Here is a 47,423-nt window from a genome sequence, read left to right on the forward strand (position 1 = left end):
ATTCCTTTCATGATTGTTTTCGCAAACATCATTTTACAGAAATTTGGCCATGGGCCATTCTTTATTTAATTAGTGTTGCACTTAAAGTGTAAATTCAAGAGTAATAAAACGATTCCTTACCGAAACTTTGAAATGCGTGAATCATCAAAGCAAATACTGATAGCAGGGAACGACCAGTATTTTTTTGATGCTAGAGATACTTTTATAGAATTTGCGTAGTCACTCTGCTAGACATAATGACACAACCTTGGCTACCGTTATTAGGAATCGAAATGGTTTGATGTTTAAAAGTGATGATAGAGTGTCTTAAGCATTTGCTGTTCCAGATGCTTTTTGAGGATAGCAGGAGAAACTATCAAGGTGATTAAATACTCGAAAACAAAATAAGACCGCTATCCGTGATCAACGGGTAGCGGTCTATTCAACGGGCCTCTCAAAAGTATTAAGTAATGTGTTAAGAGTTTTGATGAAATTAAATCGTTTGACATATTAAAACGATGAAACAAAGGCGCACGGCACTACTTTTAGCACCTCTAACAGTATTCAAGTAATTTTAAAATGCGCTTGGGGGGAATCGAACCCTCATCTCAAGAACCGGAATCTTACGTGCGATCCATTACACTACAAGCGCAAACCGTTTATACCAAACAGGTACTTTACTATATTAGCGAAAACGGTTCGGAAACACAAGTCTATTTAACCGATTTTCAATGGAATTGGTTGGTTCCCGGTTGAAAGGGAAGTTAGCTCTGCTTATGAATGACCAACTATTTGTCAGTTTGTCTGCACTATAAACGACAGTGTGCATTGATGTCAGTAAGCTCATTGAAAAGACTATCAAATTTCATAATTATGTTTTTAACGCTTTCTGTTGTTAAATATCTAAAAAATGTTGCCGTAAATTGCTTGACCCTTGTCTGTACACCAATGTTATATTGAGCGCAATGTTAGTACTGATGAATCGAAAGGGAAAGCAGATGAATATTGCTCAATTTGCTAGGTTAGCAGGATGCACTGTTGAAACGCTAAGATATTATGACCGGGCCGAACTGTTTCAACCGCTCCGACGTGGAAATGGGTATCGTGACTATGCTCAGACTGATTTAGATGTCGTCAAAATGATTATTAATCTTCGTAAAGCCGACGTTGACGTTAAGACGATTAAACAAATAATGGTCCTTTTCAAAACGCCGGTGACAACGGCATGCTACGATGACACACTTTCATTTATTGCCGGACAAAAACAATCTTTTAAAGAAAAGGCCGAATTGTTTACGCGGTTGGCAAAAATCACCAACACTTTGCAGTCACAGGTGATGAATGGCGAACCCTTAACTACGCTTCAAACAACCTTGAAAAAGGCAGGCGAGGGAAATGCTTAAATTGGCAAACGATGGTGTTCGTTTTGTATTCGAACAGGCCACCCTGTTATTGATTGTTTGGAGCGGCTTCAGAGGCAATTTAGCGAGTAAATTGATAATTGGTATTTTAATTCCAATTGTTGCCGTCATTTTTTGGACGCGGTTTATGGCGCCAGCCTCTCCCAAACGTTTGACAGAAAGTCGTCGAATAATCGCCGAATGTGTTTTATTTGGTGGCACAGGTATTTTGGTCGCTCAAAAATTTAGTTCAAAATTGGCAATTGTATACTTGATCATGATTGCGATTAATACAGTTTTGGACCATGCGTTAAACGCATAGTCGACTTAGTTGATGAAACGCGTATTTTTGGCTTTCCAGTCATTTAGTTTGATGCGAACCCAGAAGCTATAAATGCCTAGCGTAATGATTGACAGCAACAGCCACTTAATCCAGTTGCCAAATAAACCAACGGCAGAACCAGTAAATTGCATTCGGTGGCCATCAATGACCGTATGGTTGATTCGCCAGCCGTAGAGCATCGTAATCGACCACGGATAACAAATGCCTAAAGTGAAAAAGGTGACAAGAAAGCCTAAAATTGACCAACCGATGTAAGCGAGTAAACCACCATCAAAGAAAGAATTGCGGCCATATTTCATTTCCATAGTAGAAACCTCGTGTTCATAATAATAGTTTAATAACTTGATTCTACTAATTCCGGATTGTGTTAGCAATGAGTTTCGCTAGATTCAGCCGACTTGACAGGTCGTAGGCAATCCGGTTTATGATAATCTTGTTTGAATGTGAAAACTAAGGAGAGGTGCGCAGATGGGTCAAACAAAATTTGAATTACCTAAAGTCGGTTTCGGTACGTATCAACTGACGGGTGAAACTGGTATGAACACGATTAAACAAGCCATTAATACAGGATACCGCTTAATCGATACGGCTATTAGCTATGAAAATGAAGGGGCGGTGGGTGCCGCCATCAAGGCCAGCGATGTCGACCGTGACCAGTTGATTGTGAGTTCAAAGTTACCCGGTCACGACTACCATCATGACGACGCGATTAGTGCCGTTCAGGAATCTTTATATCGAAGTGGCTTAGATTACTTCGATTTGTTTCTATTACACTGGCCCAATCCTAAACAAGATTTGTACGTGGAAGCTTGGACGTCTTTGATAGAAGCGCAACGCCGTGGGTATGTGAAGTACATTGGTGTTTCAAACTTCACCGGCGAATATATTGATCGTTTGCGAAATGAAACGGGCATTCAGCCGGTGGTCAATCAGATCGAACTTCATCCGTACTTTAATCAAGAAGCGCAACGTCGGTATGACTACGTAAATGGCATCATCACCGAAGCATGGAGTCCACTGGGACGGGCCTCGGCGATGTTGAAAGATCCGGTGTTGCAACAAATTGCTAATAAACATCAGTGTGGCGTTGGTCAAGTGATTTTGCGCTGGGAACAGTCGTTAAATGTCGTGCCATTACCTAAGGCAGCACATTTTGATCGGCAACGAGCAAACTTGAATTTGGATGCAATTGATTTAGACCAGGCAGACATCACTGCAATAAATCAACTCACTAAGCCTGATGGACGGACGTTCAATCAGGATCCCACGGTTTACGAAGAATTTTAAGCGAGTTGTGGTGAAATTTTGTAACACAAAAGCAATAAACGAACGATAAAGCGAAAAAATGACAACCTGTTGTGCTACACAACAGGTTGTCATTTCGTTATCTAGGCAATTTTGTCTTTGAATCATTTAATTGCACACCATATATAGTTATCCACAGGATATCCACATACTACATATTGATTTAACGCTCGCAACCAGTATTATAAATACTATCATCAATAAAAGGTTGTGAGCGAATGGAGAATGTTCAAATTACGAATCCCTTGGCAATATTAAAATTGTTGCCAGTTCAAAAACGCGGCGGGTCAATGACTCAATTTTACCCCTATAAGATTGTGTTTGTCCTCCACAAATTGATCAATGACGAAGATTTAATTAACGAAATTGAACATGACCTTGTGAATGCACTGCACGATTTAGAGACTATTCCAACAGCAGAAATTCACCGCGTTTTACATAATAGCTTATTGAAACATGATCAAGTGGAGGCTGCTGATGCTTATGAGGCCTATTTTAAGCATGACCAGGATCAATTTGCAGCAGCGACCAGTGTTGAGGCTCGTATTCAAAAGTTGTTTAGTCGGGACGCGGACGTGGTTCATGAAAACGCGAATAAAGACAGTCATGTTTTTAACACGCAGCGTGACCTTGAGGCTGGTGCGGCGAGTCGAGCCATTGGTTTAAAAATGCTACCAGATATCGTGGCTAAGGCTCATTTGCGTGGTGACATTCACTGGCATGATCTTGATTATTCACCAGTTACACCCGAGACAAACTGCTGCCTAATCGACTTCGACGAAATGCTGGCGCATGGCTTTAAAATTGGTAACGCGTGGGTTTCATCGCCACATTCCATTCAAACAGCGACCGCTCAAATGTCACAAATCATTGCCAACGTTGCGTCACTTCAATATGGTGGGTGTTCGGCAAACCGAGTTGATCAGCTACTGGCGCCATACGCACAACTGAATTATGACAAGCACATGGCGGATGCTGAACAGTGGGTCGCCGAAGACAAACGTGAGGATTACGCACGTCAGAAGACGCAAAAAGATATTTACGATGCCATGCAGGCCTTGGAGTACGAAATTAACACGTTGTACTCATCACAAGGGCAGACGCCATTTACAACGGTGAACTTTGGATTGGGAACCAGCTGGATTGAGCGTGAAATTCAACGGGCCATTTTACAGATTCGTATTAAGGGCTTAGGTAAAGAACACCGGACCGCAATTTTTCCGAAACTGATTTTTACTGTTAAACGCGGCCTCAACTTGAATCCACAAGATCCTAATTATGATATTAAGCAATTAGCAATTGAGTGTTCGACCAAACGAATGTATCCAGATCTCTTGATGTATGACAAAATCAAAGCGCTCACTGGCAGTTTTAAGACGCCAATGGGGTGTCGTTCTTTTCTCCAAGGATGGAAAGACGAAAATGGCGTGGAGGTTAACTCTGGCCGCATGAACTTAGGTGTGGTGACCGTCAACTTGCCGCGGATTGCGTTGTCTGCACACGGCGACAAGAAGCTGTTTTGGGATATTTTTGAAGAACGCATGGCCGTTTGTCATACGGCGCTGGCTTACCGAATTGAGCGGACGAAAGAAGCTAAACCGGAAAATGCACCGTTACTCTATATGTATGGCGCGTTTGGCAAACGACTTAAAGCGGACGACGACGTTGATGAGTTGTTCAAGAATGAACGGGCGACAATTTCGCTCGGTTACATTGGTCTCTATGAAGTGTGCACGACCTTCTATGGACCTAAATGGGAACATAATCCTGAAGCGCACGATTTCGCTGAAAAGATTGTCGCCGCACTGCGCGAAAAATGTAATCAATGGGCAAAGGCAAGCGGGTATCACTATAGTCTGTATTCCACTCCGGCTGAATCGCTGACTGACACGTTTGCCAAAGATGACATTGAGAAATTTGGTCGGGTGGCTGACGTGACAGACAAAGAGTATTACACGAATAGTTTTCACTATGATGTTCGTAAACACCCATCACCGTTTGAAAAATTGACGTTTGAAGAAGTCTTTCCAAAATATGCGTCAGGTGGGTTCATTCATTACTGTGAGTACCCGAACTTGAAGCAGAATCCTAAAGCTCTCGAAGCCGTTTGGGACTGGGCCTATGATCACGTCGGCTATCTAGGCACAAATACGTCTATTGACCAGTGCTTCAAATGTGGCTTTAAGGGTGAATTCAAGGCGACAGCTAAGGGCTTTGAGTGTCCACAATGTGGGAATCACGATCCGCAATATTGCGACGTGGTCAAACGGACGTGTGGTTATTTGGGCAACCCACAGCAACGTCCAATGGTTCACGGTCGTCACATTGAAATTACGTCACGGAAGAAAAACATGACTTCGGAGATGATTAAACATGCAGCAGCGTACGAAAGGACCAAACAATCCGACACCCAAAGAATGGCTCGCTAGTGAGCACAGTTTGGATTATGTAGCGGACTATAAACCGTTTAATTTTGTTGACGGGGAAGGGGTGCGTTGCAGCCTATACGTGAGCGGCTGCTTATTTCATTGTCCGGGTTGCTACAATGTGGCCGCACAGAATTTTCATTATGGGCATCCATATACACAAGATCTAGAGGACCAAATTATCACGGATTTGAGTCAGGATTATGTCCAAGGCCTGACCCTATTGGGTGGCGAACCATTTCTCAACACGCATGTTTGTATTCAGCTGTGCAAACGAATTCGTCGGGAGTTTGGCCACGATAAGGATATTTGGTCATGGACCGGTTACAAGTGGGACGAGTTGCTGAAGGATTCTGATGACAAGCTTGAGTTATTGTCGTTGATTGATATTTTGGTTGATGGTCGGTTCCTTGAGTCAAAAAAGGACTTAACACTGCAATTTCGTGGGAGTTCAAACCAACGAATTATTGATGTGCCTAAGTCGTTAGCTCAAGAACAGGTTGTTATTTGGGACAAACTCGTTCGTTAATTGCTGATGGTTATGTGCATGTTGATTGCCGGCTGTGGTGGGCAAGTATGCATACTCGTCTTGGGATCGGTTTATCGCTACGGTTCTTCATTTTTTGTTCTACGTATTTCACTTCAACGTTTGAGTTCTGCGAAAACGAATGTTCCGTAAAACATTTCAAAAGCTAGATGTTAAAATGGCTAGTTTTTGAAATGTTTTTCTGTCTAAGAGGCCAGTCGGTAGAAGGAGTTAATTAAATGCTCTTGAAACCGCTTCCATCAAAACCTATAATGGCTCTAGTAAAGTTTAGTAAAAATTGTGGAGGCATCCTTTATGAATTTTAGTCAGCAACCGTTTGGTAAATTAAGTGACGGTCGATCAGTCGACCAATTAATTTTAAGTAATGATAATCAAGTATCATTGCGTGTATTAACGTTAGGGGCAACGTGGCAGGGATTTGACGTGCCTGATGGTAACAATCGTAAGAATTTGTTGATCAGCTACGACCAACTCAAAGATTACGAAGCCACACCGTTTTATGTTTGTAAGACAGTTGGTCGGGTAGCTGGTCGGATCGGCCAAGCGACTTACGACATTGATGGGACCACTTATCACAGTGACCAAAACGAAAACAAAAACACGTTACACGGTGGTCTACATGGCTTTTCTGACCGTGTTTGGCGGGTTGTTGGCCATCAAGAGACGAGCGATACTGTTTCCGTTACATTAGGGATTAGCGTTCAGGGTAGTGAAGATAATTTCCCTGGTGACATGGATGTTCTTGTGACCTATAGTTTGACGAATGCCAACCGGGCAACGTGGTCAATCACGGGTACGGCAACAGCTAAGACACTATTTAATCCTACGTTACACACATACTTTAATGTGACGGATAACGAAGCACTGACCACGCAACAGTTGCACATTAATGGCAAGCAGCGCGTTTTGTTGAACACCGAAAAAGTTCCTACTGGTGAACTCAGTGATGCTACTGGTACAGCCTATGATTTCAGTAAGACGGGGACTGTGACAGATCATTTGGCTCAGCTGAAAGAAGAAAACGGTGGCAAAGAATTCGACGACGCCTATCGTGTCAATGGGGATGAACATACGCCGATTGCAACGGTTAGTGACCCGGTTAGTGGCCGCGCTGTGGACCTGTATTCTAGCCGAAATGGCTTGGTGATTTTTACTGCTGACCCATTAGCTTATGATAAGGATGAGGCTTATCAGGCCAGTCATCCTTATACGGCCTTGGCCATGGAAGCACAGTGGCTACCAGATGCCATTCATCACGATGGTTTTGGCGATGTTGTGTTGCCAGCAAACGCACCACAAACGTATAGCATCAGTTATCAATATCGGGAAATGAAATAGTTAAATTAGGTTAAATAACGTCCGTTTGATGTTCAGCAGTAGCTGATATCAAGCGGACGTTTTGTTTGTCAGTTGAAAAAAGAGACTAAAAAGTTTTAGTAAAAATAGTTAAAAGCTGCGAAACTGATTAGACAGGCAAAACAACCGGTTGCATAGCGTTTGTATATAAAATCACATTGTTGAAACTTTTAGTAAAACTGTTATTATCGACTTTGAAATCGCTTACATAACTATTTTATTTGGAGGTTAGCAAGATGGCTGATAAGAATCAGAAAATCAAAATTGACCCTGATAAGTTTGCACGTGCAGTGCTGGGTGGCAATGCTCAACGCGAGGGCGAGGAAAACAAGTTGTACATCAAACGTCAATTGACGTTGTACCTTGAATCCGTTTTACTCGTGCAAGATTTTAACGGTTTGGAAGAAACATCATTCGATATGGCAAAAGAAAAGCAACGTAATGCCATTCTCGAAAAAGTCATTGAGCGTCGCTATAACTAATTCGACAAACGAACGTTAAATTAGTCGAATGGAAAAAGGAGAACTTGAAAATGAATCAAGTCAAACAATATTTATCCTATGCGCTTGGGGCGTTTGGTCACGACGCATTCTATGCAACACTTAGCACTTATTTTGTTATTTTCGTTACTAGTCAATTATTTAGTTCAGGTAATCATGCAAACGATGCCAAGATGATCAGTGCTGTTACGATAACGATGGTTGCAATTCGACTTGTCGAAATTGTTTTCGATCCACTTATCGGTGGTGCAGTCGATAATACCAGAACCCGATGGGGCAAATTCAAACCTTGGTTGATGATTGGGGCCACAATCAGTTCCATCATGTTAATTCTGATTTTTACGGATTTTGGTGGATTAACTGTTAACAAGCCTACGCTCTACCTTATCTTGTTTGGTATTGCGTTTGTTGTTTTGGATGTATTTTATTCATTTAAGGATATTTCTTTCTGGTCAATGTTACCTGCTTTGACCGTTGATTCTGGAAAACGTGCTCGTTTTGGGACGATTGCTCGTTTCGGTTCAACTTTGGGTGCACAAGGTGTCGCACTTGTCATTATGCCAACAGTTACCCTTGTATCTGGTTGGTTTGGTGGCGCCAAGGGCCAACAAACACAAATTGGTTGGGTTGGATTTGCTATTTTGATCGGTGCTGTTTCCTTTCTCGGTGCTTTAGCCACTGCTTTGGGGACCAAAGAAGAAGACAACATTATTCGTGAAAACACTGAAAAAGTCGGGATTGTCGGTATTTTCAGAGTTCTATTTAAAAATGACCAATTGATGTGGTTATCACTTTCATACTTTATGTTGGCTTTCGGTTACGTTATCACCAACTCACTGTTCTTGTATTACTTTAAGTACGTTATGGGCAAGTCAGGTGAGTTCTCACTTGTTGGTGCCGTGACTGCGGTTCTCGGAATTATTTCAGTTATTTTATTCCCATTCTTAGAAACCTTAATCAAACGGAAGGCTATTTATGTCGGCGGTATTTGTTTGATGTTGGTTGGTTACATCATTTTCAACTTTGCTGGAACGAACCTGTTCATGGTCTTGTTAGCTATCTCATTTATTTTCTTCCCATACCCAATGATTTTCTTGGCCGCATTGATGACCATTACTGATTGTGTTGAATATGGCCAGTTACATTTGGGAACACGTAATGAATCAGTTACATTAGCCGTTCGCCCACTGATTGATAAAGTCGCTGGTGCGTTTGCAAACGGGATTGTCGGTATTGCAGCGGTTCATGCAGGGATGATTGGTAACGCAAAGCCGAGTGACATTTCTGCCTCACAGATGTTGAACTTCAAGACTTACATTTTCTACGCACCAATGGTGATGCTTGTCATTGCCGCTGTTGTTTACTTAACAAAAGTTACCTTGACTGAAGCTAAACATGCTGAAGTTGTTAAGGAATTGGAAAAGAAGCTGGGTGCGGATTCAGAAGATATCGCCAAGATTAAGTAATTAAAATGCAGCAATAAAAAATGTTAAAAGGTGGTTTATACATTATGGATGCAGCAAGTATTAAACAAGAATATCAAGATGCTTTTGATGTCGCACCACAGTCTGTTTTCTTCTCACCTGGTCGAATCAACCTGATTGGTGAACACACTGATTACAATGGTGGTCACGTATTTCCGTGTGCGATTACATTAGGCACATACGGCGCTGCTTCACCACGGACAGATACCACGGTTCGTTTGTACTCAGGCAACTTACCTAAGGATGGCGTGCTTACTTTTGATGTAAACGACTTATCCTTCAACAAGGACTTTGGTTGGGGTAACTACCCAAAGGGGATGCTTTATGAACTAGCCAAGAAAGGTGCTAAGTTTGACCATGGCTTCGATTTATACGTTCATGGTAACTTGCCTGATGGCTCCGGTTTGTCATCCTCGGCATCTTTGGAATTATTGGTTGGTGTGATTGCCAAGAAACTTTACAACCTCGATGTTGAACAGATGGACTTAGTCTATGCCGGTCAACAAGTTGAAAATGACTATATTGGCTTGAATTCCGGTATCATGGATCAATTCGCGATTGGCATGGGTAAAAAAGATCAAGCCATGTTCTTGGATGTTAACACCATGAAATATGAATATTATCCGGTTGATTTAGGCGATAACGTTGTCTTAATCATGAACAGTAACAAGTCTCATGACTTGGCTAGTTCGAAGTACAATGAACGTCGCTCACAGTGTGAAGAAGCATTACGCCGTATTCAGCAGGGTGTTGATGTGAAAACGTTGGGTGACTTGACCAAAGAACAGTTTGACCGAGCAACCTACTTAATTAACGATGCTACCTTGATTCGTCGGGCACGCCACGCTGTGTTTGAAAACCAGCGGACAATTGATGCCAAACAAGCATTGGATGATCATGATTTAAAGACGTTTGGTCACCTTGTTAGCGCATCACACATCTCATTGCAGTATGATTATGAGGTGAGTGTCCCAGAACTCGACACGCTAGTTGATACTGCTTGGGCACAAGACGGTGTTCTTGGTGCTCGGATCATCGGTGGTGGCTTCGGTGGTTGTGCAATTGCAATCGTTAAACGCGACCAAGTTGATCATGTTAAGCAAGTTGTTGGCGACACGTACCTGAAGCGCTTTGGTTATGCAGCAGACTTTTACGTGGCTGAAATTGCCGATGGGACTCACGAAGTTACGGCATAAACGTAGGAGTGACATTATGGTAGAAGATGCAGTAGAGAATTTAATTAGCTTAGCTGTTCAGAATGGTGCGGCAGAACCGCTAGACCGGGTTTATTTGAGGAATCGGATTTTTGCCTTAATTGGTGATGAAATGGCTGTTGCCCTAGAGGGCGATGGTGTTGAAGCTATCAGTGAGGCACTGGTTAATGCGGCCGTGGAAAACGGTAAAATCGAGGATAATCAAACAGCGCGCGAACTATTGGATGCGCAGCTGATGGACTTGACGACGCCACGTCCAAGCCAGGTCAACGAACGTTTCTGGGAAGATTATCAGACTAGCCCTGAAGCAGCAACAAAGTATTTTTACGGCTTGAGTAAAGCCAATAACTACATTAAAACAAAGGCAATTGCAAAAAACATTGTCTTCAATTCAGCGACAACGTTTGGCGACTTGGAAATCACGATTAACCTGTCTAAACCGGAAAAAGATCCCAAAGCGATTGCGGCAGCCGCCCACACAGCAGCGAGTGGGTATCCACTTTGTCAATTGTGTTTGGAAAATGAAGGTTACCTAGGTCGTCTTGGATATCCCGCACGAAGTAATCACCGTGTGATTCGACTAACGGTGGGCGGTCGTCCATGGGGCTTCCAATATTCGCCATACGCATACTTTGGCGAACATGCGATTTTCCTCGACCAACAACATGTCCCAATGAAAATTAATCGGCAAACATTTACTAATTTGTTTGAGATTATTACGCAATTTCCACAGTATTTCGTTGGTAGCAATGCTGATTTACCGATCGTGGGTGGCTCTATGCTGAGCCATGAACATTATCAGGGCGGTCGGCACAACTTCCCAATGATGAAGGCGCCAATTGCTTCAACGTTTAAATTAGCTGATTATCCAGACGTTAAATGTGGTGTTGTGAAATGGGCGATGTCGACAATTCGTTTGACTGGCACTAACCAGCAGAACGTTGCAGATGCTGCTGAACACATTCGTGAAGTTTGGAATCATTATGACGATCCAGCAGTTTCTGTAAAAGCATATGATGGTGAGACCCGACATCATACAGTTACGCCAATTGCTTATCGCGATGGTGACCAATTTGTTCTCGATATCGTGTTGCGGGACAACCAAACTTCCGCCGCTTATCCGGACGGCATTTTCCATCCTCACAAGGATGTTCAACACATTAAGAAAGAAAACATTGGCTTAATCGAAGTCATGGGACGTGCGATTTTGCCTGCTCGTTTGAAGACTGAAATGCAAGAAGTTCAAAAATTCTTGTTGGATCAGCCAAACGCCATGGCGGAATATCACCGCACTTGGGCAGAGGAACTCAAGGAAAACAATACGGTTACGAATGATAATGTCGAACAAGTAGTCGACGATGCGATTGGTAAAGTCTTTGGTCGCGTTTTAGAGGACGCTGGTGTGTTCAAGTGGGATGCTGCTGGTCGTGAGGCACAAGCTCGGTTTATTAAAGCGATTGAATAATATCTTGAATGTGTGGGAAGGTGAGAGACAGTGGCAACGTTGAAAGATATTGCAACACGAGCAAATGTTTCACTTGCGACTGTTTCTCGTGTGCTTAACTATGATGCGACGATGGCGGTCAGCAAAGAAACGCGGCAACGGATTTTCGAGGCTGCCGAGGCGCTGAATTATTCCAAACGCAAACGGAATCATCAAACTAACGTGGTCAAACAAGTCACAGTGGTTGAATGGTATTCCCAAATGCAGGAAATGGAAGACCTGTACTATATGTCAATTCGCATTAGTATTGAGCATGCGGCAATGACAGCAGGTTTTCGCGTTCAAACGGTCTTTGCTGGTTCCTTGGATCAGATTCACGAGGATACGTCCGTGATCATTGCGTTGGGTAAGTATTCTCAGGCGGAAATCCTAAAATTAACGGGCATTACGGATCGGATTGTATTTGTGGATTTCGATGCGATGGGATTAGGTTATGATTCGGTCGTTACGGATTTTCAATATGCGATAAATGATGCGGTTCATCACTTAACTGACGGCGGTGTCCGCCATATTGGGATGATTTGCGGTACAGAGATGACCACAGACCGTCAGCGAGTCATTGAAGATCCACGAAAAGCGCCGTTTCAGATGGCAATGGGACAGGACTACAATGAAGCGTTCGTTACACAAGGCGATTATTCGCGTCAATCGGGTTATCAACAAATGAAAGCATTGATTGGTGACTTACAGGACCGGTTGCCAGACGGGTTTATCATTACGAATGATGCCATGGCAGTTGGGGCATTGAAGGCGTTGAACGAAGCTAACATCAGCGTGCCTGATCGTGTTCAACTAGTTACGTTTGATGACACATCGATTGCTAGTTACGCAATTCCAGGATTAACTGCGGTGCACGTCGCGACTAATCACATGGGTGAGGCGGCGGTCCAGTTAGCCCAGGAGATTACTAAGGCCGATCATCCGATAGCAAAGAAGATCGTTTTGGGTACGCGGCTGGTTCAACGTGAAAGTACGAAATTTTGAACAGGACTAAAAGCAGGGGGCCGATTATGTGGTCGCCCTGTTTTTTTGCAATAATGCAATGAGTCTTGACCCGTCAAACATGCTTTTTTTGCCTAAAGTGTGTACGCTAGAATAGGTGTGTAGAGGATCGTCATTGTACTAAGCTGACCGGTTAGCACACTTAGATTTATGGAAGGAATGAAACTTAAAATATGAATAACGCATCATTTAAATACCCGGATCAGGCTGCTTATAAGCTGGTAACTGCCCAGTTAGCAGCAAAGAATATTACTTACAAAGAAATTGCTGCGATTACGCAGGACATGCAACGCGACTATTTACCAGATGTTCCGCTCAGCGAGTTTGAAACGGAAACTGAGGATGTACTCCACAAACGCGAAGTGATGAACAACGTGATGGTGGCGCTTGAGTTGGATCGACTGGCAACTGAGAATCAACTGAAGGAACCGTTGGAATCGATTATCAGAAATGATGCCGGCGTGTTTGGTGTCGATGAGGGACTGGCGCTCAACATCGCAAATATCTATGGCACGATCGGTGTGACCAATTACGGCTATGTGGATAAGGTTAAAGAAGGCGTGATCAAACGGCTAGATGAAGAAAAAACCGACCAGGTCAATACCTTTATTGACGATATCATTGGCGCGATTGCGGCAGCGGTGGCTGCCAAAATGGCACACAAATACGCTTAGAGTTTGGTAAGAATTTGAACTTTTAGCAAACGGAAGAATCTTCTGCTAAGTCGCGTCACGCTTATGAAACAATCAAATGTAAGCGAATGAAAGCACTTGTGAAAACGATCCTAACGTTTGCAGGATTTGGTCGATTGTCATATAATTACATCTGTGTTAAACATATATTTTCCTTAAGGGAGGAAGTTCACCAATGACTGTTAAAATTGGTATCAACGGATTTGGCCGTATCGGTCGTTTAGCTTTAAAGCGGATCCACGAATTGAACACTAACGACATCGAAGTTGTTGCAATCAATGATTTGACTACACCTTCAATGTTGGCTTACTTACTCAAGTATGACTCCACTCATGGCAAGTTCCCTGGTGAAGTTAGTTCAACGGACAAGGGCATTGTCGTTGACGGTAAGGAAATCCCTGTATACGCAGAACGCGATGCAAAGAACATTCCTTGGGTTAAGAACGACGGTGTTGACTACGTGCTTGAATGTACTGGTTTCTACACTTCAGCAGAAAAGTCACAAGCCCACTTGGATGCCGGCGCAAAGCGTGTTCTGATCTCAGCACCTGCTGGTAAGATCACAACTGTTGTTCCTGGCGTTAACTTGGACGTTTTGAGCAACGACGACAAGATCGTTTCCGCTGGTTCATGCACGACTAACTGTCTTGCACCACTGGCTTACTTCATGAACGAAGAATTCGGTATCAAGGTTGGTACGATGACGACGGTTCACGCCTTCACATCAACTCAATCAATCCTTGATGGCCCTCGTGGTTCAAAGCCTCGTAACAACCGTACTGCTTCTGTTAACACGATTCCTCACTCAACTGGTGCTGCTAAGGCCCTTGGTTTGGTTATCCCAGAATTGAACGGCAAGTTACAAGGACACGCACAACGTGTTGCTGTTGTTGACGGTTCATTAACTGAATTAGTAACTGTTCTGGACAAGAAGGTTACTGCTGACGAAGTTAACGCAGCTATCAAGAAGCACACTGAAGGTAACGAAGCCTTTGGTTACAACGACGACGAAATCGTTTCAAGCGATATCATCGACGATTCACATGGTTCCGTATTTGACCCAACTCAAACGGAAGTTACAACTGCCGGTGACAGTCAATTAGTTAAGACTGTTGCTTGGTACGACAACGAATGGGGCTTCACTTGCAACATGATCCGTACGTTGTTGAAGTTCGCCACTTTGGAAGCTTAATTTAAATCATTACGTTTTTGATTAAATGTGGCAAAGGCGGGAGGAGGAAGACTCCGCCCGCCTTTTTCTTTGAATGATTTAGTGGAATGGTTCACAAATAGTCACGTTTGTTTTCAGAAAATTGGGCTGTGAGTGGCTTTTACCATTAAAAATCGTTAAAATATATGCGTACGCAAAAATCGTTGGGAGGAAACTACCTTGGCTAAATTAACTGTTTCTGATTTAGATTTAACTGGAAAAAAAGTTTTAATGCGTGTTGACTTTAATGTGCCGATTAAAAACGGCGTGATTGGTAACGACAACCGAATCGTGGCTGCATTACCTACAATTAACTATGTTCTGGATCACGGTGGCCGTGCCATCTTATTCAGTCATTTAGGTCGTGTTAAGACTGAAGAGGACAAAAAGGAATTGTCCATGCGTCCTGTTGCAGAACGTTTGAGCAACTTATTGGGCAAACCTGTAACGTTTGTTCCAACTACTCGTGGTCCTCAGCTCGAAGACGCCATCAACAACTTGAAGGACGGCGAAGTTCTGTTATTCGAAAACACTCGTTTTGAAGATTTGGATGGCAAGAAAGAATCCGGTAACAACCCTGAATTGGGTCAATACTGGGCTTCACTTGGCGATGTTTTCGTTAACGATGCTTTTGGTACTGCTCACCGTGAACATGCCTCAAACGTTGGTATCGCAACGGCCATGAAAGCAGCCGGCAAGTCAGTTGCTGCTGGTTTCTTAATGGAAAAAGAAATCAAGTTCTTAGGTAACGCTGTTGATAACCCTGTTCACCCATTTGTTGCTATTTTGGGTGGTGCTAAGGTTTCTGATAAGATCGGTGTCATCGACAACTTATTGAGCAAGGCTGACAAGGTTATCGTTGGTGGTGGGATGGCTTACACCTTCTTTGCTGCCCAAGGCCTATCAGTTGGTAACTCATTGCTTGAAAAGGACAAGATCGACACAGCCAAAGCAATCATTGAAAAGGCTGGCGACAAGCTTGTATTGCCAATCGATTCCGTTGTTGCTAAAGAATTCAAGAATGACTCACCAGCAGAAACTGTTGATGGTTCAATTCCTGATGGTTACATGGCTCTTGACATCGGTCCAAAGTCTGTTGAATTATTTGAAAACACTTTGCGTGATGCTAAGACTGTTGTTTGGAACGGACCAATGGGTGTCTTCGAAATGCCTAACTTTGCTAAGGGTACCTTAGCTGTTGGTAAGTTCTTGGGTGACTTGGATGCTACAACAATTGTTGGTGGTGGTGACTCAACTGCTGCCGTTCAACAATTGGGTGTTGCAGACAAATTGACTCACATCTCCACTGGTGGTGGCGCTTCCCTTGAATACCTTGAAGGTAAGACTTTACCTGGGATCGCAGCAATCAGCGACAAGTAATTTAGTTTAATACCGTTCTACATTAACGTCCTTCAATCTGTTTCTTAACGGGTTGACGGGCGTTTTTGTGTTTTGAATGGTTAAGGACGCTTGCGGTTGTCAACATTGAAATGCGTCGTGGGACCGGTTCAAGCCTCCTGAAATTCGGAGTCTTTCACCTCGCCGTGAAGCCTCATGAGAACCTGAGTCTCCACGACCGTCCGTGCTGTAAATTCGGTACAAAACAACCGAATTAACACCACTTGCACGTCTTGATTTCAATGTTGACGCCCTCCAGCTCATATTCATATAACTTTGAAAAGTCCAAAAAGTAGTCGAGCAACAGAGTTAAATGTGCACTAATATGTCTGTTGAAGGTCCTGACGACTTATATGTGAGTGGAGATGACCGAAGACAGTTTCGTGTCGACAATACTTGATGGCGGGTTTTGCCATTTAGTATTGTGGGACGAGTTCTGAAACGTGGTTTTCGGTTCAGAATCGAGTTGAAGACCGTGCACTTCAGCGGGCTGAAACGTTCCCCAAGAAACGGCGTCTTCGGTCATCGCAACAACAGGTCATTGCTTACCAAAGCAATCAGGCAAGGTGAAACTAGCTTTTTAGGACTGACTTCACTACAATGCATGTGTAGGAGAAAGACTTATGAGTGTTCGTTTGGCAACGAGTGCTTTGACAGATTAAAAGAGTAATGCCAAGACCCATTATGAAGAGGGGGCTAACCCATGCGGATTCCAATGATTGTTGGAAATTGGAAGATGAATAAGACTGCGGACTCAGTAGAATCGTTTGTAAATGGTATTAGAGGCAATTTGCCTAATGCGATGCAGTTAGAAACAGCTATTTGTGCACCTGCCTTGTTTTTAGAACAAATGGTTGATCAGACTCGCGACATGCCTTTAGAAGTTGGCGCGGAAAATTGTTACTTTGAGGACAACGGTCCGTTTACCGGTGAAACCAGTCCATATGCGTTAAGCAAAGCTGGCGTTGATTTTGTTATTTTAGGACATTCTGAGCGTCGGAAGATTTTCCGTGAAACCGACGAGATGATTAATTTAAAAGTTCAAGCCGTTTTTCGGAACCATATGCGACCGATTATTTGTTGTGATGAAACGATGGGGCAGCGAGAATCTAATGATGCTGTTCACTGGGTTGTTGCTCAGGTAATTGAGGCGTTAAAGGGCGTTGATGAGGAGCAGGCAAGAACGGCGATTATTGCGTATGAGCCAAGCTGGGCGATTGGTGTTGGTACACCCGCATCACCTGATCAAATTGAGGAAGGCTGTTATCTGATTCGTCAAACGGTCGCAGACGTTTACGATGATGAAATTGCTGACGAAGTGCGGGTATTATATGGCGGTTCTGTTAAGCCTGCAAATATAAACACGATCATGCAGAAACAGGATGTCGATGGGGTTTTGGTCGGCAACGCGAGCCTTCAACCTGAATCGTTTCTGGAACTTATTAGCAATGATCCTGGAAAATAATTGCTCATAATCTTGATAGTGAAACGCGTAACACCTATAATAGTAGGGAAGTCATTGCGACTACATTTACCCATATAAGGAGAGAATAAGATGTCTATTATTACAGATATTTATGCACGCGAAGTTTTAGATTCACGCGGTAACCCAACTGTTGAAGTTGAATTGTACACAGAAAGTGGTGCAATGGGCCGTGGAATCGTTCCTTCAGGTGCCTCAACTGGTGAACACGAAGCTGTTGAATTACGCGACGGCGACAAGAGCCGGTTCCAAGGTAAGGGTGTTACTAAAGCGGTTGATAATGTAAACAACATCATCGCTAAGGAAATTGTTGGTTACGATGTTACTGACCAAGTTGCTATCGACCAAGCAATGATCAAGCTTGATGGTACACCAAACAAGGGTAAATTAGGCGCGAACGCCATCTTAGGTGTTTCATTAGCCGCTGCCCGTGCAGCGGCTGACGAATTTGAAGTTCCGCTTTATAACTACTTAGGTGGTTTCAATGCGCATGTTCTGCCAACACCAATGATGAACGTTATCAACGGTGGGAAGCACGCCAACAACAAGGTTGACTTCCAAGAATTCATGATTATGCCTGTTGGCGCACCAACAATTAAAGAAGCCGTTCGTTACGGTTCAGAAACATTCCACGCTTTGAAGAGCATCTTAAACGACCGCGGTTACTCCACTGCCGTTGGTGACGAAGGTGGTTTTGCACCTGACTTGAAGAACAACGAAGAACCATTTGAAATTCTGGTTGAAGCTATCACCAAAGCTGGTTATGTACCTGGTAAGGACATTTCAATTGCCTTTGACTGTGCTGCATCAGAATTCTACAACACTGACACTAAGAAGTATGACTTAGTTGGTGACGGCAAGAGTTACACTGCCGAAGAATTCACTGACTTACTTGAAGGTATCGTTGACAAGTACCCAATCGTTTCCATCGAAGATCCTTTGGATGAAAACACTTGGGATGACTGGGCAACTTTAACTGCTAAGTTAGGTAAGAAGGTACAAATCGTTGGTGACGACCTGTTTGTTACTAACACTGACTACTTGGCTAAGGGTATCAAGATGGGCGTTGCTAACGCTATCTTGATCAAGTTGAACCAAATCGGTACTCTGACTGAAACTGTTGAAGCTATCGAAATGGCTAAAGAAGCTGGCTACACTGCCATCGTTTCTCACCGTTCTGGTGAAACCGAAGACACAACGATTGCTGACTTGGTTGTTGCTACAAACGCCGGCCAAATCAAGACTGGTTCAATGAGCCGGACTGAACGGATCGCTAAGTACAACCAGTTGATGCGGATTGAAGACCAATTGGGCACAACCGCTGAATACAAGGGCATCCACTCATTCTACAACTTGAGTGAACAAGCTCGTAACGCCATCATCAACAAGTAATTTCGTTTTGAAATAGGTTGTTATGATAATAAAAATCCTCACTTTTCGAAGTGAGGATTTTTTGTTGCTAAGTTTTGATAGATTATGAATTTCTAAAGATTCAAAAGAAAAGCTGAAATATACATGAAGACATTAATGTGTTTACTTTGTTCACCTATACTAGACTTGAGTGTTTTTGGCAACAATGAAACGGGGGAGTTACATGGCAACACAACATGAGGTGGCAAAACGGCATGCGCTATTAGAACGAATGGCTGTTGTTTTTATGCGGGAAGGCTTTAGCCAGCTAACAATGAACGACCTGATTAAAGTAATGGGTGTTTCGCGAAGAACGGCTTATAAGTATTTCAGCTCGAAAGAAGACATTGTGCACGCTGTTGTTAAGTTGTACTTAGACTACATAGAAGATCTTGACATTCCTCAGCTTAATGGGGACGTGGCAAACTTTTTTCGTCAGTTTCAAATGCTGTTCGATCAATCTTTGACAATTTCGCGAACAATTTCTGATGAATTCTTGAGTGATCTGAAATCAGCCAACGATTCAGACTATCGCAATTTGCAAGATGCACTTAATCAGCAACAGCAACAAGCAATTATTTATTTCGAGACCGGTGTAAAACGTGGTCTCTTTCGTACGTATCAGTGGGATGTTTTATTATTGCAAGATCGCGTGATGGTGCGCGGCTTAATTGACCGGCACTTTTTATTGCGTCATAGTTTGAACCTCACGAAGGTATTGACTGATTACTATAATTTAAAGAAGACCCAGCTGCTTTTACCGGAGCAGTTAAACGTAATTGATGATCAGCCTGTTCGGTTGATTATTGAATATTTTGTGAATGAGTATAATCGAACGTTCTTATAAAAAATGTCCTAAAAAGAGAGATGATCATTTGAAGAAAAAAAGTAAACGCCGACTTTCGCTCGATTTAACGCGGGTCGGCACTGTCATCACAGGTTTAGCAGTTGGATTAGTGGCGGGGCTTATTGTTAGTTTGTTTCGATTGGCAATTGAACATGTTCTCGGTTTGGTGAAAATTGGTTATGCAACGATGCATCATCAACCCTGGTTAATTTTACCGTGGGTTTTGGGCATGATTATTTTGGGCATTTTAGTGGGGGTACTGGTTAAGACCAGTCCACAAATTAGTGGGTCTGGGATTCCCCAGGTTGAGGGTCAATTGGCTGGGGAGTTTGACGAGCCGTGGTGGCCAACGCTGTGGAAAAAGTTTGTTGGTGGCACTGCAGCAATTGGTTCTGGTCTGATGTTGGGCCGGGAAGGTCCTTCGATTCAACTTGGGGCTGCTGTTGGGCAAGGCTACGCCACGCTTCGTGGCCATCAAGGGACTAATCGCCGGGTTGCAATCGCTAGCGGTGCAGCAGCAGGGTTGTCCGCGGCATTCAATGCACCGATTGCCAGTACACTGTTTGTTTTGGAAGAAATTTATCATAATTTTTCACCGTTAGTTTGGCTGACATCGTTAACCAGTGCTGTTGTCGCAAACTTTGTGTCACTAGCATTTTTCGGGCAAACGCCAGTTTTACATATCCCGTACTCCAGTGGACTACCATTACGTGATTACGGTCATTTGATTGTACTGGGCATTATTTTGGGCTTATTAGGGCGATTGTATCAAACCGTCCTGTTGCGTTTGCCAAGTTGGTACGCTAAGTTAAGACTGCCTCGTTATTTAGACGGTATCGTGGCACTGCTACTGACCGTTCCTGTTGGTTGGTGGTGGACCTCCAGTTTGGGTGGCGGTAATAGCGTTATTTTGGATTTGGCACGCATTCATCCAGGCATTTGGGTGCTCATCGGGCTGTTTGTTGTTCGATTCGTATTCTCGATGGTGGCGTATGGATCTGGATTACCCGGGGGAATCTTCTTACCGATTTTAACGTTAGGTGCCGTCATTGGTGCGATTTATGGCCGAGTGATGGTCATGATGGGATTACTGCCTAGTATTTACGTGGTCAACTTAGTTATTTTTGCAATGGCGGGATATTTCGCCGGAATTGGGAAAGCACCGTTCACGGCGATTCTCTTGATTACGGAAATGGTCGGGTCCTTGCAGCATTTGATGCCCTTAGCCGTGGTTTGTCTAGTTGCCTATATTACAGTAGATGTGTGCGGCGGCGCGCCAATTTATGAATCCTTATTGGGACGAATGCTGTCACCGACGGCGGAACGAGCTGCTGGTTTTACGGACCGAATTGAAGTGCCTGTGTTCGATGGCTCGTTTTTAGTTGGCCATCAGGTACGGGAATTTAGATGGCCGACCAATGCTCTATTAATTGGTGTTCATCGTGGCGAACGGCAGATTATTCCACACGGCGATACGATTTTGCGTGCCGGTGATACCTTGATTGTGGAAACACAACATGATAATCGTGCCTTTATTCGTGAACGAATTGCCGGGATGGCAGAGCAAATTAGTGTGCGTGGTGAAGACTGAAGAATTACCTGTTTGCGTGCGTTTACCAGCATGCTCGCACTAGCAATCCCCACCATTTTATGTTAAATTAGTTGAGACATACCGCGAAGTTTGAATGGGAGGAACCACTTTGTATAATTTTTTGTTAACTGCACTGATTGTGATCGCAATCTTAATCGTTATTGCAGTCATGATGCAACCCACGAAAACAGATGATGCATTAGGTGCCTTGTCTGGCGGCGGTGCAAACGACTTATTTGCTCAACAAAAGTCACGGGGCTTTGAAGGCTTTATGCAACGGGTTACAGTAATCCTTGGCATTTTGTTCTTTGCTATTGCCTTGGCGTTAGTGTACTTGTCCTCGCATAAGTAGGCTTGTTTTTTGACGACTAACGTTTACAAATTGGTGATGGCCTCGTGCCATCTTCATTGATGTATGACAAAGCTGGGCTTAGTCCCGGCTTTTTTTCATGCAATTTTTCAGTGAAAGGATGGAAAGAATGACAATTCATTTTCGTCAACCAGAACCACTGTTTATTGAGGCGGGTGCAAACGCAGTCTTGTTGCTGCATGCATACTCTGGCAGTAGCAATGACATGGGGATGATTGGGCGTGGCTTGGCGCGTGACGGTTATACAGTCTATGCCCCAATGTTCGCTGGTCATGGCACCATGGAGCCCAAAGATATTATCACAAAGGGCGGCGTGGCCGCTTGGCTGAAGAACGCGCAAGATGCAGTGACCTTTTTAAAAGCACACGGCTATCAACAAATTGCAGTCTTTGGTCTATCTATGGGCGGTTTGTTTGCCACACGCTTATTGGAAATTGATAACACGTTAGTCGGTGGTGGGACGTTTGCATCGCCAGTTATTCGGGTTGGTCAAACGAACGTGCCACAAAGCTTTTTAAGTTTGAGCAACAAAATTTATTCACGTACACAAATGTCAACGGATGAAAAGCAACAAAGTCTCGACTGGTTAGCTCAGCACAATCCAGAACAGTTGAGTGACATTGAAGCCTTTGTCCAAACACAAGTGGCAGCAAATTTACAAATAATTCATAAGCCATTCTTTATCGCCCAGGGTGATGCGGATCAAATGATTGATCCTGGCAGTGGGGCGGCTTTTAATGCACGAATGGCGAGTTTAAATAAAGATGTCACGTTTAAGCTGTATCCGAACGCGGGCCATGTTTTAACAGTAAATAACGCGCATCACCAATTGCAAACAGACGTTGAAGCATTTCTTGAACGATTGTTTTAACCTAACGCGAAAGTAAAAATGAGGTAATTATGACAGAAAGTAATTTACAACAACAAATTTTGACGTTTTTAAACGCCAATCAGGAGAGCTCGTTTACAGCGGCCGAAATCGGCACTGCACTTAAACAACCAGAAGCTGAATTCACGCTAAGTGTGCAGGCACTTGCTGGGTTGGAACGCGCTGGCAAAGTGGCTGTTACGGACACCGGAAAGTGGGCCATTGTTAAAGTGGCAGCTGGGTTATCAGGAACTTTCCATGGTAACGACAAGGGATTTGGTTTCGTCGCATATGATGGAGAACAACCTGATGCTTACATCAATCCAGATCATACCAAGCATGCAATGACAGGTGACACGGTTGAGATGAAGATTTTACGACCATCTAAACCGGGATCTGATCGTGGACCTGAAGGTGAAGTAACAAAAGTGACTGAGCGCCACTACACACAAATCGTTGGTGAGTTTAGGTCCAAGCGTGACGCCAAGCTGCCTAGCGTTATTGGTGAAGTGCCCCTTAAAGATAAGAAACTCGGCAGTTATACGTTTGATGTCCTCGACGGCGGCATCCATCCCGTTGATGGTGAAGTTGTCACGGCCGATGTTACCGGTTATCCAACAGATCTCAATCCACAGTTATTAAGTGGTGTGGCCACGAAGGTGATTGGGAACGCCGACGAACCAGGTATCGACATTCTCCAAATCGTTTACGCTCATGATGTGCCTTCCGAATTTCCACAGGAAGTATTGGATGAAGCCAATGCAATTCCTGACACGGTGCAAGAAGCTGACAAGGCTGGTCGAGTTGATATTACTGATCAACCGTTAGTTACCATCGATAGTATTGAAAGTAAAGACTTGGATGACGCAGTCGTTGCGTGGAAACTGCCTAATGGTAATTATCATCTGGGCGTATCCATTGCCGACGTTAGCTACTACGTGAAGGAAGGTTCTGCGCTCGACAAAGAAGCTTACAAACGTGGGACTTCTGTTTATCTGACTGACCGCGTTATTCCAATGTTACCAAAACGTCTGTCAAACGGCATTTGTTCTTTGAACGAGGGTGTTGAGCGTTTATCAATGACCTGTGACATGGAAATTGATGGTACTGGTAAGGTTGTTAGCCATAAAATTTATCCTAGCTTGATGAAGAGTCATGCCCGGATGACTTATAAGGGTGTTAATAAGATTTTGGAAGCTCATGATGCCAAAACCATGGAACGTTATGACAGTCTTGTTGGCATGTTTGAAACGATGGCAGAATTACACAAGATTCTGGTTAAGAAACGCCACCAGCGTGGTGCAATTGACTTCGATGCTCCAGAAGCAAAGATCATTGTTGACGCAGAAGGGCATCCAACTGATATTGAGTTACGTGAACGTGGCTTGGCAGAACGAATGATTGAATCTTTTATGCTGGCTGCTAATGAAACCGTGGCTGAACATTATGACCGGATGCATGTACCGTTCTTATACCGTGTCCATGAAACACCAGACGGTGATCGGGTAAAGAGTTTCTTTGACTTGTTGAACGTCTTTGGCATTAATGCCAAGGGTGATCCAAACAACCTGAAACCGAAGATGTTACAGTCTGTGTTGAAGGAAGTTGCCGGAACACCTGAAGAGCAGATGGTTCAAACCATGATGCTTCGTTCCATGAAGCAGGCGAAATATTCAGATCAGCCACTAGGACACTTTGGTCTTGGTGCTGAATACTACACGCACTTCACATCACCAATTCGTCGTTATCCAGATGACATGGTTCACCGGATGATTCGCTGGTATGCGGCAAACGGTGATAGTGATGCTGCTAAGGCAAAATACGCAGATAAACTACCACAGATTGCTCAAGACACTTCTGAACGCGAGCGTCGTTCAATTGATACCGAGCGGGCTACCGACGATATGAAGAAGGCCGAATACATGGCTGATCATGTTGGCGAGGACTTTGACGCCGTTGTCAGCTCTGTACTGAAGTTTGGAATGTTTGTGGAATTGCCAAACACGGTTGAAGGACTTATTCACATTTCTAACATGAAAGATGACTTTTACGATTATGATGAAAGTCATTTGGCATTGATTGGTGAACGACATCATCACATCTTCCAAATTGGCCAGCCAATCAAGGTTCATTTGGAAAAGGTCGATAAGGATGCTGCCGCGGTGGACTTTACCATTGTGGATCCACGGACTGCGCCAACAACAGACATTCGTGTGGCCCATGATAATCATGGCAATGGCGGCCGTCGTGGAAACGGCAACCGTGGTAACCGTAACTTTCATAACAATGCCAAACGTGATGAGAAGAATGGTGGCAAGAAATTTAACCACTATCAAAGTAACCGCAATAAGGCTGGTCGTAGTGGTAAAACCAATTTTCACGGTGACCGGAAAAAGTAAGTTTAAGACCAAAATGCTGAACGAAAGGCAGGCGTGAACATGGCCAAACGAAAACAAACTGGCAACGACGCGCTGGCAAATAATCGTAAGGCGCGTCATGAATATTCGATTCTCGACACATATGAAGCTGGTATTTCACTGACCGGTACGGAAATTAAATCCGTTCGGGCGGCCCGAATCACGATTGGTGACGGGTTTGTGTCGATCAAAGATGGGGAAGCTTACCTCATGAATGTCAATATTGCCGAGTTTACGCAGGGAAATCGTTTCAATCACGATCCGTTACGTACGCGAAAGCTGTTGTTGCATCAAAAAGAAATTAGCAAGTTACAGTCGGCAGTGTCCCAAAAAGGGATGACCATTGTGCCATTAAAGGTTTACATCAAACATGGTTTTGCGAAGGTGTTGATTGGTGTGGCACAAGGGAAGCATTCTTATGACAAACGTGAGACATTAAAGAAACGCGACCAACAACGTGATATCGATCGTGCATTGTCGCGTCGCCGATAATTACTTTACTTTTGTAGTATTTGTACCTATTTACTGTCGCATACGGTTGTCAACAGTGATACGCTCGCCGTGGGACCGGTTCGTGCCTTCTGAAACCCGAAGTCTTTTACCTCGCCGCCAAGCCTCGTGGAAAGCCGAGTCTTGGCGACCGTCCGTAACCTAAATTCGAGCATGGCACTCGAATTAACGTTACCTTCACGGCTCGGTATCACTGTTGACGCCCTTCAGCTACTGTAGGGTATCTGGCGTATTTGGCTCGCGTCAATTGCGACTGCCGGCCGCTAGTCAAATATTGTTAACTATAGGAGTGGAGCTGACCAGAAACATAGTTCCGTGTCGGCCAAACTTGGCGGCAGGCAATTGGCCGCTTAGTGTGGTGGGATGACTTATGAGACGTGTTTTTCGGCTCATAATCAAGGATGAAAACCGCGTTTTTGGCGGATTGAATCCGGTCCTCAGGGAACGGCGTTTCTGGTCGGCGTAACGGTAGGGACAGTAAATTGATGACTAAACGATTCTGTGTAATTACAGGATCGTTTTTTTGCGTTTAGGAATTTAAAGAAGGTCACAAAAAAAGACCCATCCGAAGATGAGTCTTAAGTCAGAACATACTTAGATTAACAGTTGATTACCAACCGCGGTATGCAGCCCAGTGGGCAGCAGCGGCTGACCATGAACCGTAACGTGAAACAGCGTAAGCAGATGCAACACGTTCTTGGTTAGCAGCGGAGTAGTCACCGTTCAACTTGTCAGCACTCAATTGGTATTTACCAATGTACTGACCGTTACGGGCAGTGTAGCTACCACCAGATTCACCAGCAGCAATATAAGCCATGGCAGCTTCGTCAGATGATGAAGCTGTTGAAGTTGAGGCAGCCTGTGTAGTTAATGCTTGTGTATTTTGCGTAGTGGAAGCCTGTGTTGTTTGTGTAGTTGCTTGAGTCTGTTGTGCAGGCGCAGCTTGTGTAGTAGTTGTTTGAGCTATTGGAGCTTGTGTCTTAGCAACAGTCTGTGTTTGTACAACTGGTGCAGCTTGTTGAACAGGGGCAGCAGTTTGTGTTGTCGTAGTTGTTGTAGTGTTGGAAGTGCCGTCAGGAATAATCAAGTTTTGACCAACGTAGATTAAGTCTCCCTGGTTTTGCAACTGGTTAGCGTTGATGATTGCATCAATGCTTGTGTTGTTGGCGTGTGCCAAAGCGGAAACAGTGTCTCCGCTCTTAACAGTAACGTTTGAGTCTGCGTTTGCGGCAACAGTTCCAGCGGCTAATAAAGCACCGGCGCTTAAAGTAGTTAACAAAATTTGTTTGATCTTCATGTAGAAATTTTCACTCCTATATTGTGTATGGCGTCGCATCTTAATTGGCGACGCGCTTGGCAACCCCTCACGAGGATTCGTGGCTGGGGTGTTGTTCTCTTCCAAACAACGATGCCTACTATACATGGTGTAAATAACAACGAAATACCGTAGACATTACAAAATCAGAGTGTTTTGTCACATAAAGATGCTTTTGAAATATTTTGTAACATGATAATGTTTATAACTCGAAAATTATTGAAGTGTTGCCGAATTGACGGCAATGGGCATGATTACAAACATGTAACTATCCCCAGAAACGTTGATTTAACAGCATTTATCGCACATAAAAACGCCGTGAATCATCAAATAACGATACTCACAGCGCATTTCTTTACTAATTCATTCCTTTTCTCGATACTCGGGTCCAAGTGTTTTTGGTTCTTGACCTAAACGAAGGGCTTGATTATGAACGGGGCGCCGCCGTCCATTTTGTTTGGACCAACGATCCATGATTGCCGCAATCAGCAAGCAGACAGGTTCAGCAGAATGGTTAGCCACGCTGAGTTGATCATAGCCACCATCCGCACCGTCAACTGGGCGCATGTTGGCAATAATATGCGTCCCATGGTAGATTTTATATTTTCCAGACATGAGGTTGCCCATAACGACCCAGTTAAGACCATGAATATAAATAATCTCACGCCAAAAACCAAATGTGCGCCGGACCGAGCCAACTTCTTTACCATTAAAGTAAATGGCAAATTTTGGCATAATGCCTAAAGATAGTTGTTTTGCCTCCGCCAGAACTTCGCCTGAGGCAGAAGAAGCAATTAATTGTGCCCGTGACCAGCCAAATTGACCGGTAATTAGGTAGAGTGTTTGTCGATGAACGTCTAATACAGGGCGGACACCGTTTAAAACGCCCGGGGTTTGTCTAATGTATAACTGACGCATGATTAGTCTCCATTGTAAGGACGAGTGATTTAATAAACTGTTGTCTACGTTTGATTGTAACACGGTCCACGCTCTGAACCGTGGGAAACTCGTTGTTTCTCTCAACTATCTTTTAGATTAATGAAGACGGTTAGTTGATAATGTATTTTACGCTAGAGGTCTGCTACAATAAACGTTGAGGTGCAGGGAATGAAACCGTTTATTCATAATGACTGGTGGGATATTTTACAGCCTGAATTTGAACAGGCTTACTACCAAGAGTTACACAATTTTTTGAAGCAGGAATACCGCACGCAAACGATTTATCCTGATATGAACCACATCTTCACGGCTTTCGAATGGACGCCGTTTCAAGATGTTAAGGTGGTTATTTTAGGACAGGATCCGTATCATGGACCGCATCAGGCATTTGGTTTGAGCTTTGCTGTGATGCCAGGTGTGCAAGTGCCCCCGTCGCTTCAAAATATTTATAAGGAATTGCAGGATGACCTTGGGATTGCGCCGGTGAATCATGGTTTTCTAAAATCATGGGCTCAGCAGGGCGTGTTGCTACTCAACTCCGTTCTGACGGTTCGGGATGGCAGGGCATTCTCTCATGCTGGTAAAGGCTGGGAGCGCCTGACCGATACGGCAATCAAACGATTGTCAGAACGTGAGACACCGGTTGTCTTCATTCTTTGGGGTCGAGCTGCTCGAGACAAGATTAAACTGATTGACACGCATACTAACATTGTGTTGCAATCGGCCCATCCGAGTCCACTTTCTGCATATCGTGGCTTTTTTGGTTCCAAACCGTTTTCGAAAACAAATGAGGCGTTAGTTGCGATGGGGGAAGCACCCATTAATTGGCAACTACCAGCTTCGGTTTCGATGGCGGATTTAAAAAATGGGTAATTAGACTAAATTATTGGAGGAATCACGCATGGATTTATTTGATGGTTTAAAGGATAAAATTGGTGGTCAAGACAAAACCATTGTCTTTCCAGAAGGTCAGGATCCGCGGATCTTGGGTGCTGCGATTCGGTTGGCCAAGGATGGCTTGGTAAAGCCAATTATTTTGGGACACGAGGCCGATATTGAAAAGACTGCAGCTGACAACAATTTGGATGCCAGTGGCGTATTATTGATTGACCCAGAAACATATCCTGAGGATAAGAAGAAGGACATGCTTGATGCCCTCGCTGAGCGTCGTGCTGGTAAGAACACGCGTGAACAGTTGGCAGATTGGTTAAAGGATGTTAACTACTTCGGTACGATGCTGGTTTACATGGACCAGGCTGACGGGATGGTTTCCGGTGCTGTTCACCCAACTGGTGATACGGTTCGCCCAGCACTTCAAATTATCAAAACTAAGCCAGGTGTCAAACGAATCTCTGGTGCGTTTGTGATGCAAAAGGGTGACGAACGTTATGTCTTTGCCGATTGTGCCATTAACATCGAATTAGACGCCGCTGGCATGGCTGAAGTTGCTATTGAATCGGCCCACACGGCGAAGGTTTTTGATATCGATCCAAAGGTTGCTATGTTGAGCTTTTCAACCAAGGGCTCTGCTAAGGGCGACATGGTGACTAAGGTTCAAGAGGCTACTAAGCTAGCCAACGAACAGGCGCCTGATTTGGCATTGGATGGTGAATTACAATTCGACGCTGCATTTGTACCAACGGTCGGCGCGGCCAAAGCACCTGGCTCAAAAGTTGCTGGTCACGCAAATGTGTTTGTCTTTCCTGAATTACAATCTGGTAATATTGGCTACAAGATTGCCCAACGCTTTGGTGGTTTTGAAGCAATCGGTCCAATCTTACAAGGCTTGAACAAACCAGTATCTGATCTTTCTCGTGGCTGTAATGAAGAAGATGTTTATAAGGTTGCTATCATCACCGCTGCACAATCCGTTAAGTAGTTAGATAATGTCACAATTAATCGCGATTCCACTTGTTTTGGGATGGCGATTTTTATTCAAAGAATGACGCGTTAAGTACGTTTGAGGAGTGAATCACACATGTTTTCAATCACCACGAAGACTGACGAAGAAACACAGGCTATTGGGCGACATCTTGCAGAGCTGGTGTCTGCGGGCGATGTTATTTTATTGGATGGCGATCTTGGTGCTGGCAAGACGACCCTGACTAAGGGTTTGGCGGCCGGTTTAGGCATTCACAGGTATGTTAAAAGCCCTACGTTTACCATCATTCGTGAGTACAAAGAAGGCCGTTTGCCACTGTATCACATGGATGTATACCGACTGGAAAATGGCGGTGGTGATGATTTGGGCCTCGATGAATATTTTAACGGACAAGGTGTCAGTGTTGTTGAGTGGTCACAGTTTGTTAAAGGCGAGTTGCCAGCTGAACGGTTAACGATTCATTTACACCGTGATGAAAGTAATATCGATCGACGCACCCTAATGTTTGACCCACAAGGTGAACACTATCAAAAAATGACTGATAAATTGGAGGCACAATACGATGAGTGAACCAACTGTAGATATTCGGCCTGTTACTGAAAATGATGCAGCAGACCTGCTAACCTTATTGGAAGATTTAAAAAAAGAATCTACCACATTCACTGCTGATCCTGCTTTGGCACATTTGTCTGTTGAAGAGGAAGCCGCTCAATTACGGGTGATGATCAGTTCACCACAAAACCATCTGATGGTAGCGGATTATGGCGGTCAGTTAATTGGTGTTGCCAGTATCATTGCTAAAAATGAAACAGTTGGCGAAATCGGAGTAGCCATTTTGAAGTCGTATTGGAATGAGGGGCTGGGGTCGGCCCTTATGGAAGAGATGCTCTATTGGGCGAAGACGGCCAGTTCACTGACGAATATTGTTTTAACGGTGCAGTTGGAGAATACGTATGCCAAACGGCTATATCGTAATTTAGGGTTTAAGGTCACTCATTCTGATTCTGTTGTGAATGCTGTCGGGGATGAGGTGCCTGCTCAGGAAATGACGTTAACTGTTCATCATGGGCATCAGGCGTAGTCATGTGTGAACGTCACTGAGAGTAAGTGGCTTCTGCTAGTTAATCGACACGTTGTTAGTATTAGTTATGTAAAAAGCCCAAATAAAAATCGTTTCGCTACAGATTTTACATCTGTTGGCGAAACGATTTTTATTGTCTATGGTAGGTTAAGCTCATTTAAACAAAAATCAAGACAAGTTATTGTAATTTTACAAATGGCTTGATTGCTGAAGCACCAAACTGTTGATCTTGGTAGATTAAAATGTTGGCGCAAGCTAAACTATCATCTAGCGCATTGTGATGGTGTTCCAAATTAACGTGGAGCCGTTCGCTGACAGTATTAAGCTTGTGGTTTGGAAATTCTGGGAAAAAGCGACGGCTTGTTTTGACCGTGTCTAAGGTCAAGTAGTGAACTGGTGCCAGATCATAATGAGCTAACGTGCTTTTTAATACGCCATTATCAAATGGGGCATTGTGAGCCACGACAAGTTGGTTGTTTGTATAAAACTGATTAATGTGCGGCCAGATTTCTGGGAAGGTTGGCGCGTCCGCGACATCACTCGCATGGATGCCATGAATCTGCGTATTGCGCCAAGAGAATTCTGTGTCGGGTTTAATCAGCGTATAAAATTCATCGACGACCTTGTTTTGTCTGACGATGGTCAGTGCCAATGAGCACGCACTGTGGCGTTGGGCACTAGCAGTTTCAAAATCCATTGCGACAAAATTCACGACGCTAAGCCTCCTTAATCGTTAGGTAACGTTAAACTTAAATTTATTATGTCAGTCTAAGGCCTTCACGTTTAAATGTAAAGAAATCTGTTAACGGGTTAAGTCAGGGGGACTGATTAACGAACTGAAATCAGTCCAACGCTTCTGTTTCTAAAGCAACCGGACAGTGATCAGAGCCAAGCACATCATTAAGGATTTTTGCATCGGTGACTTTAGCCATCAAAGGCGTTGATACGACAAAGTAGTCAATTCGCCACCCTGCGTTGTTTTTACGAGCGTTAAAGCGGTAACTCCACCATGAATACTGGCCGGTTAGGTCAGGGTAGAAGTGCCGGAAACTATCTGTAAAACCAGTGCCTAGTAAAGCCGTGAAATTATCACGTTCAGTGTCTGTAAAGCCGGCATGCTGATGGTTTGTCTTAGGATTCTTGAGGTCGATTTCTTCATGAGCGACGTTTAAATCACCGCAGAAAATGACGGGTTTCTTAGCCGCTAATTCATTTACATAAGCGGAAAAAGCTGTGTCCCATCCGTCACGGTAGTCTAACCGCTTAAGCTCTTGACCAGAGTTAGGTGTGTAACTCGTGAGTAAGTAGTACGTTTGGTATTCCAATGTGATCACGCGACCTTCGTGATCGTATTCATCGACGCCAATGCCGTAGGTGACGTTCACCGGTTCATGTTTGGTAAAGATGGCCGTGCCTGAGTAACCTGGACGATCGGCATAATTCCAGTACTGATGGTAGCCGGGGAGGTTGACCGTCGCTTGCCCCTCGTGCATCTTGGTTTCTTGAATACAAATAGCATCGGCATCTAAATCCGTCGCCGTTTGTTCAAAGCCCTTTTTTAAAACTGCTCGTAATCCGTTAACATTCCATGATACAAATTTCATGATGCTATCCTCCAAGAATTTTGTGTGAGCGGCGTTGTCCACCGGTGGTCGCGCTATGTAGTTTAACAAGTTGATTTTACCACAGCCATAAAAATGAAGTCTTTAATAAGGGAAACTGGTTTGAACTCAAATCGTGGTAAAATAGGACGAGGTTTACGGGCACCAGCTAATTGTGGCAACAAGCCACTTTATTGCGAAGTGAAACCGAAACGGTTAATTAATGAAGAAAGTAAATGGGTGACATCATGCAACAGGTTGATTTAAAAACTGTTTTTGCGTCCAGCAAGGTGATGCAAAACGAACCATTGGGAAATTACACAAATACGAAAACGGGCGGTCCAGCAGACTGGCTCGCGTTTCCTGAGTCACGCGCTGAAGTGGCCAAGTTTGTCGATTTTGCCAGACTTCACGAGATGCCAGTAACGGTCATCGGCAATGCTAGTAACTTGATTGTTCGTGATGGTGGCATTCGTGGGTTGGTACTTATTCTGACCCAAATGAAGACGATTACTGTGACGGGCAACACGGTCACTGCTGATGCTGGTGCGGCGTTAATTGATGCGACTGAGGTTGCTTACCAACATCACCTGACTGGTTTTGAGTTTGCAGCTGGCATTCCCGGCAGTGTTGGTGGGGCAGTGTTCATGAACGCCGGTGCATATGGTGGGGAAGTCAAGGACATTGTCAGTTCTGTTGATGTGCTGACACGTGCTGGTGAGTTTGTGACGTATCCTGCCGAAGAGATGGCGTTTGGTTATCGACACAGTCTGGTTCAAACGACCGGCGATATTGTTGTCGGCGCTAGCTTTACCTTAGTGCCAGGCGAAGCAACTACAATTCGTGCAAAAATGGACGATTTGAATGCACGGCGGGCCGCCAAACAGCCACTGGAATTGCCTTCCTGCGGTTCCGTGTTCAAACGACCAGAGGGTTACTTTGCTGGCAAATTGATTACGGACAGTGAACTACGCGGCTATACATCTGGTGGTGCACAAGTTTCAACCAAGCATGCTGGCTTTATTGTGAATGTTGGTGAAGCGACGGCTACGGATTACCTAGCAGTTATTCACCATGTTCAAGAAACAGTCTATGCCAAGTTCGGTGTACATCTTGAAACAGAAGTTAGGATCATTGGTGACAACTAAATGTTTGCTGAGCGCATTAACGTACTTGCTGGCTTATTGAAACAGTTAATTAAACAAAGGTGAGTTTTCAATCTTTAAATAACATTATTTTATCTGCTGACGCAGGCCAATCTGATTGGTCATGCGTCAATTTTTTTGTATGATAGAAGTAGATGCATGTTGAGCGTGGTGCCAATACGTGGCCACAGGAAGGGAGACAACAACTTGAACATTATTGAAGCGGTGATCATTCTTGTCCTGCTAGTGCTGCTGTCAAACATACTGGGACACTACTTGGAGGCCATTCCGGTCAGCTTGATTCAAGTGACCTTGGGATTATTATGGTCCGTTATTTTTCACATTACGATTCCACTCGAAACTGATTGGTTCTTACTATTATTTATCGCGCCACTACTATTTAATGACGGGCGGCGTTTTCCAAAAAGTGAGTTGTGGACATTACGAGGGCCAATCTTGGCAAACGCAGTTTTACTTGTGTTCCTAACCACGCTACTAGGCGGCTGGTTATTTCACATACTCATTCCTAGCTTGCCATTATCCGTGGGATTTGCGTTGGCCGCCATTTTGTCACCGACGGATCCAGTGGCGGTGACATCCATCGCCGAGCAGGTGAGTTTACCGTCCGCAATTATTCATCTGGTCAGTGGCGAAAGTTTGATTAATGATGCCAGCGGTTTGATTGGATTTAAATATGCGTTAGCAGCGGCCGTGACTGGAACCTTTTCACTCTGGTCTGCTGCTGGCGACTTCCTTTACACCAGTATTGCCGGTTTTGTGGTTGGTTTTGTCGTGATGACAGGATTGCAAATGTTGCGGGAGGTGTTGAGACGCTCGGGAATCAATGATCCAGTGTTTAACACAGTGTTACAACTAGTGGGTCCTTTCGTGATCTACCTCGGCGCAGAGGCGATTCATGCTTCCGGCGTTATTGCCGTTGTTACGGCTGGCGTTTTAGCCCATGTTTCAGAAAACCGAATTGTTGAGGATTTACCGGAACAACGGCTTTTGATTGAGCGGACATGGGATATTGTGGTGTACGTGCTAAACGGGATTGTGTTCATTATTCTTGGGGATGAGTTGCCTAGCGCAACGAAGGCAACAATTGCTGATCCGGCAACAGGAACGTGGCGCGCAATCGGCTATGTCGTTGTGATTTGGCTCATTCTTTTTATTCTGCGGGCTGTTTGGATTTATGTTTATGGTACATTGAGTCGTTTAAGCAAAAACTGGCGCATTGAGCATAAGAATACGGAACCAGTTACGGTTAAAACGGCGATTGTTTCTGGTTTAACAGGTGTTCGTGGTGCAATTACGCTGGCGGGTATGTTAACGATTCCGGCGACCATTAGTAACGGGGATGCATTTCCAGAACGGTCATTAATTTTGTTTGTCGCTGCTGGTGTTATTGTGCTGAGTTTGGTCATCGCGGCAGTGACATTGCCATTGATCAGTCGGCGTGGGGCCATGCTGTTGACTCGAGGTAGTCAGGTTGACACCTTGGAAGAAATGACTGCGCAAGAAGAGGCTGATGATGGCGAAACGGTGCCGTTAATGTCGGTAGATGAAGCCAAAACGTACCTTTCTAAAACGGCAGTCAGAGTGCTGGAGTCACTGCGACGTCCTGAAAATCAACGGGCTGCGTATGACTTGATTCTCGATTATCAATTTATTATTCGGCGGTTACAGATGCGAACGCAGCCTTCCGAAGACGTGAAAATAATGATCGATTTTGAAGTTGATATTCGTCGAATTGCTCTGCAAGGTGAATTGAAACGACTGCAAGAGTTGCATGATGCTGGCTTAATCAATATTTGGAATTTTCGTTATTACCGTCGCCAAATCAAGTGGCGATTACGTAATGTGGATGCCCATCAGCGACGTGAAGCTTTACCCGCTTGGCGAACAGCTAGGCGTTTGATTCGACACGGTTTACGGCGGCTGCGAATTTTAATGACCGGCAATGATATGGTTACCTTTCGCCAGCAGCGTCAGTTAGTTGAAACGGAAACTGCCAAAGCAGCGATTGCCCGGTTATCACGTTTCTTTAAAGTCCATAACGCCAAGAAAAACGCACAGCAACGACAAAGTGTTTACCATCTGATTGTCCACTATCGCTACCGGATTGAACGGCGTCATCCTGTGACAAATGGCAGTGCTCGACAGCTCCAGTATGAGACTAATTTACGGGACTTGCGGGTACGTGCGCTCGCAGCGGAACGTTCAGCGGTGACAGAATTGTTGGATGCTGGGCGGATCAATGCTGTAATGGCAGCTAACCTGCGTCAATACGTTAATTACTCGGAAAATGTGCTGATGCTTGGTGAAGATTTACAAACGGAGGCAACAAGCTAGTGGATTGGTTTGCACGATGGTAAATCTGCTATACTTAAATGAGCGATTTGAAGCGTAATGTGAAGATCGCACGCCAACATTTGGCGATTTTAGGAGGAGTGTTATGTTACTTAATCCCAGCAACTGGCTCACCGGGACGGCGGCAGCACGTTTGCTCGACATTCTAGTGATTTGGTTTGTTATTTATGAGCTGATTATGCTATTACGAGGCACGCGGGCGGTAATGTTGTTCCGCGGGATCCTTGTGATTATCATTATTAAGATTGCTAGCTGGTATCTGGGCTTAGAGACAGTTTCCTGGGTCATGGACCAGATCATTAACTGGGGGGTTATTGCCCTGGTAATCATCTTTCAACCAGAAATTCGGCAAGGCCTTGAGCGTTTGGGTCGTGGCTCATTCATTCAACGAGGCCGGACGGCTCATGATGATGAAGAAAAGTTAATCGATGCGTTGGATAAGGCTATTCAATACATGAGTAAACGCCGGATTGGGGCGCTAATTTCTATTCAAATGGAAACTGGTTTGGAAGAGTACATTGAAACCGGGATTGATTTGGATGCGGACGTGACCGGTGAGCTGTTGATCAACATTTTCATCCCCAATACACCGTTACATGATGGCGCCGTGATCATTAAGGATAATCGAATTGCATCTGCTACCGCATATTTGCCGTTATCAGATAGTAATTTGATCCCTAAAGAACTAGGAACACGTCATCGTGCTGCTGTGGGGATTAGCGAGGTAACGGATGCGTTGACCATCGTCGTTTCTGAGGAAACGGGCGAAGTGATGTTTACGCGGAATAATGAAATGATGCGTAATTTGACTCAGGAAGACTATTTAAATTACCTTCGCAAACAATTGATCCCGGCAGAGCCAGAACGTCACAATTGGTTCTTGGACATTGTTAACCGAATTTTTAGGGGAGGTGGCCATAAATGAAAAAGTTTAATCGCTTTCTCAATAGCACGCTCTTCTACCGTTTATCAGCGTTAGTTTTGGCCATTTTCTTAGTTGTTTACGTGACCGGTTCAACAGGCAACGACACCCGTTTAGCCCGTCAGGACAATCCTAGCAGGGTATCTTCACTGACGTCGACCAAAACAAAAACAGTGTCGATGCCATTGCAACTAAATATCAATTCAAATAAATACTTTGTAACAGGTTATCCGGAGCGAGTTAAAGTTAAAATCACAGGACCGGCTGCATTAGTCACGGCAACGACGAACACGCAAAACTTTAGCATTAATGCGGACTTGTCAAAGCTGTCAATGGGTAAACACAAGGTGACGTTGAAGGCCGATGGACTCAACAAAGAATTAACCTATCAAATTGAGCCGAAGACAATTAACGTCACGATTGCCCATCGTGAGACGATTACAATGCCTGTCCACGTGAAATATGACGCCAATAGTTTGGCAAGTGGCTATCAGGTTGGCACGCCAACAACGTCAGTTAATAGCGTTACGGTAACCGGTGCAACGTCTGAAGTTGAACAGGTAGCCCAAGTGGTTGCGCCAATTAATTTGACCAAGAATAGTACGTCAACCTTAACAGCGACTGTTCAGTTGGAGGCTCAGGATGCTAATGGCCATACAGTTAACGTGGTGATGACACCTTCAACGGCTAGTGTGACCGTGCCAATTACATCCAACGAAAGTTCTAAGAAGGTTAAGGTTAATTACGAGCCTAAGAATGCGGAGGATGGTAAGAGTTATTCGATTACCGGTGACGTTGATAGTTTGACTGCATACGGCACAAAGAGTGCGATTAGCAAATTAAAGAGTAGTATAGTAGCTAACGTAGATGTTTCTGGTCTGCCAATTGGAACGACCAAGCAACAAGTTAATTTAACGCCTTCTGCCAGTGGCATTAGAAGCTATTCTGAGACGACTGCCAATGTCACGATTAAAGTGACATCCAGTAACGCGGATAGTAATGGGGTTCAGCATGGCGATTCGTCAACAAGTTCCTCTGATGAATCATCTAGTGAAGCGGCTGGTAGCAGTGAAACGTCTTCTAGTAGTGGTGATACGAATAGCTCGGCGAGTAGCAGCGAAACGGGCAGTAGCACAAGTGCGTCCAGTAGTTCAGCTGCCAGTAGCAACTAGTTAGCAAATAAACAAGTCTTTAGGGACAAACGACGAAGTGAGGAAGAAACAAATGAAATATTTTGGAACAGATGGTGTACGAGGCATTGCAAATCAGAATTTGAGTCCTGAACTTGCATTCCGACTTGGCCGTGCCGGCGGGTACGTGTTAACGGAGCACGCCGATGAAGATCATCAACCACAGGTTTTGGTGGCGCATGATACGCGTATTTCGGGTCAAATGTTGGAAGAAGCACTGATTGCAGGGCTTCTGTCAGTTGGAATTGAAGTACTTAAACTCGGTGTTATTACAACTCCCGGCGTAGCATATCTTGTCCGGGTACAACAGGCAGATGCTGGTGTCATGATTACGGCGTCTCACAATCCAGTTGCCGATAACGGAATTAAGTTCTTTGGTGGTGATGGTTTTAAACTATCTGATTCTTTGGAAGAAGAAATCGAAACCCTTTTGGATGCGCCTAAAGATGAATTACCGCGTCCGTCATCGGAAGGATTAGGAACTGTTGAAGACTATCAAGAAGGCGCGGCCAAATACACGCAATTCTTAGAGCAAACGATTCCTGATCAACTAAATGGTTTGCACATTGCCGTGGATGCGGCTAACGGTGCTACCAGCAAGTTGGTGTCACGTTTATTTGCAGATGTAGACACTGATTTCGATACGATGGCAACGAATCCTAATGGGTTGAACATTAACGATGGCGTTGGTTCTACTCATCCTGAGGCACTACAACAGTTTGTTGTTGAAAAAGGCGCCACTATGGGTGTTGCGTTCGATGGTGACGGCGATCGTTGTATTGCTGTAGATGAAAATGGTGACATCGTTAATGGTGATAAGATCATGTTCATCTGTGGTAAATATATGCATGAACATGGGCGTCTTAAGAAAGACACGGTGGTTACCACTGTGATGAGTAACCTTGGCCTTTATAAGGCTCTGGAAGGCAATGAGATGCACAGCGTACAAACGCAAGTTGGTGACCGATACGTGGTTGAAAAGATGTTAGCGGATGGCTATAACGTCGGTGGAGAACAGTCCGGACACGTTGTTTTCTTGGACTTCAATACAACCGGTGATGGCATGTTAACTGCTTTACAACTTATGTACATTGTTCAAACGACTGGTAAAAAGTTGTCTGAACTGGCCAGTGAAGTAACGACATATCCTCAAAAGTTGGTTAACGTTAAAGTTGCTGATAAAAAGGCAGCTTTGGAAAATGACCAGATTCAGGCGATCATTAAAAAGGTCGAAACTGAAATGAATGGTGATGGACGCGTGTTGGTTCGTCCAAGCGGCACGGAGCCATTGCTGCGGGTGATGGCTGAGGCACCGACTCAGGAAGTGGTCGACGGTTATGTCGATGAAATCGCTGACGTTGTGCGTCAAGAAGTCGGTATTGAATAGTGGCAACGCATACTGAAGGCTGATTATTTTATGGGCTGATGGGTTAGTCACTGAACATGAAAATTTAAGCTGTGTTTCCATTTCTGGATGCACGGCTTTTTTGTTTGCGATTAGAAATATCACATTAATGTAGTCAAACACGAATCTGTTAGGCACGCTGATCCGTCATTAGTCGTGCTGAGTAGATTTGGCCTAAATGTTCCCATTTGGAGAAAATTAAGGTTTAGTAATCATATAGACCATTAAAGACAAAAGGTTGACGTGATGTGTTTAAAAACGTTATTATAATACTGCTTTCAAAAAAGAAAACGGTATTATAATAGTCTATACCAATTTAAAAAGGATGAACGTTATGTGTGGAATTGTTGGAGTGACAGGAAACGAAAATGCGGTTGAAATGTTGATGAATGGTCTCCGTCGTTTGGAATATCGTGGCTACGATTCAGCCGGAATTTACGTGAACGACCAAAATGGCAAAGATTACTTAGTTAAAGAAAAAGGCCGCGTGGCTGATCTGGCTAAGGCAATCGGTGAAGATGTCCACGGTTCCACGGGGATTGCGCATACGCGGTGGGCAACGCATGGACAACCTAGCGTTGCCAATGCGCATCCACAAGTATCCGCTGATGGGCGTTTTTACTTGGTCCACAACGGCGTCATCGAAAACTACATTGAATTAAGAGACAAGTATCTCCAAGATGTAACGTTCAAGAGTGAAACAGATACTGAGGTCGTTGTTCAATTAATCGACTACTTCGTCAAACATGATAACTTAACCACCTTAGAGGCCTTCCGCAAGGTACTTTACTTGGTGGGAGATTCTTCATACGGTTTCTTGCTGATGGATCGCGAAGAACCGGACACTTTGTTTGTTGCTAAAAACAAAAGTCCATTGCTAGTTGGTGTCGGCAATGGCTTTAATGTCGTTTGCTCAGATGCCATCGCAATGCTGAACTACACGCATGATTTCATTGAGATGCAGGACGGCGAAATCATGATCTTAACGCCTGAAAAAGTTGATATTGAAGACGAGGAAGGTCACCACATTACCCGTTTGCCATTCCACGTCAGTATGGATGCCAGTGAGGCCGATAAGGGAACTTATCCACATTACATGTTGAAAGAAATTGATGATCAACCAACTGTCATGCGTAAATTAGCACAAACGTACTTTAATGATGACGGACAAGTGACTATCGATGACGAACTGTTGGCGGATCTACAATCAGCTGACCGGTTGTATATTGTTGCTGCGGGAACAAGCTACCACGCTGGTCTAGTCGGTGAACGTTTGTTTGAACGGCTAGCAGCGGTACCGACCGAAGCCCACGTGTCCTCAGAGTTTGCTTATAATTCACCCATTCTCTCCAAACATCCATTCTTTATTTTCCTGAGTCAAAGTGGTGAAACTGCTGATTCCCGTGAAGTGTTAACTGAGGTAAACGCAAAGGGTTATCACAGTTTGACAATCACAAATGTGCAAAACTCAACGTTATCGCGTGAAGCAACTTACACAATGCTGTTAAATGCGGGTCCAGAAATTGCGGTTGCTTCTACCAAGGCTTATACGGCTCAAATTGCTGTAGAAGCTATTATTGCTAAGGCGTTAGGAGAAGCAACGCAACAAGTGGCCGCAGCCGATTTTGACTTGCGTCGCCAACTGGGACTGGTCGCTAATGGTATTCAAGCTTTAGTTGATCAGAAAGAACGGTTTGAAGCTGTTGCTAAGGATAATTTTGTCGATCAACGTGATGCTTTTTACATTGGGCGTGGCATTGACTATGCGGTTTCACTTGAAGCCTCGTTGAAATTAAAGGAAATTACCTACATTCATTCCGAAGGGGTCGCAGCCGGTGAATTAAAACATGGCCCAATTGCATTGATTGAGTCCGGCACGCCGGTCATCGGTATCATTACCCAAGAACGAACGGCTTCACTGACACGTAGCAATTTGGCAGAAACTGCCGCTCGGGGTTCCCACATCATGACGATTGTGACGAAGTCGTTGGCTAAACCACATGATGATATTATTTTGGAAGACGTCGATGAGATGTTAACGCCATTATTAACCATCATTCCGGCTCAGCTAATTTCCTACTACACGAGTTTGCTTAAGGGATTGGATGTTGATAAACCACGGAATTTGGCTAAGAGTGTCACGGTTCAATAATAAATAGTTTGTTTTTAGTTTGGACAGAAGCTGTAACATATCTCTGCTTTTGAGAACAAGCATTAAACGTAATAGCACCTGATTCCCAAAGTAGGAATCAGGTGCTATTACGTTAAGCAAGAAATTTGTCATGCGATAGTGCTCACAGCGTTTGTTCTAAATGAACTCATGCCATGAATTCTACTCTATTTACCAAGTCCCTCTGAATTGGCCAAACGGTCAGTCTTTACTTGTATGAAGAAAGCAGTGACAAACAAAAATCAGATTTACAGCTTAGGTGACTTGTAAAATTGTCTAGACCTGTTATAATTGGACTATACCAATAAGAAAAAGGGAGACTCGACATGAAGGTTATTGTTGTAAAGAACGCCGCTGAAGGCGGTAAGCAAGGTTTTCAAGTGTTTAAGGACGCATTAGCTAATGGTGCTAAGGTATTTGGGTTGGCAACTGGTAGTACGCCAATTTCAACATATGATGAAATTACGAGTTCAGACTTGGACTTTAGTCATGTGACTTCTGTAAACTTGGATGAATACGTTGGTCTTGGACCTGATCATCCACAAAGCTACAACTACTTCATGCACGAGCACTTCTTTAACAAGAAGCCATTTGCAAACTCATATTTGCCAGATGGTTTAAACAAAGATGCTGAAGCTGAAACGAAGCGTTACGACAAGGTAATTGCTGATAACCCAATCGACTTAGGTATTCTGGGATTAGGCCGTAATGGGCACATTGGTTTTAACGAACCAGGTACGCCATTTGATTCCACAACACATCAGGTTAAATTAACAGAATCTACTATTGCTGCCAACGCACGTTTCTTCGATAACGAAGAAGAGGTTCCTAAGTATGCTTACTCTATGGGGATTGGTTCAATCTTAAAGGACAAACAAATTTTGCTGGAAGCTTATGGTGAAGAAAAAGCAGATGCAGTGAAGGGTACGATTGAGGGACCTGTTACGCCTGATTTACCTGCTAGCTCATTACAAAACCACGACAATGTTATCGTTGTGATTGACGAAGCAGCTGCTTCAAAGCTCAGCAAGAAATACTAGAAATAAAAAGAAAGCAGATATAACACGTTTAAGCTTTCTCAAGTCACACAAATAGACGTTCATGGGTGGAAATGCCCATGGACGTCTATTTTGTGTTAAATGGGCAAAAGACAGCGCTATGGCTCGCGTTTACGACAATTTTCATCTGCGCGAATTTTGCGATTGAAGGGGAGTTGATTGTTGCCATTTCACTAAGAGTCAAACTGAAGTGTTATGTTCCAATGCCTGCGTGTTTATAAAGAAAAATAACCAAATCATCATTTATAAATGGCAATTTGGTTATTTTTCTAATAAAAACATTAAAATATGGATAGACATAATTTAAAATACGTGATAACTTTAAATTACCATTTATTTACTTCCTCTTCCAAGGACGTTCACCCCAATGACGCCTTGGAACGGTACATCGTTGATTTGGTGTTCCTAACCTAAATGGCCCTTGAAAGGAACCGATGCCCGTCGGTTCCTTTTTTGGCATCCTTTTTTTGGTTAACCGACTTGGTTTTCTCTGAGAATAGCATCGACAACAGCTTGCATTTCTGGTGTCTTAATCCATTCTTCCCAGTGATCCATATCCCAACCTTGCATGAGAAAATGATGATTAATGTAATCTTCATATTTAATCACGTTTGCTGATTCAGGAATATTGAGTTTTAGAATGCGGACCTCTTTAATGAACTTTTTCTCGGCTGCAAATTCTGCACGCCCATTGTGAACCATGTTGCCAATTTCCATGTACTTTGAGCCATCATTTCGGGTGATTTCCTCAATCATGTCTAACGATTCATGGCCTGGTTCTTTTAATGGTGCTGGTTCTTCTGCCATCATATATGACTCCTTTCTGTAAAAACAACGCTAGTCCATTATCGCATGAAACTTATTTGCTGACGAAAAAAGAGTAAAAAAAACCACCATCTTGCGACGGTGGGCGGCATAAGAGAGAAAGAGAATTGATTAGAAGGTAATTACTAAATACCTTACGAGAACAATATACCTAATAATGAAAGCGCTGTCAATGACTATTTTAAAGATATCTTTATAGCATGTACCACGGATTTATCGCTCAGAATAACCTATTATCGGGAATGGTCATTAAGGACTACTTGATCAGTTCAAGAACCATGTGATTCAAAGATCTTCATCGCAGTATCAAAGCCTTGTGAGACCCTCAAGTTTCTATATTAGTATGATTGTCTGTTGGGTAGCAGCCCATGATTTAGTAAAAGACGGGATTTAAAACAATTCGAGTTGTAAGCGGTTACAAAACAATCAGAATCGGTTAGAATAGAGGTATGGAAAGAAGCTATTAATTAAGGAGATGAGCTTATGGGGTTTCAGGTTGAACTAGCAATCATTGCCATTACCGCAATTGTAATTATGGTGTTGTTGGGCATTTTGGGACTGCATGACGGTCGTCACCTACACACTTAATATCCGTAAGATTAATAAAACGGGGGTGGGGCTAGATGACTAAGCAACTTTTTAATCGAAAAATATTGGTAAAACAAGATGATGGACGTCAATTTATTGATGTTATCGAAGACGCAACGCATTTATCCTGGGCATCTACAGTTGATGAAACATTACAACAACGTGATGTGGATGCTGTAATCACGCGGCTCGCTGACGGCGTATTCAACTTGAATTGGTTGGGATTACGCGGCGCAATGTCAGAAACGATGGACTTTAATCGTCATACATTAGTTGGCGTTCGGTTTGATTCGGAAAAGGGACCACAACGGTTTGCTGGTAGTGTTCAATTATTAAATGATGATGGAACGCCTGACTTGAGCCCGTTTACGAATTGCCAAATCGTGTTGGCTTTTTGGAATGCCTTCTTTAACCGTCACGATGTCTCTGCGGTGACACAGTATGTGGCGCCAGAGTTTATTCAACATAATCCAAGCATTGCCGATGGTGCGGAAGCATTTACACATTATTATCGAGTTTTGTTTGGTCCTCAAGGGAGTTTGCGCGAGTCGAAACGGACGGTTGTCAGTGTAGCTGACCGAGATGATCTTGTGTATTTGCATGTTATTAGACAGGATTCTCCGACAGCGACCGAAATGGCCGAAGTTGATATCTTCCGTGTTCGCGATGGTCAGTTAGTTGAACACTGGGCGGTGAAACAACCGTTTCCAAACCATAGTGCAAACGGACACCCGATGTTTTAAACTGTGTAGCAAAAACTAACGCACCATTTTTGATGACAATAATTAGAGAGACAGGTTTGTGATTTTTGAAAAAATACTAAAATACGAAGGTAACTGCTATGTTGAAAGAAAACTGGCAGTTACTTTTTTCGTTGGAAAAGTTACCGTTCTTTCATCGTAATCAAAACAGTGTAATTAGTTCATTTTTTAAGGACGAATAATATCGCTCATGTTAATGAAATCTTATAGTAAAGGCGGAAAGGGTTTAAAACCGAACTAAGATTTGGAAAGGGAGATAATCATGGCAATTAAACGTGTAACTGTTGCAGGTAGCGGTGTTTTAGGGAGTCAAATCGCGTTTCAGGTCGCCTTTAAGGGGTTTGATGTCACTATTTACGACATCAACGATGATGTAATTGATAAAGCCAAGACGCGTATTGGTGGACTGGCTGAAATCTATGCTAGTCAAATTGCGGGTTCGCAAAGTCAGTTTAGTAACCTGGTGAAGGGAACAAACTATAATGCTAACTTGTTGCCTGGATTACCGGATGCCATTATTGGCAGAATTCAGGATGCGGAAAAAGTTGCACGAGAGACTCCAGCTCGAATAAGCTATGCGACGGATCTGAAAACTGCCGTTCAAAACAGCGACTTGGTGATTGAAGCCATTCCTGAATTGTTGGATTTAAAAACAAAATTTTATCAACAATTAAGCCAAGTAGCACCCAGCAAAACAATTTTTGCCACTAATTCCTCTACACTAATTCCAAGTCAATTTTCAGAAGCAACTGGGCGTCCCAAACAGTTTCTTGCGTTGCACTTTGCTAATGAAATCTGGAAGAACAATACTGCCGAAATCATGGGACACGCGGGGACTGATGCAAATATTTATCAGACGATCGTTCAGTTTGCAAAAGATATTGGCATGATTGCAATTGAAGTTAAAAAAGAACAGCCTGGTTACATCTTGAATTCTATTTTGGTGCCGTTTTTACATGCGGCACAACTTTTGTATTTGAAGGGCGTCGGTGATCCGCAAACAATTGATCGGACTTGGATGATTGCCACAGGTTCACCGATGGGTCCGTTTGCAATCCTAGATATGGTCGGTATTCAGACGGTTTACAATATTATCCAGAACTATGTCGCAACAACTGGAGATCCAGACTTCAAACAGTTGGCGACAATGATGAAAACGGAATACCTTGATAAAGGAAAGCTTGGTGTCTCAAGTGGAGAAGGATTTTACCACTATCCTAACCCAGCCTTTGAGGATGAAAATTTCTTGAAGGGATGATTTGAACCGACTCGAACCAGATGTTCATAAAGTGGCAAGCAAAAGAAAGGGTCTTTCACCGGATGACATGCTACACTACCCGTAACACGCCTAAGGAGGAAGACCCTTTATGAATGATCATGATGCAAAATGGGTATTAGATGAATTAGCAAAACTGCGAACTGACGACAATCGGGTGACTGTTGATGCAGCAATTGATTTAATCAAGGAGCAGCGCGATGAAATCGATAGTCTACATGGATCGATGGAAGGACAATTGTGGAGCCCTAAGCAGTGGCGGCAGTAGATGATTTCATAATTAATCTATTCGTTTCCATTGATTGTCAATGTCGTCGTGCCGATATTTTTCTGACCATCATGCACGGTCAATGTGACTGGACCAGCTGAGGGCGAAATTTTATACATGGCAGCCACTGTGACGTGTTGGCCAGCACCAACTGGCGTCACAGAATTGTTGATGTCATCATTGTCGCTGTCACTATTTTGACCCGACAGTGATAATGAACCACTAACCAAGGTTTTACCATCCTGGCTGGCCTTGAAATATTTTGACCATAAATCTGATGGCACTTGCTGTTTTGTCGATTGATTTGAGTACTCGTAAGTGATGAGCAGTTGCTGATGGTTTGGAAATGCAGAGGCAACTTGACGTTGGCCTGTGATTTTAATAGTACCGGTGCTGGCTGTAAGCGTATTGCTTGCAAACGTCGCTACCGGTGCTTTTTTATTTGCCCGAGTTGTTTGTGTTGATTCACTAGAAACTTTTTTACTCGATGTTTGACGTTGAGATGATGACGAGTGCTTTGCAGATGGTGCACAACCAGTCAATACAGTGGCTGAAATAGCCGTGACTAATAAAGAAGAGACGATTTTATTCATGAAAACCTCCTAAAAGGTATATTTATATTTTCGTAGCTGACGTTTATTTTATCGTGCACTATTTTATTTATTAACGCCTTGAATTGTCAAATTAAGTGCAACACTACATTAAAGAATATTTCATAAGGCGTTTTCCATCCGAGACATTTACGGGGACGATTATTCATTTGTTCTG

Annotated in this window: 43 protein-coding genes and 1 tRNA gene; 36 read left to right on the plus strand and 8 right to left on the minus strand. The window is 43.7% G+C overall.

Features of this window, described 5'->3' with window-relative positions; translation table 11 throughout:
* Positions 1 to 559: 559 nt before the first annotated feature.
* Positions 560 to 631 (minus strand) — tRNA-Arg (locus tag GB992_RS05930).
* 346 nt (positions 632 to 977) lie between these two features.
* Here GB992_RS05930 and GB992_RS05935 point away from each other — a divergent pair.
* The gene (locus GB992_RS05935) at positions 978 to 1,382 is read left to right on the plus strand and encodes a MerR family transcriptional regulator (RefSeq protein WP_161001637.1); all 405 of its coding nucleotides are present in this window, start codon (positions 978 to 980) and stop codon (positions 1,380 to 1,382) included.
* Positions 1,375 to 1,701 (plus strand): YrdB family protein, encoded by a 327-nt coding sequence (locus GB992_RS05940; RefSeq protein WP_161001638.1) that lies wholly within the window; start codon positions 1,375 to 1,377, stop codon positions 1,699 to 1,701. The genes GB992_RS05935 and GB992_RS05940 overlap by 8 nt, the downstream gene beginning before the upstream one ends.
* A 5-nt stretch (positions 1,702 to 1,706) precedes the next feature.
* On the opposite strand, the gene GB992_RS05945 is transcribed toward GB992_RS05940, so the two are convergent.
* Positions 1,707 to 2,027: a DUF898 family protein gene (locus GB992_RS05945; RefSeq protein WP_161001639.1), complete on the minus strand. Its 321-nt coding sequence runs from the start codon at positions 2,025 to 2,027 to the stop codon at positions 1,707 to 1,709.
* A 163-nt stretch (positions 2,028 to 2,190) separates the two neighbouring features.
* On the opposite strand from GB992_RS05945, the gene GB992_RS05950 reads away from it, so the two are divergent.
* The 20 genes from GB992_RS05950 to smpB all read left to right on the plus strand — a co-directional run bounded on the left by GB992_RS05950 (position 2,191) and on the right by smpB (position 25,838).
* Positions 2,191 to 3,009: an aldo/keto reductase gene (locus GB992_RS05950; RefSeq protein ID WP_161001640.1), complete on the plus strand. Its 819-nt coding sequence runs from the start codon at positions 2,191 to 2,193 to the stop codon at positions 3,007 to 3,009.
* 236 nt (positions 3,010 to 3,245) lie between these two features.
* A complete protein-coding gene (gene nrdD, locus GB992_RS05955; RefSeq protein ID WP_161001641.1) occupies positions 3,246 to 5,456 on the plus strand; it encodes an anaerobic ribonucleoside-triphosphate reductase in 2,211 nt (736 codons plus the stop codon).
* Complete coding sequence (nrdG, locus tag GB992_RS05960; RefSeq protein ID WP_161001642.1) at positions 5,401 to 5,982, plus strand: anaerobic ribonucleoside-triphosphate reductase activating protein; 582 nt, start codon at positions 5,401 to 5,403, stop codon at positions 5,980 to 5,982. The genes nrdD and nrdG overlap by 56 nt, the downstream gene beginning before the upstream one ends.
* Positions 5,983 to 6,294: 312 nt before the next feature.
* Positions 6,295 to 7,338 carry an aldose epimerase family protein gene (locus tag GB992_RS05965; protein WP_161001643.1) on the plus strand — a complete coding sequence of 348 codons (1,044 nt, stop codon included), beginning with the start codon at positions 6,295 to 6,297 and terminating at the stop codon, positions 7,336 to 7,338.
* A 254-nt stretch (positions 7,339 to 7,592) separates the two neighbouring features.
* Complete coding sequence (locus tag GB992_RS05970; protein WP_017262211.1) at positions 7,593 to 7,838, plus strand: hypothetical protein; 246 nt, start codon at positions 7,593 to 7,595, stop codon at positions 7,836 to 7,838.
* Between the two features lie 50 nt (positions 7,839 to 7,888).
* Complete coding sequence (locus GB992_RS05975; RefSeq protein WP_161001644.1) at positions 7,889 to 9,322, plus strand: glycoside-pentoside-hexuronide (GPH):cation symporter; 1,434 nt, start codon at positions 7,889 to 7,891, stop codon at positions 9,320 to 9,322.
* A 44-nt stretch (positions 9,323 to 9,366) separates the two neighbouring features.
* A complete protein-coding gene (locus tag GB992_RS05980; RefSeq protein ID WP_161001645.1) occupies positions 9,367 to 10,536 on the plus strand; it encodes a galactokinase in 1,170 nt (389 codons plus the stop codon).
* Positions 10,537 to 10,552: 16 nt separating this feature from the next.
* The gene (locus GB992_RS05985) at positions 10,553 to 12,019 is read left to right on the plus strand and encodes a UDP-glucose--hexose-1-phosphate uridylyltransferase (RefSeq protein ID WP_161001646.1); all 1,467 of its coding nucleotides are present in this window, start codon (positions 10,553 to 10,555) and stop codon (positions 12,017 to 12,019) included.
* A 30-nt stretch (positions 12,020 to 12,049) separates the two neighbouring features.
* Positions 12,050 to 13,042 (plus strand): substrate-binding domain-containing protein, encoded by a 993-nt coding sequence (locus GB992_RS05990; RefSeq protein WP_161001647.1) that lies wholly within the window; start codon positions 12,050 to 12,052, stop codon positions 13,040 to 13,042.
* Between the two features lie 191 nt (positions 13,043 to 13,233).
* Positions 13,234 to 13,734 carry a phosphatidylglycerophosphatase A gene (locus tag GB992_RS05995; protein ID WP_161001648.1) on the plus strand — a complete coding sequence of 167 codons (501 nt, stop codon included), beginning with the start codon at positions 13,234 to 13,236 and terminating at the stop codon, positions 13,732 to 13,734.
* Between the two features lie 193 nt (positions 13,735 to 13,927).
* Positions 13,928 to 14,944: a type I glyceraldehyde-3-phosphate dehydrogenase gene (gene gap / locus GB992_RS06000; protein WP_161001649.1), complete on the plus strand. Its 1,017-nt coding sequence runs from the start codon at positions 13,928 to 13,930 to the stop codon at positions 14,942 to 14,944.
* 198 nt (positions 14,945 to 15,142) lie between these two features.
* Complete coding sequence (locus tag GB992_RS06005) at positions 15,143 to 16,342, plus strand: phosphoglycerate kinase (protein ID WP_017262218.1); 1,200 nt, start codon at positions 15,143 to 15,145, stop codon at positions 16,340 to 16,342.
* Positions 16,343 to 17,063: 721 nt separating this feature from the next.
* A complete protein-coding gene (gene tpiA / locus GB992_RS06010; protein ID WP_161001650.1) occupies positions 17,064 to 17,825 on the plus strand; it encodes a triose-phosphate isomerase in 762 nt (253 codons plus the stop codon).
* Positions 17,826 to 17,915: 90 nt separating this feature from the next.
* Positions 17,916 to 19,235, plus strand: a complete 1,320-nt coding sequence (gene eno / locus GB992_RS06015; RefSeq protein ID WP_161001651.1) for a phosphopyruvate hydratase — start codon at positions 17,916 to 17,918, stop codon at positions 19,233 to 19,235.
* Between the two features lie 202 nt (positions 19,236 to 19,437).
* Positions 19,438 to 20,100, plus strand: coding sequence for a TetR/AcrR family transcriptional regulator (locus GB992_RS06020; protein WP_161001652.1), 663 nt, complete (start codon positions 19,438 to 19,440; stop codon positions 20,098 to 20,100).
* A 28-nt stretch (positions 20,101 to 20,128) separates the two neighbouring features.
* Positions 20,129 to 21,691, plus strand: coding sequence for a ClC family H(+)/Cl(-) exchange transporter (locus GB992_RS06025; protein ID WP_161001653.1), 1,563 nt, complete (start codon positions 20,129 to 20,131; stop codon positions 21,689 to 21,691).
* A 109-nt stretch (positions 21,692 to 21,800) separates the two neighbouring features.
* On the plus strand, positions 21,801 to 22,043 hold the full coding sequence (gene secG, locus GB992_RS06030; RefSeq protein ID WP_017262223.1) for a preprotein translocase subunit SecG: 243 nt from the start codon (positions 21,801 to 21,803) through the stop codon (positions 22,041 to 22,043).
* 127 nt (positions 22,044 to 22,170) lie between these two features.
* Positions 22,171 to 22,932 (plus strand): alpha/beta hydrolase, encoded by a 762-nt coding sequence (locus GB992_RS06035; RefSeq protein WP_161001654.1) that lies wholly within the window; start codon positions 22,171 to 22,173, stop codon positions 22,930 to 22,932.
* 29 nt (positions 22,933 to 22,961) lie between these two features.
* The gene (gene rnr, locus GB992_RS06040) at positions 22,962 to 25,328 is read left to right on the plus strand and encodes a ribonuclease R (RefSeq protein ID WP_161001655.1); all 2,367 of its coding nucleotides are present in this window, start codon (positions 22,962 to 22,964) and stop codon (positions 25,326 to 25,328) included.
* A gap of 39 nt (positions 25,329 to 25,367) precedes the next feature.
* The gene (gene smpB, locus GB992_RS06045; protein WP_017262226.1) at positions 25,368 to 25,838 is read left to right on the plus strand and encodes an SsrA-binding protein SmpB; all 471 of its coding nucleotides are present in this window, start codon (positions 25,368 to 25,370) and stop codon (positions 25,836 to 25,838) included.
* A gap of 628 nt (positions 25,839 to 26,466) precedes the next feature.
* On the opposite strand, the gene apf is transcribed toward smpB, so the two are convergent.
* Together apf and GB992_RS06055 are read right to left on the minus strand one after the other, a co-directional pair.
* Complete coding sequence (gene apf / locus GB992_RS06050; protein ID WP_161001656.1) at positions 26,467 to 27,153, minus strand: aggregation-promoting factor; 687 nt, start codon at positions 27,151 to 27,153, stop codon at positions 26,467 to 26,469.
* A gap of 381 nt (positions 27,154 to 27,534) precedes the next feature.
* Entirely contained in the window at positions 27,535 to 28,089 is a 555-nt protein-coding gene (locus tag GB992_RS06055) for an LURP-one-related/scramblase family protein (RefSeq protein ID WP_161001657.1), read from the minus strand.
* Between the two features lie 189 nt (positions 28,090 to 28,278).
* Here GB992_RS06055 and GB992_RS06060 point away from each other — a divergent pair, with 189 nt between their 5' ends.
* From GB992_RS06060 to GB992_RS06075, 4 genes are all read left to right on the plus strand, one after another.
* The gene (locus GB992_RS06060; protein ID WP_161001658.1) at positions 28,279 to 28,983 is read left to right on the plus strand and encodes a uracil-DNA glycosylase; all 705 of its coding nucleotides are present in this window, start codon (positions 28,279 to 28,281) and stop codon (positions 28,981 to 28,983) included.
* Between the two features lie 28 nt (positions 28,984 to 29,011).
* Complete coding sequence (gene pta / locus GB992_RS06065; protein WP_161001659.1) at positions 29,012 to 29,989, plus strand: phosphate acetyltransferase; 978 nt, start codon at positions 29,012 to 29,014, stop codon at positions 29,987 to 29,989.
* Positions 29,990 to 30,088: 99 nt separating this feature from the next.
* On the plus strand, positions 30,089 to 30,562 hold the full coding sequence (gene tsaE / locus GB992_RS06070; RefSeq protein WP_161001660.1) for a tRNA (adenosine(37)-N6)-threonylcarbamoyltransferase complex ATPase subunit type 1 TsaE: 474 nt from the start codon (positions 30,089 to 30,091) through the stop codon (positions 30,560 to 30,562).
* Positions 30,555 to 31,073 (plus strand): GNAT family N-acetyltransferase, encoded by a 519-nt coding sequence (locus tag GB992_RS06075; RefSeq protein ID WP_161001661.1) that lies wholly within the window; start codon positions 30,555 to 30,557, stop codon positions 31,071 to 31,073. Before tsaE ends, GB992_RS06075 begins: the two co-directional genes overlap by 8 nt.
* 178 nt (positions 31,074 to 31,251) lie before the next feature.
* On the opposite strand, the gene GB992_RS06080 is transcribed toward GB992_RS06075, so the two are convergent.
* Positions 31,252 to 31,785, minus strand: coding sequence for a 3'-5' exonuclease (locus GB992_RS06080; protein ID WP_017262233.1), 534 nt, complete (start codon positions 31,783 to 31,785; stop codon positions 31,252 to 31,254).
* Between the two features lie 130 nt (positions 31,786 to 31,915).
* Positions 31,916 to 32,677 (minus strand): exodeoxyribonuclease III, encoded by a 762-nt coding sequence (locus GB992_RS06085; RefSeq protein WP_161001662.1) that lies wholly within the window; start codon positions 32,675 to 32,677, stop codon positions 31,916 to 31,918.
* Between the two features lie 233 nt (positions 32,678 to 32,910).
* On the opposite strand from GB992_RS06085, the gene murB reads away from it, so the two are divergent.
* The 7 genes from murB to nagB all read left to right on the plus strand — a co-directional run bounded on the left by murB (position 32,911) and on the right by nagB (position 42,919).
* Positions 32,911 to 33,822, plus strand: a complete 912-nt coding sequence (gene murB / locus GB992_RS06090; RefSeq protein ID WP_161001663.1) for a UDP-N-acetylmuramate dehydrogenase — start codon at positions 32,911 to 32,913, stop codon at positions 33,820 to 33,822.
* Positions 33,823 to 34,026: 204 nt separating this feature from the next.
* The gene (locus GB992_RS06095) at positions 34,027 to 36,174 is read left to right on the plus strand and encodes a cation:proton antiporter (RefSeq protein ID WP_161001664.1); all 2,148 of its coding nucleotides are present in this window, start codon (positions 34,027 to 34,029) and stop codon (positions 36,172 to 36,174) included.
* Between the two features lie 103 nt (positions 36,175 to 36,277).
* Positions 36,278 to 37,117 carry a diadenylate cyclase CdaA gene (gene cdaA / locus GB992_RS06100; protein WP_161001665.1) on the plus strand — a complete coding sequence of 280 codons (840 nt, stop codon included), beginning with the start codon at positions 36,278 to 36,280 and terminating at the stop codon, positions 37,115 to 37,117.
* Positions 37,114 to 38,286 (plus strand): CdaR family protein, encoded by a 1,173-nt coding sequence (locus tag GB992_RS06105; RefSeq protein ID WP_161001666.1) that lies wholly within the window; start codon positions 37,114 to 37,116, stop codon positions 38,284 to 38,286. The genes cdaA and GB992_RS06105 overlap by 4 nt, the downstream gene beginning before the upstream one ends.
* 52 nt (positions 38,287 to 38,338) lie before the next feature.
* Complete coding sequence (gene glmM, locus GB992_RS06110) at positions 38,339 to 39,691, plus strand: phosphoglucosamine mutase (RefSeq protein ID WP_161001667.1); 1,353 nt, start codon at positions 38,339 to 38,341, stop codon at positions 39,689 to 39,691.
* Between the two features lie 352 nt (positions 39,692 to 40,043).
* Positions 40,044 to 41,861 carry a glutamine--fructose-6-phosphate transaminase (isomerizing) gene (gene glmS / locus GB992_RS06115; RefSeq protein WP_161001668.1) on the plus strand — a complete coding sequence of 606 codons (1,818 nt, stop codon included), beginning with the start codon at positions 40,044 to 40,046 and terminating at the stop codon, positions 41,859 to 41,861.
* A gap of 344 nt (positions 41,862 to 42,205) precedes the next feature.
* On the plus strand, positions 42,206 to 42,919 hold the full coding sequence (gene nagB, locus GB992_RS06120) for a glucosamine-6-phosphate deaminase (protein WP_161001669.1): 714 nt from the start codon (positions 42,206 to 42,208) through the stop codon (positions 42,917 to 42,919).
* Positions 42,920 to 43,408: 489 nt separating this feature from the next.
* On the opposite strand, the gene GB992_RS06125 is transcribed toward nagB, so the two are convergent.
* Entirely contained in the window at positions 43,409 to 43,744 is a 336-nt protein-coding gene (locus tag GB992_RS06125) for a hypothetical protein (RefSeq protein ID WP_161001685.1), read from the minus strand.
* Positions 43,745 to 44,385: 641 nt separating this feature from the next.
* Here GB992_RS06125 and GB992_RS06130 point away from each other — a divergent pair.
* From GB992_RS06130 to GB992_RS11625, 3 genes are all read left to right on the plus strand, one after another.
* Positions 44,386 to 45,093 carry a nuclear transport factor 2 family protein gene (locus tag GB992_RS06130; protein WP_161001670.1) on the plus strand — a complete coding sequence of 236 codons (708 nt, stop codon included), beginning with the start codon at positions 44,386 to 44,388 and terminating at the stop codon, positions 45,091 to 45,093.
* A gap of 280 nt (positions 45,094 to 45,373) precedes the next feature.
* Complete coding sequence (locus tag GB992_RS06135; RefSeq protein WP_161001671.1) at positions 45,374 to 46,369, plus strand: 3-hydroxyacyl-CoA dehydrogenase; 996 nt, start codon at positions 45,374 to 45,376, stop codon at positions 46,367 to 46,369.
* 109 nt (positions 46,370 to 46,478) lie between these two features.
* A complete protein-coding gene (locus GB992_RS11625) occupies positions 46,479 to 46,655 on the plus strand; it encodes a hypothetical protein (protein ID WP_162855636.1) in 177 nt (58 codons plus the stop codon).
* 17 nt (positions 46,656 to 46,672) lie between these two features.
* On the opposite strand, the gene GB992_RS06140 is transcribed toward GB992_RS11625, so the two are convergent.
* Positions 46,673 to 47,248, minus strand: a complete 576-nt coding sequence (locus GB992_RS06140; protein WP_161001672.1) for a DUF5067 domain-containing protein — start codon at positions 47,246 to 47,248, stop codon at positions 46,673 to 46,675.
* Positions 47,249 to 47,423 lie beyond the last annotated feature (175 nt).

It is taken from the genome of Furfurilactobacillus milii, assembly GCF_009863985.1.
Classification (GTDB): domain Bacteria; phylum Bacillota; class Bacilli; order Lactobacillales; family Lactobacillaceae; genus Furfurilactobacillus; species Furfurilactobacillus milii_A.

What these genes read in the sequence shown, in the direction of transcription:
- GB992_RS05995 (WP_161001648.1), top strand. Translation starts at nt 13,234, where the DNA reads ATGAATAACGCATCATTTAAATACCCGGATCAGGCTGCTTATAAGCTG.
- GB992_RS06135 (WP_161001671.1), top strand. Translation starts at nt 45,374, where the DNA reads ATGGCAATTAAACGTGTAACTGTTGCAGGTAGCGGTGTTTTAGGGAGT.
- eno (WP_161001651.1), top strand. Translation starts at nt 17,916, where the DNA reads ATGTCTATTATTACAGATATTTATGCACGCGAAGTTTTAGATTCACGC.
- tsaE (WP_161001660.1), top strand. Translation starts at nt 30,089, where the DNA reads ATGTTTTCAATCACCACGAAGACTGACGAAGAAACACAGGCTATTGGG.
- GB992_RS05950 (WP_161001640.1), top strand. Translation starts at nt 2,191, where the DNA reads ATGGGTCAAACAAAATTTGAATTACCTAAAGTCGGTTTCGGTACGTAT.
- GB992_RS05940 (WP_161001638.1), top strand. Translation starts at nt 1,375, where the DNA reads ATGCTTAAATTGGCAAACGATGGTGTTCGTTTTGTATTCGAACAGGCC.
- cdaA (WP_161001665.1), top strand. Translation starts at nt 36,278, where the DNA reads ATGTTACTTAATCCCAGCAACTGGCTCACCGGGACGGCGGCAGCACGT.
- GB992_RS06060 (WP_161001658.1), top strand. Translation starts at nt 28,279, where the DNA reads ATGAAACCGTTTATTCATAATGACTGGTGGGATATTTTACAGCCTGAA.
- smpB (WP_017262226.1), top strand. Translation starts at nt 25,368, where the DNA reads ATGGCCAAACGAAAACAAACTGGCAACGACGCGCTGGCAAATAATCGT.
- glmM (WP_161001667.1), top strand. Translation starts at nt 38,339, where the DNA reads ATGAAATATTTTGGAACAGATGGTGTACGAGGCATTGCAAATCAGAAT.
- GB992_RS06130 (WP_161001670.1), top strand. Translation starts at nt 44,386, where the DNA reads ATGACTAAGCAACTTTTTAATCGAAAAATATTGGTAAAACAAGATGAT.
- gap (WP_161001649.1), top strand. Translation starts at nt 13,928, where the DNA reads ATGACTGTTAAAATTGGTATCAACGGATTTGGCCGTATCGGTCGTTTA.
- nrdD (WP_161001641.1), top strand. Translation starts at nt 3,246, where the DNA reads ATGGAGAATGTTCAAATTACGAATCCCTTGGCAATATTAAAATTGTTG.
- tpiA (WP_161001650.1), top strand. Translation starts at nt 17,064, where the DNA reads ATGCGGATTCCAATGATTGTTGGAAATTGGAAGATGAATAAGACTGCG.
- GB992_RS11625 (WP_162855636.1), top strand. Translation starts at nt 46,479, where the DNA reads ATGAATGATCATGATGCAAAATGGGTATTAGATGAATTAGCAAAACTG.
- GB992_RS05975 (WP_161001644.1), top strand. Translation starts at nt 7,889, where the DNA reads ATGAATCAAGTCAAACAATATTTATCCTATGCGCTTGGGGCGTTTGGT.
- pta (WP_161001659.1), top strand. Translation starts at nt 29,012, where the DNA reads ATGGATTTATTTGATGGTTTAAAGGATAAAATTGGTGGTCAAGACAAA.
- GB992_RS06035 (WP_161001654.1), top strand. Translation starts at nt 22,171, where the DNA reads ATGACAATTCATTTTCGTCAACCAGAACCACTGTTTATTGAGGCGGGT.
- GB992_RS06105 (WP_161001666.1), top strand. Translation starts at nt 37,114, where the DNA reads ATGAAAAAGTTTAATCGCTTTCTCAATAGCACGCTCTTCTACCGTTTA.
- glmS (WP_161001668.1), top strand. Translation starts at nt 40,044, where the DNA reads ATGTGTGGAATTGTTGGAGTGACAGGAAACGAAAATGCGGTTGAAATG.
- GB992_RS05965 (WP_161001643.1), top strand. Translation starts at nt 6,295, where the DNA reads ATGAATTTTAGTCAGCAACCGTTTGGTAAATTAAGTGACGGTCGATCA.
- murB (WP_161001663.1), top strand. Translation starts at nt 32,911, where the DNA reads ATGGGTGACATCATGCAACAGGTTGATTTAAAAACTGTTTTTGCGTCC.
- GB992_RS06125 (WP_161001685.1), bottom strand. Translation starts at nt 43,744, where the DNA reads ATGGCAGAAGAACCAGCACCATTAAAAGAACCAGGCCATGAATCGTTA.
- GB992_RS06140 (WP_161001672.1), bottom strand. Translation starts at nt 47,248, where the DNA reads ATGAATAAAATCGTCTCTTCTTTATTAGTCACGGCTATTTCAGCCACT.
- apf (WP_161001656.1), bottom strand. Translation starts at nt 27,153, where the DNA reads ATGAAGATCAAACAAATTTTGTTAACTACTTTAAGCGCCGGTGCTTTA.
- nagB (WP_161001669.1), top strand. Translation starts at nt 42,206, where the DNA reads ATGAAGGTTATTGTTGTAAAGAACGCCGCTGAAGGCGGTAAGCAAGGT.
- GB992_RS05980 (WP_161001645.1), top strand. Translation starts at nt 9,367, where the DNA reads ATGGATGCAGCAAGTATTAAACAAGAATATCAAGATGCTTTTGATGTC.
- GB992_RS06020 (WP_161001652.1), top strand. Translation starts at nt 19,438, where the DNA reads ATGGCAACACAACATGAGGTGGCAAAACGGCATGCGCTATTAGAACGA.
- GB992_RS06055 (WP_161001657.1), bottom strand. Translation starts at nt 28,089, where the DNA reads ATGCGTCAGTTATACATTAGACAAACCCCGGGCGTTTTAAACGGTGTC.
- GB992_RS05945 (WP_161001639.1), bottom strand. Translation starts at nt 2,027, where the DNA reads ATGGAAATGAAATATGGCCGCAATTCTTTCTTTGATGGTGGTTTACTC.
- GB992_RS05935 (WP_161001637.1), top strand. Translation starts at nt 978, where the DNA reads ATGAATATTGCTCAATTTGCTAGGTTAGCAGGATGCACTGTTGAAACG.
- GB992_RS06085 (WP_161001662.1), bottom strand. Translation starts at nt 32,677, where the DNA reads ATGAAATTTGTATCATGGAATGTTAACGGATTACGAGCAGTTTTAAAA.
- rnr (WP_161001655.1), top strand. Translation starts at nt 22,962, where the DNA reads ATGACAGAAAGTAATTTACAACAACAAATTTTGACGTTTTTAAACGCC.
- GB992_RS05985 (WP_161001646.1), top strand. Translation starts at nt 10,553, where the DNA reads ATGGTAGAAGATGCAGTAGAGAATTTAATTAGCTTAGCTGTTCAGAAT.
- nrdG (WP_161001642.1), top strand. Translation starts at nt 5,401, where the DNA reads ATGCAGCAGCGTACGAAAGGACCAAACAATCCGACACCCAAAGAATGG.
- GB992_RS05970 (WP_017262211.1), top strand. Translation starts at nt 7,593, where the DNA reads ATGGCTGATAAGAATCAGAAAATCAAAATTGACCCTGATAAGTTTGCA.
- GB992_RS06075 (WP_161001661.1), top strand. Translation starts at nt 30,555, where the DNA reads ATGAGTGAACCAACTGTAGATATTCGGCCTGTTACTGAAAATGATGCA.